Source organism: Streptomyces gelaticus, assembly GCF_014649535.1.
Classification (GTDB): Bacteria; Actinomycetota; Actinomycetes; order Streptomycetales; family Streptomycetaceae; genus Streptomyces; species Streptomyces gelaticus.
Genome location: NZ_BMTF01000002.1, coordinates 400400 through 456089, shown reverse-complemented (window position 1 = coordinate 456089; position 55690 = coordinate 400400). Strand labels below are relative to the sequence as shown.

Below are 55690 nucleotides of genomic sequence, written 5' to 3'. Positions count from 1 at the left end.
CTCCGGCGCGCAGGGCGGGGACCACCGTGCGCTGCTCGGTGAAGCTGGTGACGATGAGGACCTTGGCGGGGTTCTCCAGCTCGCGGAGCCGGCGCAGGGCCTCGATGCCGTCGGTGCCGGGCATCTTGATGTCCATCAGGACGACGTCGGGACGGAGCTCCTCGGTCCTGGCCACTCCCTCGGCGCCGTCGGCCGCCTCGCCGACCACCTCTATGTCGTCCTGGATCTCCAGGAACGTACGCAGACCTCGGCGGACCACCTGGTGGTCGTCGACCAGCAGCACCCTGATGATCCTGTCAGCCACCGGGCACCTCCATCTCGATCGTGGTGCCCTTGCCGGGCGCCGATTCAACGGTGAGCCTTCCGCCGACGCCGTTCGCGCGGTCCCGCATGGACACCAGGCCCAGATGCCGGCCCGCCTGCCGGGTCGCCGCGGGTTCGAAGCCGCTGCCGTCGTCGGTGATCCTCAGCAGTGTGCCGCTGCCGTGCCGGGCCAGCGTGACGCCGACGTGCTCCGCCCCGGAGTGGCGCAGCGCGTTGTGCAGGGCTTCCTGGGAGACCCGGAGCAGCGCCTCCTCCTGGGCGGCGGGCAGGGCCCGGATGCCCAGACTCTCGAAGGTGACCCGGGCCGTGTGGGCCCGGTCCAGGACCTGGATCTGGGTACGGAGGGTGGCGATGAGGCCGTCCTCGTCGAGCGCCGCGGGGCGCAGCTCGACGACGGCGGCGCGCAGTTCGTCCACGGCTTCCGCGGCGAGCGCGGCGACCTGCTGGAGCTCGCCCTTGGCGCGGGCCGGGTCGCGGTCCACGAGGGTGGTGGCGGCCTGGGCCGTCAGCCGCAGGGAGAAGAGCTTCTGGCTGACCGCGTCGTGCAGCTCGTGGGCGAGGCGGGAGCGCTCCTCCGCGATCGTCAGCTCGCGGCTGCGCTCGTAGAGGCGGGCGTTGGTGAGGGCGATCGCCGCGTGCTGGGCGAGGATGGCCAGCAGCTCCTCGTCGTCGGCGGTGAAGCCGCAGCTGCCCTCGGGTTTGGGGCAGCGCTTGTTGGCGAGGAAGAGCGCTCCGATGATCTCCTCGCCGTCCCGGATGGGCAGGCCGAGGAAGTCGGACATGTCGGGGTGGGCGTCGGGCCAGCCCTCGAAGCGGGGGTCCTTGCGGACATCGGCGAGCCGCTCGACCTCGGCCTCGTGGAGCATCGCGGCGAGGATGCCGTGCTGTCTGGGCAGCGGGCCGATGGCCTTCCACTGCTCGTCGCTGACCCCGTCGACGACGAACTGGGCGAAGCCTCCGTGATCATCGGGGACACCCAGGGCCGCGTACTCGGCGTCCAGCAGTTCTCGCGCCGAGGCGACGATCGTCTTCAGGACGTCGCGTACTTCAAGATGCCGGCTCATGGCGAGCAGCGCGGCGCTCACGGCTGCGAGACCCGACGGTGGGCGATGGCTCATGGCCTCACCGTACCGGCGGGGTTCGAACGCCGGATCGGCCTGTGGACGGCTGCGGATTAGGGCGCAGGGACTAGGTCCGGCTGCCCCCGAACAGCGGGGCGGAGAGCACCTCACGGTCCGCATTGGATCGGAATCTGACACTCCGAATTGCTTGAGCAACGGTTGGTGAGATTGTTACCCGCCCGATGTGAGGCCGCACATAGGACCCACGTCACTTACGAAGCCCGCTAGTGGATGCATAAGTGCCGCATCAGTGGCTATGAGCGCGGTCCAACACGTTGGAGCGGGGTCCCGTCCCACTACCAGGGTTCGTACGTCACACCTTTGCCACCAGATTTTGCTGGCGCTAAGAATTGCACTCGTCCCCGACGGAGATGCGAAAACGCCGCTTCCCGTCTTCGTCCTCCGTGAGGACTCCCGCGATTCGAAGAGGTATGCCTGCATGTCCGTGTCCAGCATCCCTGGCCGTCGTCGTCGCCTGAACAAGACCCAGAAGCTCTCCGTCGCGGGCATCTCCGCCATGGCCCTCGCCGCTCTCTCGTTCTCGCTCGTCCCCGCCAATGCAGACCCCAAGCCCGAGGCTGCGGCCCCCGCGTCCTCCGAGCCCGCGGTCTTCACGTCGGTCGCCGGTACTCCGCAGGCCAAGGCCGTGCAGGCCAGCATCATCGAACAGCACTCCACCGCCGAGCAGCTGGTGAAGGCCGCGGACCTCGCCAGGGCCAAGGAGGCCGCCGCCGCGAAGGCCAAGGCCGCCGAGGCCGCCAAGATCAAGGCCGAGGCCGAGGCGAAGGCCAGGGCCGCCGCCAAGGTGAAGGCGGAGGCCGTCGCCGCCAAGCGCGCCGAGACGCAGGCCGCCAGCCGCTCCGAGGCCCGCACCCCGGTGTACGCCAACAACCTGGACGGCTGGATCAGGGAGTCCCTGGACATCATGCGGGCCCACGGCATCCCCGGCTCGTACGAGGGTCTGCACCGCAACATCATGCGCGAGTCGAGCGGCAACCCGAACGCGGTCAACGGCTGGGACATCAACGCCCAGAACGGCACCCCGTCCTGCGGCCTGCTCCAGGTCATCAAGCCGACGTTCAACGCGTACCACGTCCCGGGCACCTCGTGGAACATCTACGACCCGGTCGCCAACATCACGGCCGCGGCCAACTACGCGGCCGACAAGTACGGCTCGATGGACAACGTCAACAGCGCGTACTGACCGGCGCCGCGGTACGCCGGACGGCATCCGCACACGCCGAAGGGCGGCACCCCGCGCGGGGTGCCGCCCTTCGGCGTCCGGTGCCGGTGTCCGCGGCTACTTGCGCATGACCTCCGGCTCGTGGCGGCGCAGCAGTCGCGCGACCGCGATGCCGCAGACGATGCCGAGCAGCAGCAGTACCGAGATGTTGATCCCCCACTGGCCGGCCGAGTGCTCCCACAGCGGGTCCAGATCGGTCGGGTTCTTCGGGTCCCACGGCGCCATGAGGTGCGAGAGGTCCAGCGTCGCGCCCGCGCCTGCGATGGCCCAGCGGGAAGGCATCAGCCAGGCGAACTGCTCCAGGCCGGGCGACCCGAACACCTGGAAGAGGATGCCGGTGAAGACGACCTGGACGATCGCGAACATGACCAGCAGCGGCATGGTCTTCTCGGCGGTCTTCACCAGCGAGGAGATCACCAGGCCGAACATCATCGAGGTGAAGCCGAGCACGATGATCGTCAGGCAGAGCTCGACGGCCGGCGGCATGATCAGCCCCTCTTCGGGCAGCTCGCGGGTGGCGAAGCCGATGCCGCAGATGATGACGCCCTGGATCGCGGTGATCACGCCGAGGACGATCACCTTGGACATCAGGTAGGCGGAGCGGGAGAGGCCGGTGGCCCGTTCCCGTTCGTAGATGACGCGTTCCTTGATCAGTTCTCGTACGGAGTTGGCCGCACCGGAGAAGCACATGCCGACCGCGAGGATCAGCATGATCGTTCCGGCGGCTCCGTTGAACCGGGCCGGCGGCTTCGGCGGGGCCAGGCCGAAGTCGGCCGGGATGACCACACTGACGACGCCGAGCACGGCGGGCAGGATCACCATCAGACCCATGAAGCCCTTGTCCGACGCGATCACCGAGACGTAGCGGCGCATCAGCGTCCACAGCTGGGCCGACCAGCTCTGCGGTTTCGGCGGGCGCATCTGCTGCGGGGGCGGCATGTGTACGGACTGTGCGGCGACGGCGTCGATGTCCGCGGCGTACATCTGGTAGTGCTGCGAACCGCGCCAGCGGCCCGCCCAGTCGTAGTCGCGGTAGTTCTCGAACGCGGAGAAGACATCGGCCCAGGTGGTGTAGCCGAAGAAGTTGAGCGCTTCCTCCGGCGGGCCGAAGTAGGCGACGGAACCGCCCGGCGCCATGACGAGCAGCTTGTCGCAGATCGCCAGCTCGGCGACGGAGTGCGTGACGACCAGGACGGTGCGGCCGTCGTCGGCCAGTCCGCGCAGCAGCTGCATGACATCGCGGTCCATGCCCGGGTCGAGGCCGGAGGTCGGCTCGTCGAGGAAGATCAGCGAGGGCTTGGTGAGCAGTTCGAGCGCGACGGAGACGCGCTTGCGCTGACCGCCGGAGAGCGAGGTGACCTTCTTGTCCTTGTGGATGTCGAGCTTGAGCTCGGCGAGGACTTCGAGGATCCGGGCCTGGCGCTCGGCCTCGGTGGTGTCCGCGGGGAAGCGGAGCTTGGCCGCGTACTTGAGCGCCTTGATGACGGTGAGTTCCTTGTGCAGGATGTCGTCCTGCGGGACCAGCCCGATGCGCTGGCGCAGCTCGGCGAACTGCTTGTAGAGGTTCCGGTTGTCGTAGAGGACGTCGCCCTGGTTGGCGGGCCGGTAACCGGTGAGCGCCTTGAGCAGGGTGGACTTGCCGGAGCCGGACGGGCCGATGACCGCGATGAGCGACTTCTCCGGGACGCCGAAGGAGACGTCCTTGAGGATCTGCTTCCCGCCGTCGACCGTCACCGTGAGATGGCGGGCGGAGAAGGAGACCTCACCGGTGTCGACGAACTCTTCGAGCCGGTCGCCGACCAGACGGAAGGTCGAGTGACCGACGCCGACGATGTCGTTGGGGCCGATGAGCGCGGAGCCGGACTTGGAGAGCGGCTGACCGTTGACGTACGTGCCGTTGTGGGATCCGAGGTCACGGATCTCGAAGCGGCCGTCGGGTGTCGCGTGGAATTCGGCGTGGTGGCGCGAGACCTGGAGGTCGGAGACGACCAGCTCGTTCTCCAGCGCACGACCGATGCGCATGACGCGGCCGAGGGCCAGCTGGTGGAACGTGGTCGGGCTGCGGTCGCCGTGCACCGGCGGGGCCCCCGCGGCCCCGCCGGGACCGCCCGCGCCGGGCGTCCTCGCCATGCCCTGCTGCTGCGGGACCTGGGGCTGTACGGGCTGCTGCTGCGGCCAGCCCTGCTGCGGCTGCTGCGGAGCGGGGTCCTGCCGGCCGGGCCAGCCCTGCTGCGGCTGCTGGACGGGGGCCTGCTGGGCACCCGCGCCCTGCCCGCTGTACACATCGGCGCCCGGCGCGGCGGTGAGACTCAGCCGCGGGCCGTCCGTGGCATTGCCCAGGTGCACGACGGAGCCGGGGCCGATCTCCAGCCGCTGGATCCGGCTGCCCTGCGCATAGGTGCCGTTGGTGCTGCCGTGGTCCTCGATGGACCAACTCCGGCCATCCCAGCTGATCGTGGCGTGCCGCCACGAGACCCTGGCGTCGTCGATCGTCACGTCGCCCTGCGGATCGCGCCCGAGGGTGTACGGCCTGGACGGATCGAGCGTCCAGGTCCTTCCATTCAATTCCAGTACGAGTTCCGGCACTCCGCGCCCCACTAGTTGTCCCCCGAGTTGCCCCCATCACAGGAGGCCTAGGGATGCTGAACATCGTGAGGAACTATTCCAGGACCAGTCCCGGATACGAAAGTCGGGCGGGGTGAAGACCCCGCCGAGACCTGCATCGTTACTGTGCCGACACGAATAAAGGGAGCAGTGCACGGTAAGCGCCCCGAGTACGTACGAACCGCCAGAAAAAGTAAAATCCAGGGCGCCCTCGAACCGCCGGGATTTCCGTCCTCGGCCACCGGACGGATGCGGACGCGCGCGGTCCGTCACCGGCCGTGTGCTCCGGGCGGGGGTAGGGGGCCGACGCGCTGTCCGGTCCTCGGGACGGGCCTCCGGCTCCTCGCGGGGGCCGATACGGTGGGAGCACCATGAGCGCATCTCAGCCACCTCGGTCCTCCTCGTCTCCTGAGCCCTCTGAGCCCCGTCAGGGCACCGACACCCCCACCCTTCTCGTCAAGATCTTCGGGAAGGACCGCCCCGGCATCACCGCCGGGCTCTTCGACACCCTCGCCGCCTACTCCGTCGATGTCATCGACATCGAGCAGGTCGTCACCCGTGGCCGCATAGTCCTGTGCGCGCTGGTCACCGCTCCCACCGCGGGCGGCACCACCGAGGGCGATCTGCGGGCGACCGTGCACAGCTGGGCCGACTCGCTGAAGCTCCAGGCCGAGATCATCTCCGGCACGGGTGACAACCGGCCGCGTGGCGACGGGCGTTCCCATGTGACGGTGCTCGGACACCCGCTGACCGCGGAGTCGACCGCCGCCATAGCGGCCACGATCACCTCCACCGGCGGCAATATCGACCGTATCTTCCGGCTCGCGAAGTACCCGGTCACGGCGGTCGAGTTCGCGGTGTCGGGCACCGGGACCGCGGAGCTGCGGACCGCGCTGGCGACGGAGGCCGCCGGCATCGGTGTCGATGTGGCGGTGGTGTCGGCCGGACTGAGCCGCCGGGCGCAGCGCCTGGTCGTGATGGACGTCGACTCGACGCTCATCCAGGACGAGGTCATCGAGCTGTTCGCCGCTCACGCGGGCTGCGAGGACAAGGTCGCCGAGGTGACCGAGCAGGCGATGCGCGGCGAGCTCGACTTCGAGCAGTCGCTGCACGCACGGGTGGCGCTGCTGGCCGGGCTCGATGTGTCGGTGGTGGACAAGGTCCGCGCCGAGGTGCGGCTGACACCGGGCGCGCGCACCCTGATCCGTACGCTGAAGCGGCTCGGCTACCAGGTGGGTGTGGTCTCGGGCGGGTTCACCCAGGTCACCGACGACCTGAAGGAACGGCTCGGGCTCGACTTCGCCTCTGCCAACACTCTGGAAGTGGTCGACGGAAAGCTCACGGGCCGGGTCGTCGGCGACATCGTCGACCGGGCCGGCAAGGCCCGGCTGCTGCGCAGTTTCGCCGCGCAGGCCGGGGTGCCGCTGGCGCAGACCGTCGCGATCGGTGACGGTGCGAACGACCTGGACATGCTGAACACCGCCGGGCTCGGGGTGGCCTTCAACGCCAAGCCGGTGGTCCGCGAGGCCGCGCACACCGCGGTGAACGTGCCGTTCCTGGACACCGTGCTGTATCTGCTCGGCATCACGCGCGAGGAGGTCGAGGCCGCCGACGGTCTCGTCGACTGACGCGTACACGCATACGGAGCAGGCCCCGGCGGAAGCGCCGGGGCCTGCTCCGTACGACAGCGGGATCAGTCGTTGGGCGTCCAGTACTCGACCAGCCTGCCCACTCCGTGCTCCACGCCCTTCCAGGAGCCGGTGAACTCGACGACGGCGAACGCCGCGGTGGGAAAGCCGCCGCGGGTCATCCGGGTCAGGGCGTCGCCCTCGGCCGACTCCGAGAGGGCGTCGGCGACCGCGTGCATGCCGGGGTTGTGGCCGATGACCAGGAGGTCGCGCACATCGTCGGGGGTCTCGTTGATCAGGGCGATGAGCTCGCCGAGGGAGGCCTCGTACAGCCGCTCCTCGTACACGGTCCTGGGGCGGTGCGGCATCTCGTGGACGGCCAGCTTCCACGTCTCGCGCGTCCTGGCAGCGGTGGAGCAGAGGGCCAGATCGAGGTCGATCCCGGAGTCGGCGAGTTTGCGGCCTGCGACCGGGGCATCCTTGCGGCCGCGGTCCGCGAGCGGCCGCTCGTGGTCGGAGTCCTGCGACCATTCCGCCTTTGCATGCCTGAGAAGGACGATCCTGCGAGGTGTATCGACGCTCATACACCTCAGCTTCGCATGAAATGTGCCGCCCGGCGCAGGGTGTTGAAGCGCTTGTGCGGGGTGCGCGGACACCGTCAGCCGGTCACCAGGACCGCGATTCGCGCGAGCAACCGGCTGATCGCCGGGTCGGCGGCCGCGGCGTGCGCCTCACCGGATCCCGCGATCAGCAGGAGCAGCGCGGCGAACGCGAGCGCGGGCAGTGCGATGGCCCACCACGGCAGCCGCACCTCGACACTGCCCGTGGCCGGGTGGGTGGTCCGGATGTGCGTTCGGGCCGGCATGTCCGCCTCCGTGGGTCATCGGTGCTGATACCGAGAACCTACAAATCCGGGACCGGGGACCCCATCCGGTGACCCACCCACTTCACCCTGACCCTGGCCCCCTAGGGGACGCGGGGGTTAACCCCACCATCGGCGGGCGCGCGGCTCAGGGGGACGCGATCGAGGCGATCACCGCGACGACCACGGTGATGAGCAGCATCGCTCCGAGTACGGCGAGGAGCTTCTTCTGACCGTTCTGGGGATTCGGGTCGAGCACAGGAGACATGGACTCAGTCTCGCATCTCAGCACTCGTCCTCGATCGTCCGGTCCCGCCCGGCCAGGATTCCGACCGCCATCTGCGGCACCATGAGGCCCGCCATCAGTACGATCGGCAGCTCCCAGCCGCCGCTGTGCTGGTAGAGCACACCGATCAGCAGCGGTCCCGGGATCGAGATCAGATAGCCGACGGACTGGGCGAACGCGGACAGCCGGACCACTCCCGCGCCGGTGCGCGAGCGCATGCCGATCATGGTCAGGGCGAGCGGGAAGGAGCAGTTCGAGATGCCGAGGAGCAGCGCCCAGGCCCAGGCCCCGGCGGCCGGGGCGAGGTAGAGGCCCGCGTAGCCGATGAGGCCGCAGCTGCCGAGGAGGACGACGATCGGGCCCTGGTTCTTCATCCGGGTCGCCACCCCCGGGATGACGAAGGCGAGCGGTACGCCCATCGCCATGGTCACGGCGAGCAGCACACCCGCCGTACCGGCCGAGACCCCGGCGTCACGGAAGATCTGCGGCATCCAGCCCATGGTGATGTACGCGGCGGTGGACTGGAGGCCGAAGAAACAGGCGAGGGCCCAGGCGGTACGGCTTCGGGTGATCCTGAGGGCCGGGGTTTTGGCGTGCTGGGCGGCGGGCTGCCCCGGGGCGCCGCTCCGGTCCCGTACCACCGGGATCCAGGGCAGGATCGCGAGGGCGGCGAGCACGGCCCAGACGCCGAGCCCGAGTCGCCAGCTGCCGCCCAGCGCGCTGGTCATCGGTACGGTCACCGCGGCGGCGAGCGAGGTGCCGAGGGCCAGGGCCATGGAGTAGAGCCCGGTCATGGAGCCGACCCGGTCCGGGAACCAGCGCTTGACGATCACCGGCATCAGGACGTTGCTGACGGCGATGCCCATGAGGGCGAGGGCGCTCGCGGCGAGGAAGCCGGCCGTCCCGCCGACGAGCGGCCGGATCACCAGACCGGCGGTGATCGCGGTCATGCCGGCGCAGACGACCGCCCCCGGGCCGAAGCGGCGGGCGAGGCGCGGCGCCATGATGCCGAAGATCGCGAAACAGAGCGGCGGTACGGAGGTGAGGACACCGGCCACGCTGCCGCTCATGTGCAGCCCGTCCCGCACCTCTTCGAGGAGGGCACCGAGGCTGGTGATGGCGGGGCGGAGGTTGAGCGCGGTGAGGACCAGCCCGACGACGACCAGCCGGAGCATCCAGGGAGAGGGCCCGTCGGCAGTCTGTGCCGTGTGCGGGTCCTGCAGGGTCGGCACAGCCGCGGGTTTCGTGGGTGCGTCCATCGTGGTGGCGGGGCTCGGGTTCCGGGTCTGGGGCCGGATTTCGTCGTCGGGCATGAGGCTCATCATAGAATCATGGGATGATTGATTGTCCAATCAGCCGGGAGCCCCTCTGAGACCATGCGCTCCGGGCACGACCCCCGAAGCAACTCCCGTCCCCCTCACCACCCCAGCAACCCCGACCAAGGAGCACCATGGCGCTGACGTCTCCGCGGCGTTCGGCACTCGCCGACCAGGTGATTGCCCAGCTCAGGAATCAGATCACCTCGGGCGAGTGGCCCGTGGGTTCACGCATTCCCACCGAGCCCGAGCTGGTGGAGCAGCTGGGGGTGGCCCGCAACACCGTCCGGGAGGCCGTGCGCGCCCTCGCGCACAACGGGCTGCTGGACATCCGGCAGGGTTCGGGCACCTATGTCGTCGCCACCAGCGAGCTGGCCGGGGTGATGCACCGCCGCTTCGCCTCCGCCGATCCGCGCCATGTCGCCGAGCTGCGCTCCACCCTGGAGTCGTCGGCGGCGAGGCTGGCCGCCGCCCGGCGCACCGAGCGGGATCTGAAGCAGCTGGACGCGCTCATGGCGCGCCGGGAGGAGACCTGGGCCGCGGGTGACGCCGAGGCGTTCGTCGCGGCGGACGCGACGCTGCATCTGGCCGTGGTCGCCGCCTCGCACAACGACGTGCTGACCGGCCTCTACGCCGACCTGGGCGATCTGCTGCGCGACTACCTCAGGGGCGACATCGGTCATGAGCTGCGGCCGGAGAACCACATGGACCACGGCAGGCTGGTCGAGGCGATCCGGGCGGGCGACGGGGAGACGGCGGCGGCCGAGGCCGCGAGCCATGCGCTGAGCTGCCTGGTGGACCGGGCCTGAGGACGCTCCGGCAAAGACCAGGCCCTTAAGCCGCGTCCTGCACCCCGTGCGTGACCCAGGCGGAGCCGACTTCCTTCCAGCAGCGGTCGTCGAGCCGCACGGTCCGCCCGGGGCCCACGTCGACCGGGGCGGTGTCGGCGTCTATGTCCCACCAGCGGCGGCACTCGGTGTGCAGTTGTACGCGGTCGGTGGAGGGGTACGGGTTGTGGCAGTAGGCGACGACCCGGGAGCCCCGGACCGACGTACGGCATTCGGCTCCGGCGGGATCCGGGGTGGGGGCGTCGGAGCCGGATGCCCCGGCTCCGGCCCGTCCCGCCACGGATATCCCCACCGGGGCGGCGAGTCCGGCGACGGCTATGGAGGCCGCCAGGAGTATCCCGGACCGGCGACGTGTGGAGCGCATGGCGACCTCCTCCCCGCAGCCCGACCAGCAGTCCGGTTCACCACATTCTGCGGTGGATCGACCATCTTTTCGAGTTGAGCGAGCCGGCTTTTCGACTTGGGCGGGCCGGAGCCGGGCGCGGACACGGCACAGCCGCGTACCACCTGCTCCCAGGCGGTACGCGGCTGTGTCGGAGCCTGCTGTACGAGATGTCGTACGGGATCAGGCACCCATCATGTGCACGCCACCGTCGACGTGGATGATCTCGCCCGTGGTCTTCGGGAAGAAGTCCGAGAGCAGCGCGACGATGGCACGGCCGGCCGGCTCCGGGTCGGACATGTCCCACGCCAGGGGGGAGCGGGTGTTCCACACCTCGGCGAGCTCGCCGAAGCCCGGGATGGACTTGGCGGCCATCGAGCCGATCGGTCCGGCGGAGACCAGGTTGCAGCGCAGCCCTTCCTTGCCCAGGTCGCGGGCGAGGTAGCGGGAGGTGGCCTCCAGCGCGGCCTTGGCCGGGCCCATCCAGTCGTACTGCGGCCAGGCGAACTGCGCGTCGAAGGTGAGGCCGACGATCGAGCCGCCCTCGCCCATCAGCGGCTTGCAGGCCATGGCGAGCGACTTCAGCGAGAACGCCGAGACGTGCATCGCGGTGGCGACGGACTCGAACGGGGTGTTGAGGAAGTTGCCGCCGAGCGCGTCCTGCGGCGCGAAGCCGATGGAGTGGACCACGCCGTCGAGCGAACCGAGCTCGTCCTTCACCAGACCGGCGAGCCGGTCCAGGTGCTCGGGGTTGGTCACGTCCAGCTCGATGACCTTGGCGGGCCTGGGCAGCTTCTTGGCGATGCGCTCCGTCAGCGTGGGGCGCGGGAAGGCGGTCAGGATGATCTCCGCGCCCTGCTCCTGGGCCACCTTGGCGGTATGGAAAGCGATGGACGACTCCATCAGCACACCGGTGATGAGGATGCGCTTGCCGTCGAGAATTCCGCTCATGGTGATCAGTGACCCATGCCCAATCCGCCGTCAACGGGGATGACGGCTCCAGTGATGTACGACGCGTCGTCGGAGGCGAGGAAGCGCACCGCGGCGGCGATCTCCTCGGGCTGCGCGTAGCGGCCGAGCGGCACCTGGGACACGATGCCCTTGCGCTGCTCCTCGGTGAGCACCTGCGTCATGTCGGTGTCGACGAAACCGGGCGCGACGACGTTGAAAGTGATGTTCCGGGAACCGAGCTCACGGGCCAGCGACCGGGCGAAGCCGACCAGTCCCGCCTTGGACGCGGCGTAGTTCGCCTGCCCGGCCGAGCCGAGGAGCCCGACCACGGAGGAGATGAGGACGACGCGGCCCTTCTTGGCGCGCAGCATGCCGCGGTTGGCGCGCTTGACGACCCGGAAGGTGCCGGTGAGGTTGGTGTCGACGACGGACGTGAAGTCGTCCTCGGACATCCGCATCAGCAACTGGTCCTTGGTGATACCGGCGTTGGCGACCAGCACCTCCACGGGACCGTGCTTCTCCTCGATCTCCTTGTAGGCCTGCTCCACCTGTTCGGCATCGGTGATGTCGCAACGGACCGCGAGAACACCGGCCTCGGTGAGCACCGCGGGCGGCTCGCCGGAGCGGTGGGTGATCGCGACCTTGTCGCCGTTGTCGGCGAAAGCGCGGGCGATGGCGAGGCCGATGCCCCGGTTTCCTCCGGTGACGAGAACCGAGCGGCTCAACGGATCACCCTTTCCCTAGCGGTCTGGTACGTCGAAAACCTATCGGTACCGGATGCTCCACGAGCAATCGGCCCCTGACAGCGCCTTCCCCCGGGCACTGTGGGATTCCTACAGAAGGCCGTCCCTCTGGCCGCACCTTGCCCGGCCCCCGGCTGCGGTGTCCGATTAACCCCCGGTGCGGTCACCGTCGGGCGTGATTCACTTCCGTGGTGCATCGAGAAGGGAATCCCCTGTGCCCCATGAGGTAGATCAGTCATTCCTGGCCCTGCCGCTGCGGGCCCTCGCCGACGCGGCGCTCGCCCGCGCCCGGGCGCTGGGCGCCGTGCATGCCGACTTCCGCCTGGAGCGGGTGCGCAGTGCGTCCTGGCGGCTGCGGGACGCCCGGCCCGCCGGGTCCTCGGACACCACCGATCTCGGCTACGCGGTGCGGGTGGTGCACGGCGGGGCGTGGGGGTTCGCGTCCGGGGTGGACCTGACGATGGACGCCGCGGCGAAGGTGGCCTCGCAGGCCGTCGCCATGGCGAAGCTGTCGGCCAAGGTGATCGCGGCGGCCGGCTCGGACGAGCGGGTCGAGCTGGCGGACGAGCCGGTGCACGGCGAGCGGACCTGGGTCTCGGCGTACGACATCGACCCCTTCGACGTACCGGCCGAGGAGAAGGCGGGGCTGCTCGCCGAGTGGAGCGGCCGGCTGCTGGGCGCCGAGGGCGTCGCACATGTGGACGCCACACTGATGACCGTCCACGAGAACAAGTTCTACGCGGACACGGCCGGCACCGTGACCACCCAGCAGCGGGTGCGGCTGCATCCAGAGCTCACCGCGGTCGCCGTGGACGGGACCACCGGTGAGTTCGACTCGATGCGGACCATCGCCCCGCCGGCGGGGCGCGGCTGGGAGTACCTGACCGGGACCGGCTGGGACTGGAACGACGAGCTGGAGCGGATTCCCGGGCTGCTGGCCGAGAAGATGCGGGCGCCGAGCGTCGAGGCGGGGACGTACGACCTGGTCGTCGATCCGTCCAATCTCTGGCTGACCATCCACGAGTCGATCGGCCACGCCACCGAGCTGGACCGGGCGCTGGGCTACGAGGCGGCGTACGCCGGGACCTCGTTCGCCACCTTCGACCAGTTGGGGAAGCTGGCGTACGGCTCCCCGGTGATGAATGTGACCGGTGACCGCACCGCCGAGCACGGGCTCGCGACCATCGGGTACGACGACGAGGGCGTCCAGGCGCAGTCCTGGGACCTGATCAAGGACGGGACGCTGGTCGGCTACCAGCTGGACCGGCGGATCGCGAAGCTGACGGGGCTGGGCCGTTCCAACGGCTGCGCGTACGCGGACTCGCCGGGCCATGTCCCCGTGCAGCGGATGGCCAACGTCTCGCTGCGGCCGGATCCGGGCGGGCTGTCCACGGAGGATCTGATCGGCGGGGTGGAGCGCGGGATCTACGTGGTCGGCGACCGGTCCTGGTCGATCGACATGCAGCGCTACAACTTCCAGTTCACCGGGCAGCGGTTCTTCCGGATCGAGAACGGCAGGCTGGCCGGGCAGCTGCGCGATGTCGCGTACCAGGCGACGACGACGGACTTCTGGGGCTCGATGGAGAAGGTCGGCGGCCCGCAGACGTACGTCCTGGGCGGCGCCTTCAACTGCGGCAAGGCCCAGCCGGGCCAGATCGCGGCTGTCTCGCACGGCTGCCCCTCCGCCCTCTTCCGGGGCGTGAACATCCTCAACACGACGCAGGAGGCCGGGCGATGAGCCGCGTCAGCAAGCCGCACGAGATCGTCGAGCGGGCGCTCGAACTGTCCACCGCCGACGGCTGTGTGGTCATCGCCGACGAGGAGTCGTCCGCGAATCTGCGCTGGGCCGGCAACGCGCTCACGACGAACGGGGTGACCCGGGGGCGGATGCTGACCGTCATCGCGACCGTCGACGGCGCGCAGGGCACCGCGTCGGGTGTGGTCTCGCGGTCCGCGGTCACCGCCGACGACCTGGAGCCGCTGGTGCGGGCCGCCGAGGCCGCGGCGCGCGGGGCCGGACCGGCGGAGGACGCGCAGCCGCTGGTGGCCGGGGTGCCCGTGTCGCCCGACTTCACGGACGCACCGGCCGAGACGGACTCGGACGTCTTCGCGGAGTTCGCCCCGGCACTCGGCGAGGCCTTCGCCCGTGCCCGTTCCGGCGGCCGTGAACTGTACGGCTTCGCCCACCACCGGATGACCTCGACCTATCTCGGCACGTCGACGGGGCTGCGGCTGCGCCACGACCAGCCGACCGGGACGCTGGAGCTCAACGCCAAGTCCCCGGACCGCGCCCGCTCGTCCTGGGCGGGCCGCGCGACGCGCGACTTCAAGGACGTCGACCCGGCCGAGCTGGACGCGGAACTGGCGCAGCGGCTGCGCTGGGCCGAGCGCCGTATCGAGCTGCCCGCCGGGCGGTACGAGACGCTGCTGCCGCCCACCGCGGTCGCCGATCTGCTGATCTACCAGCTGTGGTCCTCGGCCGCGCGGGACGCCGCGGAGGGCCGGACGGTGTTCTCCAAGCCGGGCGGCGGGACCAGGATCGGCGAGCAGCTCTGCGGGCTGCCTCTGACGCTCCGCAGCGACCCGAACGCACCCGGCCTGGAGTCGGCGCCGTTCGTGATCGCGCACGCCTCCGGGGACGGCGCCTCCGTCTTCGACAACGGTCTGCCGCTGACGCCGACCGACTGGGTGCGGGAGGGCCGGCTGGAGCACCTGACGACCACCCGGCACACGGCGGGGCTGACCGGGCAACCGGTCGCGCCGGCGATCGACAACCTGCTGCTGGAGGGCGGCGGTGAGCGGTCCCTGGAGGAGATGGTGGCCGCGACGACCGGGCGCGGGCTGCTGCTGACCTGCATGTGGTACATCCGCGAGGTCGATCCGGCCACGCTGCTGCTGACCGGGCTGACCCGCGACGGGGTGTATCTCGTCGAGGACGGCGAGGTCGTCGGCGAGGTGAACAACTTCCGGTTCAACGAGTCGCCGGTGGACCTGCTGTCGCGGGCCACGGAGGCGGGCCGTACGGAAAAGACGCTGCCGCGCGAGTGGGGCGACTGGTTCACTCGGTCCGCGATGCCCGCGCTGCGGATCCCCGACTTCAACATGAGCTCGGTGAGCCCCGGCGTGTGACCCACCTAGACTGGGCTGGAAAGCCATTACCCGTACGCACCACGAGGAGTACCGGAACCGTGACGGACATCGTCGACGAGCTGAAGTGGCGTGGGCTGTTCGCCCAGTCCACTGATGAGGACGCACTGCGCAAGGCTCTCGCGGACGGTCCCGTCACCTTCTATTGCGGCTACGACCCCACCGCGGCGAGTCTGCACGTCGGCCATCTGGTGCAGGTGCTCACCATGCGCCGGCTCCAGCGGGCCGGGCTGCGTCCGCTCGCCCTGGTGGGCGGGGCCACCGGTCAGATCGGTGACCCGAGGCCGACCGCCGAGCGCACGCTGAACGATCCGGAGACGGTCGCCGGCTGGGTGTCGCGGCTGCGGTCCCAGATCGAGCCGTTCCTGTCCTTCGAGGGCGAGAACGCGGCGGTCATGGTGAACAACCTGGACTGGACGTCGGGCATGTCCGCGATCGAGTTCCTCCGGGACATCGGCAAGCACTTCCGCGTCAACAAGATGCTGACGAAGGACTCCATCGCCCGGCGGCTGGAGTCCGACGAGGGCATCAGCTACACCGAGTTCAGCTACCAGCTGCTCCAGAGCATGGACTACCTGGAGCTGTACCGGCGCTACGGCTGCACCCTCCAGCAGGGCGGCAGCGACCAGTGGGGCAACCTCACCGCCGGTCTCGACCTGATCCACCGCCTGGAGCCGGGCGCCGAGGTGCACGCGTTGGCGACGCCGCTGATGACGAAGGCGGACGGGACCAAGTTCGGCAAGTCCGAGGGCGGGGCCGTCTGGCTCGACCCGACGATGACGACGCCGTACGCGTTCTACCAGTTCTGGCTGAACGTGGACGACCGGGACATCTCCCGGTACATGCGCATCCTCAGTTTCCTCAGCCCCGCGGAGCTGGAGGAGCTGGAGAAGGTCACCGAGGAGCGCCCGCAGGCGCGGACGGCGCAGCGGGCGCTGGCCGAGGAGCTGACGACGCTGGTGCACGGTGCCGATCAGTGCGCCGCGGTCATCGCGGCGTCGAAGGCGCTCTTCGGTCAGGGCGAGCTCGGCGAGCTGGACGAGGCGACGCTGGGCGCGGCGCTGTCCGAGGTACCGCACGCGCGGGTCACCGAGCTGGGCCCGCTGGTGGATCTCCTGGTGGAGGTCGGCCTGGCGCCGAGCAAGTCGGGTGCCCGGCGCACGGTGAAGGAGGGCGGTGCGTACGTGAACAACGTCAAGGTCACGGACGGCGAGAGCGCGCCGGCCCGCGAGGAGCTGCTGCACGGGCGCTGGCTGGTGCTGCGCCGGGGCAAGAAGAACCTCGCCGCCGTCGAGGTCACCGGCTGATCCCGGACCGCGTACGCACCGCGGCCGGACACGCCTGACGCGTGTCCGGCCGCGGTGCGTCGTGCCCTGGGTTCAGGTCCTCTGTCTGCTGCCGCGGAACGAGGTCCACAGCATGTCGCCGACGCCGACGACCACCACCGCACCGATCAGCTGGAGCAGATGGCGGATCCAGTCGATGCCCTTGGTTTCGTTGACACCGATCCAGGTGGCGACGGCATTGCCGAGGACGCTGCCGATGATGCCGAAAATGGTCGTCAGCCAGAGGGGGATGTTCTGTTTGCCGGGCAGGATCGCCTTCGCGATCAGACCGAGCACCAGACCCACGATGATTGCCCACAACCAGCCCATGTCGCCTCCTCGTGCGACGCGATGTCGCATGTGCGCCCAGTCTCGGACCGTCGGCCGGGCGCCGCATGCCGGAGGGGTCCGTATGTGCGGCACGGATACCGATATGTACGAAAGAGCGTGCCCCGGTCTCGAAGCCCGTGGGTGCCGGGCGTACCGTGGTTGCGGTCCGGTCCGGGGAGCGTCCGGCACGGGAACGAGGTGTCCCCCGGCCTGCCGGATCCCGGGCGCGGGGGGAAGGGTGATGGAGACGTGATGCGCAGGCAGAACGGCGGCGAGGTCTTCCGGATCACGGGGGCCCGGCAGGGACTCGCGGACGATGTGCGCGGCAGGCAGCGGCGCTATGTGATCTCGATGTCCGTACGGACGGTTTCGGTGATCCTGGCCGCGGTGCTGTGGAACGTCGAGCGGTATGTCGCGATCGTGGCGCTCGTGCTCGGGGTGCTGCTGCCGTACGTGGCGGTGGTCATCGCCAACGCGGGCCGGGAGAACACCCCTTCGCTTCCTTCCACCTTCGTTCCGGCGCCGATGCGGCCGGTTCTCGACGCGGTGCCGTCGGCCGGTTCCGCGGAATCCGGTCCGGAGGGCGGCGGGGCCCGCCGCGGCGGGGAATCGGTCTGAGCCCGGCCGCATACGCGTCACGTCCGTTCCTCAAGAAAACCTCAGATCAATCACGAAGTTACGGTGCACCGGACCCTGGTCTGCGTGACATACTTCGTAAGCGCTCCGCATCCCCCGTCGGAGCGACGGACCGACGCCGGGCAGCTCCCCCCGTGGCTGCTCGGCGTCGCTTTTCTCGGGCCGGGGATGCGGTCGGGCACAGGCGCTGACCTAGGGTTGAGTCCGTGAACTCCCCTGAATCCGCGACCGAGAACGCTGCCGCCGCACCCATCTGTTCCGCCAAGGGCTGCCGGGCCGACGCCGTTTGGGTGCTCGCCTGGAACAACCCGAAGCTGCATACCCCGGAGCGTCGCAAGACCTGGCTGGCCTGCGAGGACCACCGGGAGCATCTCTCCTCGTTCCTCGATGTCCGGGGTTTCCTCAAGGATGTCGTGACGCTGACGGAGTGGGAGTCCGGCGGGCCGGGACCGGACGACGCCTGAGGGGTCCTGCCGTCGAACGCCCCCGTGGTGCGGGACGCCGCGTGGTGTGGCGTACTGCGGACCGAAGCTCAAGAAAAGCTCAGATCAATCATGGAGTTACGGTGCACCGCTCCCCGGCGTCCGTGACAGACTTCCTACGCGCTCCGCACCGCTCCTCGCGGCGGGTCCGCTGTCGGACCAGGCCGTCAGCGGGACCGCTGGAGGAGCAAGGAGGAGTCGTGAGTGATCAGAGCGAGGTGAAGTCCCGCGGCCGGAGATGGACCGATGCCGAGAAGTGGCAGGTCTGTCTGGCGGTGGCGGGACTGTTCGTGGCGATCATCGCCGCTGTGGGGCAGTTCATGCAGTAGCCGTCCCGCACACGAGACGGTCGCGACCGGGGACGCGTACGCAGAAGCCCGGTCGAGAGTTGGGCGACCGGGCTCGTGAACTGCGCTGGAGGGTCTGGCCCGGGGTGCCTCCCGGGGCGGGCCCTTCAGTGTCGATCGGGGTGGGCGAAAGCCGGAACCCGCTGATTCGACACCAGAAAATATATCGCGCTCACGTCGCCGCGGAACCCGCTCCGAGACCCCACCCCCTCGTGCCAGGGCCGTACGCCTAGCCCCCGATGGCCGACATCGGCCGGTCGGGCTGAAGGAAGGAAGGGTCGTCCAGACCGGATCCGGCCTTCTTTCCCCACATCGCGAGCGTCCAGATCCGGGCGATCTCCTCGTCCGGTGCGTCCGAGCGCAGGGCGCCGCGCAGATCGGTTTCCTCGCGGGCGAAGAGGCAGGTGCGCACCTGGCCGTCGGCGGTGAGCCTGGTCCGGTCGCAGGCCCGGCAGAAGGGGCGGGTGACGGAGGCGATGACGCCGACCCGGTGGGGGCCGCCGTCGACGATCCAGCGCTCGGCCGGGGCGGAGCCGCGCTCTCCGGCGCCCTCCTCGGTGAGGGTGAAGCGGGTGCGCAGCGACCGGAGTATGTCGCCCGCCGTGATCATGCCCTCGCGCTTCCAGCCGTGCTGGGCGTCGAGCGGCATCTGTTCGATGAAGCGGAGCTCGTACCCCTGCTCGACGGCCCAGGCGAGGAGCTCGGGGGCCTCGTCGTCGTTGAGCCCCGGCATCAGGACGGTGTTGACCTTGACCGGGGTGAGCCCGGCGTCGCGGGCGGCTTCGAGGCCGGCCAGCACGTCGTGGTGGCGGTCACGGCGGGTGAGGGTCTTGAAGACGTCGGGGCGCAGGGTGTCCAGCGAGACGTTGACCCGGTCGAGACCCGCGGCCGCGAGTGCGGCGGCTGTGCGCTCGAGACCGATGCCGTTGGTGGTGAGCGACATCCTGGGGCGCGGGGCGAGGGCGGCGCACCGCTCGACGATGGAGACGAGCCCGGGGCGCAGCAGCGGCTCGCCGCCGGTGAAGCGGACCTCGGTGATGCCGAGCCGGCCGACGGCGATGCCGATCAGCCGGACGATCTCGTCGTCACTGAGCAGGTCGGGCTTGGCCAGCCATTGCAGGCCCTCTTCCGGCATGCAGTAGGTGCACCGCAGATTGCACCGGTCGGTCAGCGAGACGCGCAGGTCGGTGGCGACCCGGTCGAATCTGTCGATGAGCATGTGGGCCCCCTCCCCGTTGCTTCCCGGTGCCGGGTCCGCTTCGTCGCCCGGCCCTTCCGGCTGACCCCTCCGAGACTACGCGAGAGCGGTGACATCGGCGGGGCCCGTTTGGCACGAGGGGCGGCGTGGCCGTGTCGTAGGGTCCTACGACACGGCCACTCGACGGGAGCCCGCGGCGCCGACCGCTCAGTGCGCTCCGACGCCGGTGAGGGACTTGACCTCCAGCTCGGCGTACTTGCCCTTGTCCGGCTCCTCCTTCGAGAGCAGGGAGCCGACCCAGCCGAGCAGGAAGCCCAGCGGGATGGAGATGAGGCCGGGGTTCTCCAGTGGGAACCAGGCGAAGTCGACGCCCTTGAACATCGATGTCTTCGGGTTGCCGGAGACGACCGGCGAGAACAGCACCAGGATCACCGAGCTCGCCAGACCGCCGTAGATCGACCACAGCGCGCCCTGGGTGGTGAACCGCTTCCAGAAGAGGCTGTAGAGGATGGTCGGCAGGTTGGCGGAGGCGGCGACGGCGAACGCCAGCGCCACCAGTCCGGCGACGTTCATGTCGCGGGCGAAGGCGCCCAGGACGATCGCGACCGCGCCGATGAGGACGGTGGCCCAGCGGGCGGCCCGCATCTCCTCCTTCTCGGTGGCCTTCCCCTTGCGGATGACGTTGGCGTAGATGTCGTGCGCGAAGGAGGACGAGGAGGCGAGGGTGAGCCCCGCGACGACGGCGAGGATGGTGGCGAAGGCGACCGCCGAGATCACCGCGAGCAGGACGGCGCCGCCGGTGGTGCCGACCCCGCCGAGGTATTCGGCGAGCTGTGGGGCGGCCGCGTTGCCGGCCGGGTTCTTCGCCTTGATCTCGGCGGGGCCGATGAGGGCCGCGGCGCCGAAGCCGAGGGCGATCGTCATCAGGTAGAAGGCGCCGATGATGCCGATGGCCCAGTTGACCGACTTACGGGCGGCCTTGGCGGTCGGCACCGTGTAGAAGCGGATCAGGATGTGCGGCAGGCCGGCGGTGCCGAGGACCAGGGCGATGCCGAGGGAGAGGAAGTCCAGCTTCGAGGTGCCGGTGGCGCCGTACTTGAGGCCGGGCTCCAGGAACGCCGCGCCGTGGCCGCTCTTCGCGGCGGCCGTGCCCAGCAGGTCGGAGATGTTGAAGTCGAACTTCAGCAGCACCAGGAAGGTCATCAGCAGGGCGCCGGCGATGAGGAGTACGGCCTTGACCATCTGCACCCAGGTGGTGCCCTTCATGCCGCCGATGGTGACGTACACGATCATGAGTACGCCGACCAGCGCGACGATGAGGATCTTGCCCGCGTCGCTGGTGATGCCGAGGAGAAGCGAGACCAGGACGCCCGCGCCCGCCATCTGGGCCAGCAGGTAGAAGATCGAGACGACGATGGTGGACACGCCGGAGGCGGTACGGACGGGGCGCTGACGCATCCGGTAGGCGAGGACGTCGCCCATCGTGTAGCGGCCCGAGTTGCGCAGTGGTTCGGCGACCAGCAGCAGGGCGACGAGCCAGGCGACGAGGAAGCCGATGGAGTACAGAAAGCCGTCGTAGCCGAAGAGGGCGATGGCCCCGGCGATTCCGAGGAACGACGCGGCGGACATGTAGTCGCCGGAGACCGCGAGTCCGTTCTGGAAGGCGGTGAACTGACGGCCGCCCGCGTAGAAGTCGGAGGCGCTCCGGGTCTGCCGTCCGGCCCAGACGGTGATGCCCAGGGTCGCGGCGACGAACACGGCGAAGAGCGTGATGATCAGCGGCCGGTGCTCGGTGGTCGAGGAGGCGGCCAGCTGGAGGGCGGGGTGCGAGTGGTACGCGGCGCTCATGCGTCGGCCTCCATACGGGACTTGATGGCCTCGGCCTTCGGGTCGAGCTTCGCGGCCGCGTGCCGCGAGTAGAACCAGGCGATGAGGAAGGTGGTGACGAACTGGGCGAGGCCGAGCACGAAGGCGACGTTGATGTTGCTGTACACCTTGGTGCCCATGAAGCCGCCCGCGTAGTTGGACAGCAGCACGTAGAGCAGGTACCAGAGGACGAACGCGATGGTCAGCGGGAAGGCGAACGAGCGGTACGAGCGGCGCAGTTCGCCGAACTCCGCGCTCTCCTGCACCGCGGTGAACGCCTCGGTCGTGGGCTGGGCAGGGCGGATGTCCGTACTGGCCTCGGGCGGCGGCGGTGCATCGGTAGCCACGGAATCTCCTCGCGACGCGGGTGCGGTGGTGTCGGTGACGGTGGATCTCACTGGGAAGGGTCGGCATCGAGGGGTGTCTGTGCACCTCCTCCGACAACGGCACGGAGAGCGCGGCGGAGCGGTTCATCGCCGATCCGTACTTCTCCCGCGCACCGGTTCGCGTCCGTCCGTCCGAATCCGGCCCTGCGAACTCATTGATCAATGGGGCTGATCAGCGATAACTTCACTGGTCATGTACGCGACCGGGCACGCCCGTGTCCGGTCGACCGGTACGGATGATGTGGAGACCCCATGGCTCATCTGGGATCCAGACGGACGCGCGCGATCACGCTGCCCGTCGGATTGGCCCTCACGGCCTCGCTCGGCTTCCTGCCGGCGGGTGCCGCCTCTGCCGCACCCGTGGACACGCAGTCCACGGCCGCGGTGTCGACGGACGGACCGAAGCTCTCCTACGTGGTCAACACGCGAGGCGGTCACGGGACCGTCAAGCAGGTGAAGAAGGCGATAGCCGAGGCCGGCGGCACGGTGGTGGTCGCCTACGAGCAGATCGGCGTCATCGTCGCCCACTCGCAGAACCCGGACTTCGCGCAGACGGTCCGCCGGGTCAAGGGTGTCGAATCGGCAGGGGCCACCCGCACCAACCCCATCGTTCCGCAGGCCACCACGGACACCGGGGCCGAGCAGCCGCTCACCGCCGCGCAGGCGAAGGCCGCGGCGGCACAGGCGACGGCGGGCCAGGACCCGATGGAGCCCCTGCAGTGGGATCTGCCCGCCATCAAGGCGGACCAGGCGCACCAGAAGACGCTGGGCAGCAGCAAGGTCACGGTCGCGGTCATCGACACGGGTGTCGACGACACCCACCCGGACCTCGCGCCGAACTTCGACCGCGCGGCGTCGGCGAGCTGCGTCTCCGGGGCACCGGACACGACGGACGGCGCCTGGCGTTCGGCTCCCACCGAGAGCAACCACGGCACGCATGTCGCCGGCACCGTCGCCGCCGCGAAGAACGGCGTCGGGGTGACGGGCGTCGCGCCGGGCGTCAAGGTCGCCGGGATCAAGGTGGCGAACCCGGACGGGTTCTTCTACACCGAGTCGATCGTCTGCGGCTTCGTCTGGGCCGCCGAGCACGGTGTCGATGTCACCAACAACAGCTATTACACCGACCCGTGGATGTTCAACTGCAAGAACGACCCGGACCAGAGCGCCCTGGTCGAGGCCGTCGCACGCGCCACGCGGTACGCGGAGCGCAAGGGCACGGTCAACATCGCCTCGGCCGGCAACAGCCGCTTCGACCTGGCCTCCGGCGCGATCGAGGACACCACCAGCCCGAACGACACCACCGCCGCCACCCGGACGATCAACCCGCGTGAGTGCCTCGACATCCCGGCGATGCTGCCGGGCGTCGTCACGGTCTCCGCGACCGGCGCCAAGGGCCTGAAGGCCTCGTACTCGAACTACGGGAACGGCGTCATCGACGTGGCGGCCCCGGGCGGCGACTCCACGGCCTACCAGACGCCCGCCCCGCCGGCCACCAGTGGCCTGATCCTTTCCACGCTGCCCGACGGCAAGTACGGCTACAAGGCCGGTACGTCGATGGCCTCCCCGCATGTCGCGGGTGTCGCGGCCCTGATCAAGTCGACGCACCCGCACGCCTCGGCGGCCGCGGTGAAGGCGCTGCTGATCGCCGAGGCCGATGCCACGGCGTGCGGTGCCCCGTACGACATCGACAATGACGGCAAGATCGACGCCGTCTGCGAGGGCAGCAAGAACCGCAACGGCTTCTACGGTGCCGGTGTGGTGAACGCGCTGAACGCGGTCCGCTGGTAGCGGGAACGCGGCTCGCGGCGGGAGGGGGCCGGGGTCTTCCGGCGGCCCCCTCCCGCCTGGCGGCGCTCGGTGCCGGTGTGGACGGCTCAGGCACCGAAGTCCGGTACTGCACAGGCCTGGGCGGCGCTCGGCGGTGATCCCGCGCTTCTGGCGCACATCGCGACGCCGCTGCCGTGCGGCACGCCGGCGTGGATGACGGTGGCGCGCATGCGTGCGGGTCCTTGCAGGTCTCAGACGCTGATACTCCGCTCACGGTGCGCCCCGGGGATGACACCGCCCCATTTCGGTCCCGGCGCGAGGACTCCGACGGTCAGCAGGAACTGCGCCGCGAGGTAGGTGAGCATCACCCAGAAGTCGGGCGCGGGCAGCTGCGGCCAGTCCGCGATGCCGGTGGCGATCAGCGCGTCGGAGAGCAGGAAGAGCGCCCCTCCGGTGGCCGCGTACCGGCCGAGGGTGCCGGCGCGGTACGCCATCGTCGTGAGCAGCAGGCTGTATCCGGCTATCGGGATCCGCATCTGCGCGGGCAGTCCGGGCCAGAGCAGGGCGATGAAGGCGGCCAGCACGGCGGCGTAGACGAGCCCGGCGGTCAGCGAACCGCGGGCCCGTCCGAAGTACCACAGGTAGCAGACGTGACCCGCGGCGAAGGAGCCCATCCCGATCAGGAAGGCGGCATCGGCGTCCGCCAGCAGGAACGTGTCGCCGCCCCAGCCGAACAGGAGCGCCGCGATGAGCAGCCGGGGGGCGCGCCGGGCGGCGGCGTACCCGGCCAGCAGTGGCATCAGCAGGGGCTTGGCGACGAGGTGGGCGAACGGGATGCCGCCGAGCACGCCGACGAGGTCGACGGCCGAGGCCACGAGGAAGGCGATGAACAGCGGGCGTACGAGACGCTCCCGCCGGTCCGGGGCAGCGCCGGCGCTCATCCGGTGCGCTCCGGGGCTGCCGTACGGACGGCCCGGCCTGCCGGCTGCCAGCCGGGCCCGCGGAAGATCCGCCCGGCCCGCTCGCTCCAGCTGCCCGCAGAGCGCACGTCGCGGGCGATGGCGGCGTACTCGTGGGTGGCGACGCGGAGCGGGTTGAAGGTGTCGATGTTCTTGGTGAGGCCGAACACGGGCCGCTCGGTCTCGGCGGTGAAGGACCCGAAGAGCCGGTCCCACAGGATCAGGATGCCGCCGAAGTTCCGGTCCAGGTAGCCGCCCTGCGAGGCGTGGTGCACCCGGTGGTGGGAGGGCGTGTTCAGTACGTACTCGAAGGGCCTGGGGAGCTTGTCGATGCGCTCGGTGTGCACCCAGAACTGGTAGACGAGGTTCGCCGACGAGCAGAAGGCGAGCGCGGCCGGATGGACTCCGCACGCGATCATCGGCAGGTAGAACGGCCAGACGGTCAGCGAGGTCCAGGGCTGGCGCAGCGCGGTGGAGAGGTTGAACTTCCGGCTGGAGTGGTGGACCACGTGGCAGGCCCAGAGGATCCGGATGACGTGGTGGCCGCGGTGGGACCAGTAGTAGAAGAAGTCCTGGGCGAGCAGCATCAGCAGGACGGTCCACCACAGCACGGGGACGCGGAGCGGGGTCAGTTCGTAGACCGCGGTGTAGATCGCGACGATGGGCACCTTCCACAGCAGGTCGAAGACCAGGCTGCCCAGCCCCATGGTGATGCTGGTGACGGCGTCCTTCGCCTCGTATCCGGCGGCGTCCTCGTCGGGGTGGAAGTGGTGGAGGGCCATTTCCAGGACGGTGAGCAGGACGAAGGCCGGTATGGACCAGAGCACTACATCGGGCAGGTTCGGCGGCATGCAAGCACCGTAGAGCCGCAGGTGGGCCGGGGACTAGACGTTGTTACCAACAAGTATGCAAGACTCGGTGTCAGCAGTATTTGGTGACTTCTGCCAAACACGGCTGAGTACTGCCCCCCCTACACCCCCACCGCTCCCAGCAACTCCCCCGCCCCATAGGTGACCGCCATCGCCAGCGCTCCCCCGCTCATGTTCCGCAGCACCGCCGGTCCCACCCTGGCCTCGCCCAGCCGGGCGCTCCACCAGCCGGTGAGGGCCAGCGCGGCCAGTACCGACAGCACGGTCACCAGGAGCCGCAGCGACGACGGCGGCAGCACGATGGCCAGCAGCGGCAGCAGTGCGCCCACCGTGAACGCCAGGAAGCTGGCGCCCGCGGCGTGCCACGGGTTCGTCAGCTCGTCCGGGTCGATGCCCAGCTCGACCTCCGCGTGGGCGCGCAGCGCATCGCGTTCGGTGAGCTGGAGAGCGGCCTCCCGGGCGACGTCCCGGCTCAGCCCCTTGCCCTCCAGCAGGCCGGTCAGCTCCTCGAATTCCGCCTCCGGAGCCTCCTTCAGCTCGCGTTTCTCCGTCGCGAGGGCGGCCCGCTCCGAATCGCGCTGGGTGGAGACCGATACGTACTCGCCCACGGCCATCGACATGGAGCCGGCCAGCAGCCCGGCCAGGCCCGCCGTGAGCAGGGTGCCGCGGTCGCCGGTGGCGCCCGCCACGCCGACGACCAGGCCCGCGGTGGAGACCACACCGTCATTGGCACCGAGGACCGCGGCGCGCAGCCAGTTCAGCCGTGCGCCGAGGCCGTTGCCGTGCGGTTCGTCGTGCGTCCGGATATCCGTCACCCGGGGATGGTCTCACCCCGCGCGACGGCCGGGCCCGTACCGACACCACGCTCAGCACCGTGATGTCGGCGTGAGGGACCGGACATCACCTGCCGGTATGCGCCGCAGCTTCCCCTTGCCGCCTGTCCTGACGGTCACCGCGTCGCCATTGCTCAGCACCAGCTCGCCGCATGTGATGCCGACGGGCGTGGAGACCAGGACCTGCGGCCCGGCCGGCTTCTCGTCCTTGGCCGCTTCGGCCGGTACGACCCAGGAGACCGCGATGGCCGCCACGACCGCCGACAGCCCGACGACCGAACAACGCCGAGCCGTGGTCAGCACGTCCTGGGTGTGCTCGACCTCGTCCAGCACGGCGGACATCAGCCGGTCCCCGCTCAGCCACATGCGCTGCCCGAGCCGGCCATGAGCGGCACGCACCGCGGCGAGCGCTCCGGTGAGCAACAGGGCGAACGCCAGAACGAGGAGCGCCGCCGTGGTCCAGCGCCATACGGCGGGCATGCCCGCGACGCTCTCGCGCCCCTTGAGGACGAAGACGACGCCGACGAGCCCGGTCAGTGCCGTGAGCCCGTTCCGCCAGCCCTCGGCCTGCTTCCGTACGGCGGTGAGCTGTTCGAGCTGTAGCTGCTGGCCGAGCTGCGCGAACCGTTTCCTGGTCAGGTCGGTCATGGCACCGGCACGTCCCAGAAGGCACCACAGCCGGTGTCCGGCGACTCGGACGGCCGGTCCGGATGCGGAAATCCGCACTGGCAGTAGACCAGGATGCTGCCGGAGTGCGGCTCCGGCTCGCTCCTGCGGCCGAGCCACCGGCCCTTGTACGGGCCGAGCACGCCGTACGCCACCCGGAACACACTGTTCGCGTGGCAGTTCGGACAGGGGCCTGTGACCGTGTACCAGCGGCCGTCGGCGGAGCGCACGACAGCGGGGTTGCCGGCCGGTGCGAGCTCCTGCTCCCGGAACGGTGTCAGATCGTGGGCAGGGGGCATCCGGTGCTCCTCTCGTGCGCCGCTCCGCGGTACGGCTCCGCGGGCGGTGTCGGTGCCGGGACGTCGGGGTACGTGTCGGGCACTTCCAGGCTGAACACTCCCGCGTACAGCTTGAGCCGCTCGACGACCGCGGCGGTGGTCCATTCGAGCTCCCGTGCGCTGACGGCGATCCGCTCGCCGGAGACCCGGCCACCGAGCGCCGGGGCGCGGCCGGTGTACTGCTCGGTGAGCAGGATCAGATCCTGCCACAGCGGAATCCCGGAGAACTCCGGTCGCTCGACGAGCAGTTCGACCCCGAAGGGACGGTAGAGCGCGAGTCGGTCCCAGGCCTGGTCCAGCGGCCAGCCGAAGCGCGCGGCGACCCGCAGGAGGTCGACCGGGCCGACCGGCCGGTCGCCGGCCAGGTCGTCGAGGAACATCGCCGCGTCGTGCTGCGTCGGACGCCACTGCGCCCACTGTGCGACGGCCACGTCGTCCTGGGGCTTCCATGGACTGCCGAGCACGGCGAACCGGCTCAGCTCCCGCACACTCTCTCCGAGCGTGCCCTCCTTGCTCCGGGAATGCTGTACCAGCTTGCGCACATCGGGCGCCTGGAGCCACTGCGCCCCGTCCGCTGTCCATGTGCAACTGGCCTCGGCATCTGCCATGGTGACGTGGATGTCGACGAGTTGTCCGGGCAGCGGGCCGGTCTCCGGCTCCATGCCCAGCAGTGGCGCCAGTTCAGCGAACCTGGCGTACACCGAGCCGAGCGGGAGCCGGCACGCGGCGGCCACGAGCAGTGCGTAGGCGGAGTCCAGACGCGTCGGACCACCCGCGCTCTTGAGCCACGTCACGCCCCACGACCACGGCATCAGCAGCTTCATGTCCTCCTGAGGAACGGTGAGCCAGCGCTCGACGAACTCCGGGGCCCTGTCGTCCACCAGCCCGGACTCCGCCAGGTTCGTCAGACTCGCGACGATGTCGGCCGTGTCGGCCTGGGACCTGCGCACATTGACGGCGATTTCGGACAGCGGCGCAAGATAGGGAGGCGGGATCTCTCGTCCGCTGTACATCTCGAAGTACTCGCTGGGAATGGTCGGGTCCTCGAGCAGTGCAGCCTCCAATTTACTGAAGACTCTGTCCTTCAAGTCACCCGGTTCGGGAAGTCGAATTCCTTGCGATTCGAACCACGGAGCGAAACTGTTGTACACCTCTCCCAAGGGTTTCGACTCCACGGAAGAAGCCCTGGCCCAAGTCCGCAGAGCCGGACCGCGCGTATTCCAGAATCGCTGCCCGAACACGGCATCCAATTGCCCGAATTCCGGGTTCACATCACTCCTGGGATCGAGTTCGACCATCTTTTCATCGACCGAGATCCCGAGCCAGCTGTACCGTCTCACCACATTCTCGTACTCTTCCCGCGAAACCTTATTCTCAGGTTCACTTCGCCACTCACTCTCGGCGAACTTCGGATGGCGGAGCAGGATCAAGATTTCTCGACGAGTCGCGACCGATCCCGCAGGAACGTCGTCGAGCTCGACGTGCGACGGAGGCAAGGGAAAGCCCAATGCGATGAATCGCTCGGCCCGCGCGAGTGCCTCGCGCCAAGAGAGATTCCCCTGTGCCGAGAAGTGGTCCAGCACGGACAGCAGATTATCGAACGGTCGCCCCTCGTCCTCGTCCTTGTCCTCACCCTCGTCCGCTGTCGTCCACATCCGGATCAGCGGTGAACGGAGGCCCTTTTCGCCCGTGAGCAAGGCGCAGTCCACCGAGTCGAGTTCTGCACCGTGCGCGACTTCGAGATCGGGAACGGAGGGAACATGAACACCCAAAATCGCGTATCGCCGCAATCGGCGCAACAGTTCCGCGAAAGTCAGAGGGCGGTCTCCGAGCCGGGACATCGCCGCCTCTTCGAGGTGAATCACGCTTCCGAATCTTTCGACGACCATCCGGCTCTCCCAGGAAACCGGCTGAGGATATCCTGCCAGCGAGTCCGGCACCGGAACGTCGGCCCATCTGCTGTCCACCGGGATACGGACGGATTGCAGGGCGGCCACCCGCCACGCCAGCAGCCCGGACGGGGCCGACTCAAGGCTTCCCCGTAGATAATCGGGGAGCGAGCCGTCTCTGATCAACAGAATATCCATCGGAATGCATCCGACTTTGCGCAGTAGGACTTCCGCACCTCGGTCCCAGCCACTTGTACTGACCAGCTGCGCATCGGCATCGAGAAGTCTGGCGACCAGCAGTTCCGCACTGCCGAAGTCGCTGATCGCGAAATTCCACAGCCACTCCACGGTGAACCACGAAGGAAGATCCATGCGCTGGGCCAGTGCGCGGACGTGGCTTGTCATCCATTTTCTGTCGAACTTCAGAATCTGGGTCCTGCTGGTATTCAGATCCGGAGAATGAGTCTCCCTGAGATCCACGACGCACCCGTAGGGAACTGCCTCCGAAACCGAACGGCTCGTGAGATAACCCCTGGACGACCTGCTCGGCGCCTCTTCGCGGCTGTTCGTCGGCGTCCAGATACCGTCGACCAGCAGGCAGCCCTGCCCGGGAACCCACCACACGTGCTGACCAGCCTTTACCGGGCCCGAAGCTTCTCCGGCGTAGTAGAGGACGCCCTTCTCCCACTCCTTGACCACGGCACCGCTTTGCTCCACCCGCATGGTGCAGTCGCTGAGCCACACATGCTTGGCCAGTTCGTTCGCCACGTCGATCGTGTCGCCGTTGAGATACAGCCGCACCCGAGTCCCGCCACCCGGCTGGGCAGCGTCGCTCTCCTTGATACGGAAGAGACTCCCGCTCGACGCGATGTCCACGCGCAGCCCGCGACTGGACTCCGGGCGGCCGAACTCGTCCGTGACCCGTGTCCAGATGCTGATTTCGTCTGCCAGCATGAAGTAGCTGAACACACCAATACCGAAACGGCTGTTCGGATAGAGCCTGAGGTCCTTGTCCACCGCACGCCAGCGGGCCTGCTCTCTCCGGTACTCCCTGGACTGCTCGAACCGGCGGCCCGCCCGAGAGAACGTGCTCCGCAGAGCGGCCTGGCCCATCCCTACGCCGTTGTCCTCGCACTCCACGTACGGCCGGCCGTCGTCGTCGACGCCCTGCCGGAAGACGATCTCGCTGTCCCAGGCCTGCCGGATACCCTCCTTCAGCTCGCCGTACCGCACACGTGCCTTGCGATAACGGCAGGCGTCGAGGGCGTTCTGGTAGAGCTCGCGCAGGGCCAGGGTCCGGTCGCCGTACAACTGGGACCCCATGAGGAGTTCACGCATCTCGTCCTCGGCGAGGCTGAAGCGCATGAGCGGCAGCCCGTAGGCGTCGCCACGGCCGGCGGCGTCGTACTGGGGACGCAGTTTGCGGCAGGTCACGCGTTCGGGGAGATGAGTGAGCGGGCCTCCGGACTCGCCCGGCGCGAGGTGCTGCTTGATGTGCTGCACGGCGTCGTCGGCCCAGCCCGTCAGCGTCTCCAGTGCGGCGTGCACCGCGGGGTGCGGGCAGGGCAGGTCCAGGTCGACAGAGGTCCCGAGGCGGTCTCTGGACCAGCGCAGCTCCTGGACACCGGCGACCGCCTGGGCGGGGACGAGGCCGTCCGTGACGCCGATGTTGTCCACCAGGACGCCCGGCATGTCACGGAGATCTCCACCGAGGAGACCCGCGAGGCCGATCAGCCAGGACAGTTCACGCGGGCGCCACCGTTCGGCAGGACCGGTGCGCGGCACGACCTGCTCCGGCCGCTGCGGCCCGTCGGCGCCTTCGCGCTCCCCGGCATACGGCTGCGACGGAACGACGGCGGTCTGACGGCAGACCCGCATCAGCCCGTCCATCAGCTCCGCGGACCGGGCGGAGGCCTCACTGGTACCGAGCACGGCGAAGGCGAGCGGTGCGAGCAGGCCTGGTGCATAGGTGTCCCAGAGCTCTTCGCGTCCCGCAACATGACGGTGCATCAGCCAAGCGGCAACAGCCCCTGCTTCCTCGTGCGCGCCCCTGCTCGCCAGTTCGCGCCCCTTCCGCCAGATCAGCGGATGCGCGGCGTACGTGTGCTCAAGATCGATCCTGGCCTCGTAGCACCCCAGTTCACCCACCGCCGGTTCGAGCTGGAAAGGCAGGGCGGCCGCCGCCTCCTTGACACCCATGGCGTAGACGGCCTCGCGGACGAACGGCGCGGCCAGGAGCACGGCGATCTCGGACGGGTCCAGCAGCGGACCGCCGAGGGTCACCGACGGAGCCAGCAGCGCCCGCAGTCCGGTCGCCAGCACCCGTACCGGATAGCCGTCGTCGGCCCAGGGGTCGGGGGTCTCGGCCAGTGCCTGGGCCCGCAGCCTGGCGCACTCCAGGGCCAACCGCTCCAGGGCCTGCTGCAGTTCGCTTCTGCGGTCCTCACCGCACTGGACGGCCGCCCACAGCTCCGGATCGCGGATTGCGACGGACCACTCCTCCTGGAGAGTCTTTCCGGCGCAGAGTTCGGTGCCGGCGATCGCCGCGGGGCCACTCGGCGCGTAGTGCACGGTGGGCCGTTGCTCGTGCTGGGCGATCCGGGCGAATTCCGCGGTTCTGCGGACAGTGTGGGAGATGACGTCGCCGACGGTCCGCGGGGACGTGTCCGAGGCCAGGGCGTCCGCGAGCGCCCGGGTGAAGTGGCTGCCCAGGAGATCGTCCGAACCACACGTCTGGCCCGCCGCACAGCCGAAGACAACGGCCACCCGGTCCCGCCACGACGGAAAGTTGGTCGCGGGCCCGCCGAAGGAGCCCGCACCGTCCGGTTGATGGGCATCACGGCAGGCGTCGATGCTGAGCAGGACCGTGCCGGCCCTGCAGCCCTTGAGCAGCGTCGTCAGATCGAGGCCGATCAGGCTGTCGGCGTCGACATGCGGCGGATCGGTCGACCAGTTGAGCTGTGCCTCCGAGGGCACGAGGTAGTCGGCGCCGTCGACGGACAGTCCGTGGCCGGTGAAGTGGATCAGTACGGTGCCGTCCTCCGGTGCCGTACAACAGACCCGGCTGATGGCGCTGACGATCCGGGAGCGCAGAGCCGGACGGTCCGAAGAGAGCCCCAGCGTCTCGACGCTGTATCCGGACGAGCGCAGCGCGGCGTCCATCAGCTCGACGTCCCGGTGCACGGCATGGGTCAAGTCCGGGAAATGGTCGTTCAGTTCGTACTGCGGCACAGCGATGAGCAGTGCCTGCCTGCTTTCGCCCATGACCGTCGCCTCCCCCGTCGGGCCTGATCGGTGCAGATCACCATGCCACAGGTGAGCGGCGGACCGGACGGGGGTCGACGACTGCGGATCACCAGACGCGTACCGACCCGCCCCGCGCGAAGGCGGGGCTGGTCGCGTCGGGCGGGACCTCCTTCAGGGGTTCGGCGATCTCCTCCACCGTCGGGCCGACGGTCGCGGCGACACGGTCCAGCGCCGCCAGGTCGAACCCGTAGACGCGCGCGGCATTGCCGCCGGCCATCGCCGCGATCTCCTCGGGCGGCAGGCCCGCATACGCGATCCGCAGGCCCTCTCGCGAGTACGGGGCGGTCCCCTCGTCGTGCGGGTAGTCGCTGCCCCACATGATCTTGTCGATGCCGATCCGGTCGCGCAGCGGCACCTCGTGCGGCCGCATGAAGCTGGCGCCGACGTAACAGTTGTCCCGCCACACCTCACCGGGGCTCGCGCCCATCGAAGCGGCAAGCCCTGCGCCGAATTTGGACTCGGCGGTGGATGCCCCCGTCGCCGCCGCGACCAGACGTCCGTGGTAGTAGTCCAGCATCTCCACGACGCCCGGGATCCAGCCGGAGCCCTGTTCGGTGAGGACCAGTTTCAGTCCGGGATGGCGACGGAAAGCCCCGCCGAAGATCAGGTGCCACAGCGCCCGGTGGGAGAACCAGGTCGTCTCCACCATGAAGACCGCACGCGCCGCCGGTTCGTCGCCGAGCGGCGGGGAGGCCGATCCGCCGTGGTGGTTCACGGGTACGTCCAGCTCCTCGCAGACCTCCCACAGCGGGTCGTACACCTGGGAGTACAGCTCCGGGATGCCGGATCCCGGCGGAGTGCCGGGCAGCAGGATGCCGCCGGTGAGCCCCGCCTCCTTCGTGCGGCGGACCTCGCGGACCGCCTCCGTCGGATCGTTGAGGAGGATCTGCGCGACGCCCGCCCGCCGGCCCGGCACCTGCGCGCAGAAGTCGGCGAGCCAGCGGTTGTGGGCGCGCAGGCCGGCCCAGCGCTGTTCGTAGTCCGCCCGCGTCGGCGCGGGCGCCATCAGGGAGGCGGAGGGGAAGAAGGGCGGGATGGTGTTGGGGAAGACGACCTCCGCGACGATGCCGTCCGCCTCCAGCTCCGCGACGCGGCGTGCGGAGTTCCAGTTGCGGTCGGCGGTGTCGGCGAGGAGGTCCTCGTACGGGTTGACGTATGCCGCTGCCCACGCGTCGAAGTCGTCGTGGTACTTGGCCTCCAGATAGGGCCTGTAGTCGAGGAGATCGGCTCCGGCGTGGCAGTCTGCGGAGATGACCGTGTAGCGGTCCATCACCGGACCCCCAGGACCGGGAAGTCGTGGTCGGTCAGCCAGTGCCGGCCGACCTCCCGCGAGCGTGCCCAGGACGCCTCGACCGCCGCCTGGTCGGCGCTCTGGCCCAGGTCCTCGGGTGTGGGGCCGATGCGCTCGGCGACCGGCGCGAGCTTCGCCGTGTCGAAGCCGAAGACCTCCGCCGCGGCAAGGCCCAGCATGCGGCGGGTCTCGGCCACCGGAATGTCGTGGAAGGTGTTGCGCAGCCAGTTCGCCGTGTTCGGCCAGGTGCCTTCGGGATGCGGGAAGTCGCTGCCCCACAGGATGTTGTCGACACCGATCTCGTACCGCTGGGCCAGTTCGCGGCGCTTGGTGTTCGTGGCGCAGATGAAGACCTGGCGGTCGAGATACTCGTGCGGGGGCCGCTTCAGCTCGGCGAACGGGGAGAGTTTCTTGCCGCCGTGGGCACCCAGGTAGAGCCGGTCCATGAACCAGAGGAGGTTCGGCAGCCACCAGCAGCCGGACTCGGCGACGCCGAACCTCAGCCCGGGGTGGCGTTCGAAGGCGCCCGACCAGAGCAGGAACCAGAGCGGGCGGGACGGCCACCAGGTGACCTCGGAGACGTAGATCCCGAGGTGGTCGCCGTACTCGTGGCGCGGGGCCGCACCGGAGTGCGTGACCACCGGCATGGCCGTCTCGGCGGCGGCCGCCCACACGGGGTCGTAACGACGGTCGTGATACGGGGCCTTGTCCACCCACATGGACGGGATCATGAGTGCGCCGAGTCCGGATTCCTTGGCCCGGTGGATCTCCGCGACGACCCGGTCGACCTCCCCGGTGACGGGCAACAGGGCGACCCCGCAGTGGCGTTCGGGGTTCTGCGAGACGAAGTCGGCGAGCCAGCGGTTGTGGGCCTGCGCGCCCGCCATGCCCAGTTCGGGGTCCTGGTCGCCGGAGAGCCCGAGGCCCACGCCGAACGGGGCGGCGGTCCGGCTGTCGACGGCGTCCGCGTCGGGGAAGACGACCTCGGCCGCCACCCCGTCGCCGTCGAGTTCCTTGAGACGCCGGGCGGCGTCCCAGCCGCCCTTCAGACCTTCCTCGTTGTCCTGGAACCACTTGTCGGCAAAGGCCTCGTTGCGTACACCGAGGCGGGTCATCTCCTCGCGGCGGCGCTCGCGCCCGGCGAGGAAGTCGTCGAACTCCCGGTGGAAGCGGGGGTCGAGATAGGGCCGGTACTCCTCGGTCGGCAGCCCGGCGTGGCAGTCGGAGGAGATGATCAGGTACGGGTCGTCGGTCATCGCTCGCTCCTCAGTCGAGTATGAAACTCTCCAGGTACGACGGGTTGGCCCGGTCGAGCATCGACTGCGACCTGGCGCGGATCTGCCGGTCGCTGTGCTCGCTCTGCGGCAGCATCCAGAAGCGGTCGGCGCGTATCCCGTCCACGACGGTCCCCGCGACGTCCTCCACCGGGGTGAACTCCACCTCGTGGCCCGCCGCCCGCATGGCGGACTCCCACTGGTCGAGGCTGCGGTACGGGGTCTTGCGGGGGCGCTCCTTGGCGTACCGCTGCGGGCGGTTGCGGTGCGATTCCCACAGTCCGGTACGGAGCATGTGCGGGCCGGGGAAGAGCACCGAGGCGCCGACCGGTGCGCCCTCGGCCTTCAGATGTGCGTACAGCGACTCGGTCATCGTGACGACTGCGGACTTGGTGACCGCGTACACGGAGGCGGTCGGCAGCGGGGCGATCCCGCCGTCGCCGGACGAGGTGTTGACGACATGACCCGGACCACCGCCCGCGATCATGCGCGGCACGAACGCCTGGATGCCGTGGAAGACGCCCCAGACATTGACCGCGAACGCCCACTTCCAGTCGTTCGGTTCGTGTTCCCACATCCGGCCCTCGGCCCCGGAACCGACACCGGCGTTGTTGCACAGCACATGCACGGCGCCGAAGGTGTCGTACGCGGCTTCGGCCAGCGCCTGTACGGATTCCCGCTCGCCGACGTCGACGACCCGGGCCAGCACCTGCGCACCGTCCCGGCGCAATTCGCGCGCCGCCCCGTCGAGCGCGCCCTCCTCCACATCGGCGAGGACGACGCTCAGCCCCTCGGCGGCGAACCTGCGTGCCATCGCGAGGCCGATGCCGCTCGCGGCGCCGGTGACGACGGCGGTCTGCCCCTTCTCCAGTCTCATCGGACGCTCCCCTCCGGCGGTCCGTCGTGGATCTGCTGCGGGTCGTCGTAGCGCTGGTGGATGTACGGCAGCAGGGCCTTCGCGCTCACCCGCTCCACGGCCCTGCCCTGCTGGTCGCTGGTCTTCTCGCCGATGGTGAGGTCGACCAGCCGTCGTACGGGGAGGTCGGCGACCGGGTCGTACACCGACTCGCGCAGCACCACGTCGCCCGATATGCGTTCCAGTCTGCGGACCTTCTCGTGGCGGGTGCAGTGGATCAGGACGGGGTCGGAGTCGAACCCTTCGCCGTCCACCGCGGGCAGGAATTTGAAGTAGAAGTCGAGCTTGGCCGTCGGCTCGGGCAGCGGGAGCTGTTCGCCGACCGCGCCGCGCACCTCGACGAACGCGATGCCGTGCCGGGCGAGCGCGGCCCGGACGACGAGGCCGTCGCGTTCGACGGTCACCTCGCCGAGCTTCTTCGGTTCGCCGAACACCTCGCGGCCGCCGGTCAGCGCCCGTTCATGGGTCATCGGCATGACGAGCGGGTACCAGCCCTCGTGCCCGTCGTGGACGGCGGCGACGGCGACGGAGCCGGCGCCGAGTGGGTAGCCGGGGAGTTCGACCGTACTGATGCTCGCCCGGACGAGCGGGCGCCGTGCGGGTTCGAGGGGCGGTGGGAGGACGGCCGCCACCGCGTCGGGGTCGCTCTCCCAGAGGGCCACCACACCGGTGGACCAGATGTCGGGGAGTGCGGAGCGTGCCTCGCGGGCCGTCGCGATCTCGGCCTCGGTGCGTGCGCCGTACCGTACACGTGCCATGCCGTACCACCCCTTCTCGGTCGTCCGTGAATCGGTTCTCCGTGTCTCGGTTCTCCGCGCCAGGTTCTGTAACACAGTTACACCGACGTCGATGAAGGGTAAATAGGCATGCACGTAACGGAGTTCGAGAATCAAGGAGCACTGTGGCGCGATCGTCGCTGACTCGCGAGCAGGTCCTGGATACGGCCGCCGCCCTGGTGAGGCGGAACGGCCCGCAGGCCCTCACCATGCGTGCTCTGGCCGCGGAACTGGGCACCGCGGTGACGTCGATCTACTGGCACGTCGGCAATCGTGAATCGCTGCTGGACGCCCTGGTCGAGAGCACCGTGCAGGAAATGGGCACCCTCCGCCCGGCCGGCCGGACCCCGGCGGCCCGCATCGTCTCGGTCGCCCGCGGCCTGCGCCGCCAACTGCGGGCCAGGCCGCATCTGATCGCGATGGTCCACGAACGAGGGCTCACCGAGCGGATGTTCCTGCCCGCGCAACAGGCCCTCGTCCACGAAGTGCACGCCGCGGGGCTGCGCGGGGCGCGGGCTGCGGCGGCGGTGCGGGCGGTGCAGTTCCAGACCGTCGGCTTCCTGCTCGTCGAACGCAATCGGGAGCGGTCCCCCGTCCAGTCACCCGGCGAGGGCGAGCTGTGGACCGCGTCCGCCGCGGACGACGACCCGGCGCTGGCCCGCGCGCTGGCCCGGCCCACCGACCCGGACCGGCTGTTCGAGGATTCCGTACGGGCCCTGGTGGAAGGACTGCTGACAGGCCCCCCGCAACAGGGGGCGCGCCGCAGAACCGGCACGCAGGAGCGGGAGACAGCCGAATAGGAGACTGTCAGTCGCGGCCCGTATTCTCTGTGACCATGCTCGACGACCGCCAGACCGCAGCACCGTGGCCGACCGCCTACCCACAGGGGTACGCGGTCGTCGACGTGGAGACCACCGGACTCGCACGGGACGACCGGATAGTGTCCGCTGCGGTCTACCGCCTGGACGCGCAGGGCAATGTCGAGGACCACTGGTACACCCTCGTCAACCCCGAGCGCGATCCCGGCCCGGTCTGGATCCACGGGCTGACCAGTGATGTCCTCGAAGGCGCTCCGCTCTTCCCGGAGGTCGCCGCCCAGCTCTCGGAGCGGCTCGCGGACCGCGTCCTCGTCGCGCACAACGCGGCCTTCGACTGGTCGATGCTGGCGCGGGAGTACGCACGGGCCTCGGCCGTCGCCCCCGTGACACAGCGGCTGTGCACCATCGCGCTCTCCAAGGAGCTTCGGCTGCCGCTGCCCAACCACAAACTGGAGTCGCTGGCAGCGCACTTCGGCGTCGTGCAGCAGCGCGCCCACCACGCCCTGGACGACGCCCGGGTGCTGGCCGAGGCGTTCCGGCCGAGCCTGCACGCGGCGGCGCGGGGCGGGGTCCGGCTGCCGCTGCTGGAGTGCCGGCCGCTGACCGAGTGGTCGGACTCCCCCGTCACACCGCGGATCGGCTACCAGCCCTCGTACGGTCACAGCAGCTGGCGCCCCTCGCGCAAGCGCCCGGCGTGCCCGTATCCGAACCCCGGGCGGTACGAGAAGGACAAACCTCTCATGCAGGGCATGCGGGTGGCGTTCTCCGGGGACACCTCCGTCGACCGCGAACTGCTGGAGGACCGGGCCGTGGAGGCCGGGCTGCATGTGGCGACCAGCGTGTCCCGGCTGACCAGTCTGCTGGTCACCAATGACCCGGACTCGTCGACGTCGAAGACGGTCAAGGCGAAGTCGTTCGGCACCCCGATCCTGGACGAGGGCGCGTTCACCCACCTGCTGCGCGATGTGGCACCCGCACCGGGCCAGGCGGTCACGCCGTCATCGGAGTGAACCGGCGACGACTCGCCCGCCCGCCGCTCGCCCGCCGCCGCCCTCGCGTCCCACCCTGTGGCGCATGGCACGTTGCGAGGTTTGCGGAAACGACTACGGGATGTCCTTCGAGGTGCACGCCCAGGGCGCGGTGCACGTCTTCGACTGCTTCTCCTGCGCCATTCACCGCATGGCGCCCATCTGTGAGCACTGCCGGGTCCAGATCATCGGCCAGGGCGTCGAGGTCGACGGGCACTGGTTCTGCGGCGGTCACTGCGCCCGCGCCGAGGGGAAGGTGGGCATCATCGACAAAGTCTGAGCAGCGGCCGCCGCACTGTCTTCCCCCCACCCCTGCGCGATGCACCCCACGACACAGTTGTACCGTCGTGGGGTGTACCGCTTCCTGTTGACCCGGCAGTGGCTGATCCTCGCCCTGCTCGCCCTCGTCCTGATCCCCACGATGGTCGAGCTGGGCTTCTGGCAGCTGCACCGGCATGAGCACAAGGTCGCGCAGAACTCTCTGATCTCCCGCAATCTCAAGGCGAAGCCGGTTCCGGTCACCTCGCTCACCGCTCCGGGTCACACGGTCCCGCGCTCCGACTACTGGCGGACGGTGACGGCCACGGGCACGTACGACACCGAGCATCAGGTGGTCGTACGCCGCAGGACCTCCGCCGACGGGCGGATCGGTGTCCATGTGCTGGTCCCGTTCGACCTCAAGGACGGCGGCACGGTCCTGGTCAACCGCGGCTGGGTGCCCTCCGCCGACAGCCAGCGGGCCTTCCCCGAGGTGCCGGCCGTGCCCCGCGGCGAAGTGACCGTCACCGGACGGCTCAAGGCCGACGAGACGACGAGTGCCAGCGGCATCAAGGACATCTCGGACCTGCCGGACCGCCAGGTGATGCTGATCAACAGCGCCCAGGAGGCCGAACGGCTCTCCCGGCCGGTGCTCGGCGGCTACATCGAGCAGACCGCGCCCGAGCCCGTCGGCGGCTCCCCGGAACTGATCGAGGCGCCGGACGACAGCTCGATCGGCCCGCACATGGCGTACGCCGTGCAGTGGTGGCTCTTCGCCGCCGGTGTCCCGGTCGGGTACGTGGTGCTGGCGCGCAGGGAGAAGCGCGACCGGGCGGAGGCCGCGGCCAAGGAGGCCGCCGGGGAGCAGCAGCCCTCCGAACCGGAGAAGCCGGAGAAGCCGGAACCCGCCACGGCCTGACGTCGTGGCCGCCGGATGCGGGCCGGGCGTTCCCGGCCGGGTGACCCCCGCCGTCCGGGACTGCTTAACGGGGCCCAGGTTCGGGAACACGCCAGAACGTGACCCCATGCATCGAGGACTACGCGCTCATCGGCGATCTCCAGACGGCCGCCCTGGTCGGCAGAAACGGTTCTGTGGACTGGCTCTGTCTGCCGCGCTTCGACTCGGGCGCCTGCTTCGCCGCCCTGCTCGGCGACGAGGACAACGGCCACTGGCGGATCGCCCCGAAAGGCGCGGAGACCTGCACCCGGCGCGGCTACGCGGGTGAGTCCCTGGTCCTGGAGACGTTCTGGGAGACCCGCACCGGCACGGTCAAGGTCATCGACTTCATGCCGCAGCGCGACCGGGAGCCCGACGTCATGCGGATCGTCGAGGGCATCAGCGGCACCGTCGAGATGAGCTCCGTGATCCGGCTGCGCTTCGACTTCGGCTCGGTGGTGCCGTGGGTGCGCCGCTCGCAGGGGCACCGGGTGGCGGTCGCGGGGCCGGACTCGGCCTGGCTGCGCAGCGAGCCGCCGGTCAAGACCTGGGGCCAGCAGTTCTCCACCTGCTCGTCGTTCACCGTCTCCGCGGGCGAGAAGGTGGCGTTCGTACTGACCTGGCACCCCTCGCACTCGCCCCGCCCCGATCTGGTCGACCCGTACGAGGCGCTGGAGAACGCTCTGTCCGACTGGACCGAGTGGTCCTCGCGGTGCAGGTACCGGGGCCCCTACCGGGAAGCGGTGATCCGCTCGCTGATCACGCTGAAGGCGCTGACCTTCGCCCCGACCGGCGGCATCGTGGCGGCGCCCACCACCTCGCTGCCGGAGGAGATCGGGGGCGTACGGAACTGGGACTACCGCTTCTGCTGGCTGCGGGACTCCACGCTGGCCCTCGGCGCCCTCATCTCGGCCGGCTACCTGGAGGAGGCCGCCGCCTGGCGGGACTGGCTGCTGCGCGCGGTCGCCGGGGACCCGGCCGACCTCCAGATCATGTACGGCCTCGCGGGTGAACGCAGACTGCCCGAGGCGGAGCTGCCGTGGCTGCGCGGATACGAGAACTCCGCCCCGGTCCGGATCGGCAACGCCGCGGTCCGCCAGCGTCAGCTCGATGTGTACGGGGAGGTCATCGACTCGTTGCGGCTGGCGCGCGAGGCGGGGCTGGGCGACAAGCCGCACGCCTGGAGTCTGCAGCTCAGCCTGCTCCGCTTCCTGGAGTCCACCTGGCGCGAGCCGGACGAGGGGCTGTGGGAGATCCGCGGCCAGCGCCGCCACTTCGTGCACTCCAAGGTGATGACCTGGGTCGCCGCCGACCGTGCCGTACGCACCCTGGAGGGCAACCCCTCGCTGGCCGGCGACGCCGACCGGTGGCGGGCGATGCGGGACGCGGTGCACCGGGAGGTGTGCGAGAAGGGGTACGACCCGGAACGGAACACCTTCACGCAGTCCTACGGCTCCCGGAATCTGGACGCCGCGACGCTGCTGATCGCCCGGACCGGCTTCCTGCCCCCGGACGATCCCCGGCTGATCGGCACGATCGACGCGGTCCGGGCCGAGCTGGGCCGCGGCTGCCTGCTGCGCCGCTACACCACGGACGGCTCCTCGATCGACGGACTGCCCGGCAGCGAAGGGGCCTTCGTGGCGTGCTCGTTCTGGCTGGCCGACGCACTGGTCCTGACCGGGCGCGCCGACGAGGCCAGGGATCTCTTCGAGCGGCTCCTGGCGCTCCGCAACGATGTGGGGCTGCTGGCCGAGGAGTACGACACCGCCGGCCACCGTCAGCTGGGCAACTTCCCGCAGGCGTTCAGCCACATCGGCCTCGTCGGCACCGCCATGGCACTGGCCGGGGAGGACACGATGGAGCCCGACGCGGCAGGATAGGAGCCATGGATCTTGGACTGAAGGACCGTGTCTACATCATCACCGGAGCGACCCGGGGGCTGGGCAACGCCACGGCGCGGGCGCTCGCCGACGACGGCGCGAGAGTGATCATCACCGGGCGGGACGAGAAGCGCGTCGAGGCGGCCGCCGCCGAACTGGGCGCGGCCGCGGCCGGCCTCGCCGCCGACAACGCCGATCCCGCGTCCGCCCAGCGCCTGGTGGACGCGGCGCACGAGCGGTTCGGGCGGCTCGACGGCATTCTCATCAGCGTCGGCGGACCGGCCCCCGGCTTCCTGGCCGACAACACAGACGAGCAGTGGCAGTCGGCCTTCGAGTCGGTGTTCCTGGGCGCGGTACGTCTCGCCAGGGCCGCGGCGGACGTGCTCGGCGAGGGCGGCGTGATCGGCTTCGTGCTCTCCGGCTCCGTGCACGAGCCGATCGCCGGACTGACCATCTCCAACGGCCTCCGTCCCGGCCTGGCCGGTTTCGCCAAGTCGCTGGCCGACGAGCTCGGTCCCCGCGGGATCCGGGTGGTGGGCGTGCTGCCGGCCCGGATCGACACGGACCGGGTGCGGGAGCTGGACGCCCTCTCCGGCGACGCGGAGGCCTCCCGGGCGGCCAACGAGGCACGGATTCCGCTGCGGCGCTACGGCACCCCGGAGGAGTTCGGCCGGACAGCGGCGTTCCTGCTCTCGCCCGCGGCCTCGTATCTGACGGGCATCATGGTGCCGGTCGACGGCGGCTCCCGGCACGGCTTCTGATCCGGAGCCCGTGCCCGGTCGCCGGCCGGCGACCTGCTGTCAGCTCACCCGTTCCGCACGGTGCCTGACCGCTCTCAGCCGTACCTCGGCCGGCAGCTCGGCCAGCCCGGCCGAATCCCGCGCATGGGCCAGCGCCTCGTCGGTGAGGCTGCCGAGCGCCTCGTCCGGCGCCGCGTGCGGCTCCATCAGCAGGCGGATCCTGGCCTGCGGCGAGCTGCGCCGGCCGGTCAGCGCGACCTGGGCGCGGGCCACTCCGTCCAGCGTCTCCGCCTCACCGGCGAGCACCCCTTCCAGGGCCCGGCCCCGCAGGAGCGCCCCCTCGCCGTCACCGCTGTCCACCAGCACCTCGGCGAGGCGGGCGCGGCGCAGCTGGGCCAGCAGCCACCACAGGGCGAGGACGACCACGACGGCGAGGACGGCGATGACCGCCGGCCACCACCAGCCCTGGTCGCTCCAGCGGTCCCGGTCGGCCTCGCTGACGAGCACATCGCGCCTGCCGTACCAGGGCCACCAGGACGGCACGGCCAGGCCGAGACCGGCTGCGAGCACCGCGCCGCCGCCGCAGATCAGTACCAGCCCGGCCAGGCCGAGCAGTACCCGGTTGACGGTCCTGAGCAACGGGCTCACCTCTTCTTCGCGGGCCGGCGGACATGTACGGACAGGCTCGGCGGCCTGGCCAGCCCCAGTTCCCTGATGCCTGTCCCGAGCACGGTGTCCAGATCGGCCCGTACGTCGTCGAGCTCCCGGAAGTGCGAGACGGCGCGCACCACCGCCCTGCCCCGGCCCATCCGGACCCGCACCGACTGCACCCCGGACACTTCGACGGCCCGGTCGCGCAGGACCAGTGCGGCCGCGGACCGGTCGAGGGCGGCCCGTACGCCGGGACGGTCGCGGCGCATCGGCAGCAGACCGCGGAGGCCGGGGGTGACGGCGAGCACGAGCAGCCACAGTCCGATCGCCACGGCGAGCGCGGCGGCGGCGAGCAGCCAGGCGTTCTCCAGCGGGCGCCGGGCGAGCTCGTCGGCCAGCGACCGGCGCCATTGCATCGCGGGCCGGCCGGCCCGCACCGCCGCCACGTCGTAGAGCAGCAGTCCGCCGGCGCCGAGGACCACGAGGGCGAGGAGCGCAGCGGGGACACGGCGCGCGGACCAGAAGCGGCCCGCTCTGCCGCCGCCCTCCTGGTGGGACGGCACCGGATCGTGGGCGGCGGACGAGGCGGACCGGCCGAGTCCGAGCACCTCGCCCTTCTCGTCGGGCGGGTTTCCTCCGTCCGCTTCGACGGGGTCAGTGGCCGGCAGTCGCGGCGCGGGGTGCTCCGGCCCGTGACGCTCGCTCATCGGAGCCTCCCCTGTGCCGCGGCGCTCGCTCCCGTCGGATGCAGACGCTCCACCTGTACGGCCACCTCGGGCACTTCCATCCCCGCCAGAGCCCTCACCCGCTCGGCGACATGACGACGCACCCCGCCGCACTGGCGGCCGATGTCGCAGGGGTATCCGAGCTCCAGGCTCACCCGGACCCGGGCGGTGTCCCGGTGCACCGTGACCGTGGCGCGCGGCGCGGCACCCTCCGGCGGCGGCTCGTCGATCGCCTCCTTCGCCGCCTGTGCGGCGATCTTGGCGACCACCCGGTCGGCGATCCGGGTCTCCCCACGCTCACCTGCGGCGATCCGGCTGCTCGCCCCCGACAACGCCGTCACCGCCGTCGGTCGCCGCGCTCGCGACTCCGGAAGAAGTCGCCGAGTTCCAGGTCGCCCTCCAGGAGGCGGCCGGCTACGAAGCCGACCGCTCCCAGGGCGGCCACCAGCAGGAAGGCCCCGAATCCGCCGAAGTACCCGGCGAATCCGAGCGCCATGCCGGCCACCATGCCGACCACAGCCATGCTCATCGTGCGCTCCTCAACTCCCTCGCGCCGGAGGTCTAATGGAGACGTGGCTCGGACTGGCCCTCGTCCTCGGCCTCGTCGGGCAGCTTCACATCGCTCACCGCGATATTGACCTCGACGACCTCCAGGCCGGTCATCCGCTCGACCGCCGCGACGACGTTCTCCCGTACGTCGCGGGCGACATCGGCGATCGAGACGCCGTAGTCGACGACGATCTCCAGGTCGAGTGCGGTCTGGGACTCGCCGACCTCCGCCTTCACCCCACGGGTGACGGACCTGCCACCACCGGGTACCCGGTCGCGCACCGCCCCGAAGGTGCGCGAGAGGCCGCTGCCCATCGCATGGACGCCGACCACATCGCGCGCCGCCATTCCCGCGATCTTCTCGACCACTCCGTCGGCGATGGTCGTACGGCCACGGGTGGCGGGGGCTCCCCCGCCGCGCTTGATGAGCGTGCTCGATTCCTTTTCGGGGCTTTCGGGCCGGTTCCGCTGTGTGGTCTCGGTCATCGCCATTCTTCCCTTCAGGGCAGGTTGGACCTCTTTGCCCACATTAGGCGTGCTTGCCCCTTCTCGCGCCGTGGATGCGGCAGGCTGGGGAAATGACGACGGCTGACGGCCCGCGCGGGGCCGACGGATGGGCAGCGGCGGTACGGCTACGGCTCGGCCTCGGCCGGCTGCTTCCGCTGGGCGGTCCGGCGGACGGGGCCTGGATCTCGGAGCGGGCCGCGGTCGCGGTGCTGCGGGGCGCAGTGACAAGCCCCGGCGCCGCGCTCGGGAAGCTCAGGATCTCGGTGGCAGATCCGGACGGGGCACCGGGACCGGAGGTGGAGCCGCCGCCGAGCGCGCTGCCTCCGGGGCCGCTGCGGATCGAGGTGACGATGTCGGCCGTATCCGGCCGGCCGCTGCCCGTCGCGGCCGACGCGCTGCGCTCGGCGCTGCTGACGGCCGCCGGGGAGCGGCTCGGCCTGGTGGTCGACACGGTGGACGTCCGGGTGACGGCACTGCTGGACGCACCGCCCGAACGACCGGCTCCCGCCCCGATGGAGGTGCACGAGGCAGCTGCGGAAGGGGTGGCGGGGACCGCGGCGGCGGGTGTTCCGGGCGTGGTGACGCTGACCGGGGTGCTGGGCCGTGCGGTGCACGCGGACCCGGACCATGTGCGCATCGAGCTGGCGACGGACCCGGGCCACCGGGCGCTCGACGTGGCCCGTGCGGTGCGGAGTGCCGTGGCGGCCGCGGTGGAGGGGCACCCCTCGGTCGCGGTGCTGGTCACCGCGGTGGTGGAGCGGGACTGAGCGCGGGCCGGGCCGGACCCGCCCCGCGCTCGAAGGACGGATGCTCAGTCGGTGACGCCCGCCAGGTCGCGCAGTCGGCGGCCCTGCGCGGCGCGTTCGGCGACGCGCTGCTCCTCGTAACCGCGGGAGACGGCACCGCGCAGCAGCGCCTTGGTCTCCACGACGGCGTCGCGCGGGGCGGCCAGCAGCACGCCGGCCAGATCGCGCGCCGCGGCGTCCAGCTCACCGGCGGGGACGACGAGATTGGCCAGACCGGTACGCTCGGCCTCCTCGGCGTGCACGAAGCGGCCCGTGGCGCAGATTTCGAGCGCGCGGGCGTACCCCACCAGGTGCACCAGGGGGTGCGTGCCGGTGAGGTCGGGCACCAGACCGAGGCTGGTCTCGCGCATGGCGAACTGCACGTCCTCGGCGACGATCCGCAGATCACAGGCGAGGGCGAGCTGGAAACCGGCACCGATCGCATGTCCCTGGACGGCCGCGATCGACACGATGTCGTTGCGGCGCCACCAGGTGAACGCCTCCTGGTACTCGGCGATGGTCGCGTCGAGCTCGGCCTCCGAGCCGCGCGCCATGTCCAGGAAGGACGGCTCGCCGTCGAACCCCTCGGGGGTGAACGCCTGCCGGTCGAGGCCCGCGGAGAAGGACTTGCCCTCGCCGCGGAGCACGACGACCCGCACGCTTCCGGGCAGTGCCCGTCCGGCCTCCGTCAACGCCCGCCAGAGAGCGGGGGACTGGGCGTTGCGCTTGGCCGGGTTGGTGAGGGTCACCGTGGCGACCGCGTCGTCGACGGTGAGTCGTACGCCGTCCTTGTCGAGCAAAGAGTCGAGCGAGGTCATGGGGCGCCTCCGGATCGGTTCAGTCAACAAGCAGAGCTAAGTGACTGAACAGTAACCACCCGGTCGACATCGCTGCCGGCCGGGTGGCCACCGACGAAACCGGTGAGCCCCGGGACGGGCCGGACGGCCTGCCCCGACCGCCGTAGGCCGTCAGGCCGTGGCGGCCTTCTTGCCCCGTGTCGCTCCGCCGCGTCCCCGCAGCGTGACTCCGGACTCACTGAGCATCCGGTGGACGAATCCGTAGGAGCGGCCGGTCTCTTCGGCCAACGCCCGGATGCTCGCACCGGAGTCGTACTTCTTCTTCAGGTCTGCCGCGAGCTTGTCGCGCGCGGCGCCGGTAACCCGGCTGCCCTTCTTCAGAGTCTCGGCCACCCGTGCCTCCTCATGGGAAGTGCGCTCTGGACTCTCATGATCACCCCTCGGGGGCTTCCTGGCCACCCATTCGGCAAGGTCCGTGCAACCCGGTTCCCGGCCCGAGAGGGGGCCACACGATCGGAATCCCGCATTCCGTGGGGCCGTGGCGGCGGGTGCGCCAAGGCTCGGGAAGAACCGGCAGGTCAGGGCCACACGGGGGGCGCGGCCCCCATACGGGTGCGCCCGGCAGGTATCTGCCGGGCGCCGCGCCGGGGTACGAGACGTCCTCACGCAGATGATGGATCACGCGTAGGCCGAATGATCCAGACGGAGTGGATCAGACCGGCAGCGGGCGGGTCAGGCCAGTGCGACCAGGTCCTGGTAGTCCGCGCCCCACAGGTCCTCGACGCCGTCCGGCAGCAGGATGATGCGCTCCGGCTGGAGGGCCTCGACCGCTCCCTCGTCGTGCGTGACGAGGACGACGGCGCCCTTGTACGTGCGCAGCGCGCCGAGGATCTCCTCACGGCTGGCCGGGTCGAGGTTGTTCGTCGGCTCGTCCAGGAGCAGCACATTGGCGGAGGAGACCACCAGGGTCGCCAGCGCGAGACGGGTCTTCTCCCCACCCGAGAGGACGCCGGCCGGCTTGTCGACGTCGTCGCCGGAGAAGAGGAAGGAACCCAGCGTCTTGCGGACCTCGACGAGGTCGAGGTCGGGCGCCGCGGAGCGCATGTTCTCCAGGACGGAGCGGTCCGGGTCGAGGGTCTCGTGCTCCTGGGCGTAGTAGCCGAGCTTGAGGCCGTGGCCCTCGATCACTTCGCCGGTGTCGGGCTTCTCGGCACCGCCGAGGAGCCGCAGCAGCGTGGTCTTGCCCGCACCGTTGAGGCCGAGGATGACGACCCGGGAGCCCTTGTCGATGGCGAGGTCCACATCGGTGAAGATCTCCAGCGAGCCGTACGACTTGGACAGGCCCTCCGCCATCAGGGGGGTCCTGCCGCACGGTGCGGGCTCGGGGAAGCGGAGCTTGGCGACCTTGTCGGAGACCCGGACGGCCTCCAGGCCGGAGAGCAGCCGCTCGGCACGCTTGGCCATGTTCTGCGCGGCGACGGTCTTGGTGGCCTTCGCGCGCATCTTGTCGGCCTGCGAGTTGAGCGCCGCGGCCTTCTTCTCGGCGTTCTGCCGCTCGCGCTTGCGGCGCTTCTCGTCGGCCTCGCGCTGCTGCTGGTAGAGCTTCCAGCCCATGTTGTAGATGTCGATCTGCGCACGGTTGGCGTCGAGGTAGAAGACCTTGTTGACGACCGTCTCGACGAGCTCGACGTCGTGGGAGATCACGATGAAGCCGCCGCGGTAGGTCTTGAGGTAGTCGCGCAGCCAGACGATCGAGTCGGCGTCGAGGTGGTTGGTCGGCTCGTCGAGCAGCAGGATGTCGGCGTCCGAGAAGAGGATCCGGGCCAGTTCGACGCGGCGGCGCTGACCACCGGAGAGCGTGTGCAGCGGCTGGCCGAGCACCCGGTCGGGCAGGCTGAGCGCGGCGGCGATGGTGGCGGCCTCGGCCTCGGCGGCGTATCCGCCCTTGGTGAGGAACTCCGTCTCCAGGCGCTCGTACTTCTTCATCGCCTTCTCGCGGGTGGCGCCCTTGCCGGTCGCCATCCGCTCCTCGTTCTCCCGCATCTTGCGCAGGATCTCGTCGAGGCCGCGGGCGGAGAGGATGCGGTCGCGGGCCAGCACGTCGAGGTCGCCGGTGCGGGGGTCCTGCGGGAGGTAGCCCACCTCGCCGGAGCGGGTGATGGTGCCGCCGACGGGGTTGCCCTCGCCCGCGAGGCACTTGGTGAGCGTGGTCTTGCCCGCTCCGTTGCGGCCGACCAGGCCGATGCGGTCGCCCTTGGCGATACGGAAGGAGGCGGACTCGATGAGGATGCGGGCGCCGGCACGCAGCTCGATGCCGGAAGCGGTGATCACGGTAAAACTCCAGGGCGGTCGGACGGCTGACGGGACGAGGGCGGAGGTGTCTCGACGCCGCTAATGCACAAGGAGAATTGCCATACCGGCCATTCTACTGGCGGCGTGCAACTGCTTTCCGCGTGCGTCCACGGCGCCCGCCGGGCGGTCGCCCCGTGTCGCCGCCCTGTCCGGGTGACCGGCAGGCCTGTCCGGACCCGGGGTTCTTCGACGAACGGCGGACGAGGTCCGGCTCCAGCGGCGGGCCGTTCGCCCAGGCCTGTGCCGTCGCCCATGAGTACGGGCACCCCATGCAGGAACCGACGGGGACGCGCCGGTCCCCAGGACGGCCCGACCGGCACGAACAGCGAACGCGGTCCGGGTGGAGCTCCAGGCGGACTGCCGCGCCGGATCCGGGCGCACGGCGCCACGACCACCCCTGACGAATCGACCACGGCCGACCGCAAGACCTTCCGCCGAGCCCCGGCCCCGGGCTCGCGCCGGGCCGTTGTCAGCGGCCGATGGAAGACTGAGACACAGATCACAGAAACGGGTCACGGGAGTGCGAAAAGGGGTGAGCGCCATGGCAGGCGCACCGGCAGGCGTACCGACCATCTATCCCACGATTCTGTACGACGACGCGAAGGCCGCGATCAGGACATTGACGGAGGGCCTCGGCTTCACCGAGGAAGCGGTGTACGAGGGCGAGGGCGGCCAGGTGCTCCATGCCGAGCTGTCCTGCGGCAACGGCAGGGTGATGCTGGGTTCCAAGGGCCGCGACGGCGTCTTCGCCGAGGCGATGCGGGACGCCGGTCCCGCCGGGGTCTACGTCGTGGTCGACGAGGTCGACGCGCACCACGCCAGAGCCGTGGAGCACGGGGTGGAGATCCTGATGCCGCCCACCGACCAGGACTACGGCTCGCGCGACTACATGGCACGGGACGCCGAGGGCAATGTGTGGAGCTTCGGTACGTACGCGCCGGGGTCGGCGGACTGACGGCCGGACGGGCCCGGGGCGGGTCCGTCCGGCGCGGGCGGTCAGGCGCCGCCGGTGTGCACCTGGAACGCGGCCCGGCGCACCGCCTTGGCCAGCGCGGGGTCCGGGTGCGCGGCGGCCAGCGCCACCAGTACCTGCACGGTGCGCGGATGGCCGACGGCCCGTACCTCCTCCAGCAGGGCGGGCACCGTGCCCTGGACGGCCGAGTCGAGATGGCGGACCAGCAGCCCGGTCTCGCCGTGGTCGGCGACGGCCGCAGCGGTGTCGACCCAGAGCCAGGTGGACTCCTCCCGGCTGAGGACGTCCTGGGCGTCCTCGGGGTCGGTTCCGTCGTACTCGGCCAGCCAGAGCAGTGCGTAGGGGCGCAGCGAGGGGTCGGCGGCGACGGAGCGCACCTCGGGCTCGGCGGGGGCGCCGACGACCCGGAGCGCCTCGAAGGCGAGCCCCCGCAGGAGCGCGTCCTCGCCGCGGGCGACGGCGAGGAGTTCGGCGACGGCGCTGCCGACGGGACGGGCGGCCAGCCAGGCCCGGTATTCGTCGCGGGCGGGGCCGGGGGTGAGCCGGGCGCAGCCGAGCAGCATGTCGGCGGCGGACTGCTCGATGTTCCCGGCCGGGCTCTGGGCCGCGACGCAGATCTGTTCCAGCTTGACCCAGACCGCCCAGTTGCCGAGCGGGGTGAGGGTGGCGTGTCCGGCGCCGAGGGTGAGCGCGCCGACGGCGGCCAGCCCCTCCAGGGCCCAGTCCAGCAGCAGCGCCACCAGGGCGGCGGGGTGCGGGGCGGGTGCGGATTCGGCCGGTGCGGGCAGCGGCTGGGGGCCGTAGGGCACTTCGCAGCGTTCCTCGCGCAGTTCCGCGACGCGCTGGCCGAGCAGGTCCAGCAGAGCGGGCACGGTGACCGGACCCGCCGAGAGCTGGAGGAGGGAGAGGACCTGCGGCACGGCCTCGACGGCCTCGGCGACCGCGGTGGACTCGATGTCCTCGGGTGCCGGATGGACGAGCGACCAGGCGTCGAAGAGCGCCACCCAGCCGCGGAGCACGGCGGAGTCGTCGCGGTCCCAGGCACGCAGCCGCCAGCCGGGGCGCGCGGTGTCGCCGTGCAGTTCGACGAGGCCGGCGAGCCTGGCCCGGTCCCAGCCGGAGCGCACCTGGGCCGGGGACAATTCCAGGGCTGTCGCGGCCCGTTGGAGCGCCTGGGCGGCGAGTGGTGGTGCGCCGGGGATCGCGCCGTCGGCTGCCCAGCGGGCGATCCGTACGGCGTCGGCGAGGGCCGTCCTGGCCTGCCGGGCCAGCTCCGACCGGGGCGGAGTGCCCTCCGGAGGACGGGGGGCCGGCCTGGTGCGCCGGGTGGTCACGGCCTTGCGAGCGGTGGCAAGGGGTTGCGGGCGGACAAGTCGAAGCCTGGAGTCGCGCGGGTTACGGGACGTCACGGGAGCAGTCTTGCCCCTGACGGCCCGAAAGCCCAAACGGAACCCGAATTCCCGGTGCAGGGGCTGGTGGACGGGGCCAGGGACCAATCGGCCGAACCCTCGCATCGCCTCACATCAGGGGCGTCAGGAAGCGGCGCAAGGTCTCTTCGTAGTGGACCGGATCGGCATTCCACATCGCCGCATGCGGAGCCTGCGGTACGGCATGCAGGGCGATCAGGTCCGGCCGGCGGGCGGCGAGGTCGCGGGACGGCTGCCAGGGGGCGAGCCGGTCGTCGGGACCGTGGAAGATCAGGGTCGGGACGTGCAGCGCCGGTGCGAGAGAGCCGTCCAGCAGCCGGGCGCCGTGCAGTCCGGTCTGTCCCTGGGCGGCGCGGACGGCGAGCGGCAGCAGGACGGCCGGGACGCCTCGGGCGACGGCCAGGGCGCGCAGCGTGGTGACCCAGTCCAGCACCGGGGAGTCGAGCACGAGACCGCAGATCCGGTCGCGCAGCGCGGAGTTGACGGCCGCGTGCAGCGCCATCGAGGCGCCGGTGGACCAGCCGTGCAGGACGACCTTCTCGGCTCCGTACCGCACGGCGAAGCGGATCGCGGCGTCCAGGTCGCGCCACTCGGATTCGCCGAGATGGGCGAGGCCGTCGGGGGAACGCGGAGCTCCGGCGTCACCCCGGTAGGCCAGGTCGAGCACGGGCAGGCGCTGGTCGTACAGGAACCTCATGACGTTCATGGGGTGTTCCCTGGTGGTCCCGAGGCCGTGCACGGTGATGACCCAGGTGTCGCGGGGGCCGGGCAGGAACCAGGCGGGCAGGGTTCCGAGTTCGCCGGGGATCGCCACCTCCCGGTGGTGGAGGCCGAGCGCCGAGGACGGGTCGCCGCTGTGCAGTTGCGGGGTGACGCGGACCTTGGCTCCGGTCTCCAGGGTGCCGCGGTCGACGCGTTCCAGTCTGCGCACGACGGTGTCGGGGGCGTGGTGGGCGTGCTCGATCACCGGGCCGATCACGGCGTGGACGTTCTTGCCCACCAGTCCGTACGTACCGGGCCGCAGGGCGGTGAGGGAGCGGGTCAGGGTGACCTGCCCGGCCGCCGTGGCGTGCACGGTGAGTCTGCGGTCGGCCGGGAGCGGCCGTCCGGACGGCGCCTTGAGGGCGGCGTCACTGGCGAACCGTCCGGCCGCGACCGCTGCCGCACCGACGCCGAGGATCGTGGTGACGGCTGCTGCCGTGACTGTTGCCGGGCGCACGGCTTCAGTGTCACGGGGGGTGCCGGACCCTGCCAGTGGACGGGGCCGTCCGGTGGGCCGGCCGGGTCAGCCCGGCTGTCCGTATCCCTTGAGCGCCTCCTGCACGTCGCTCAGCTGCTCCGGCGAGAGCAGGTTCGGGGTGAGCCCGGGGACGGAGCTCGCGGTGAGCCAGAGCCGGCAGAGCCACTCCAGCTGGGCGGTCCGGTCGTACGCCTGGTCCAGGGTGGCTCCGTAGGTGACGGTGCCGTGGTTCTGGAGGAGGCACCCCGTACGGTCGCGCAGGGCGGCGAGCATGTTCTCGGCCAGTTCCGCGGTGCCGTAGCGGGCGTAGGCCGCGACGCGGACGGGGCCGCCCAGCACGGCGGCGGCGTAGTGGACCGACGGGACCTCGGGCACCAGCGTGGAGACGGCCGTGGCGTGCACCGCGTGGGTGTGCACGACGGCGGCCGCGTCGGTGTTCCGGTAGACGGCGAGGTGGAGCGGCAGTTCGCTGGTGGGGGCCAATTCGCCGAGTACGCGGTTGCCCTCCGGATCGACGCCGACGGCGTCCTGGGGGCCCAGCCGGTCTTACAGCACTCCGCTCGGCGTGACCAGGATGGTGTCGCCGACCCGTGCCGACACGTTTCCCGAGGTCCCGACGACGAGGCCGTCGGCCGCCGTCCTGCGGGCGGTGGCGACGACACCGTCCCAGGCGCGTTCGATCGCGTTCCGCTGCTGATCGCTCATGCGCCGATCCTGTCAGCCCCGCAGACGAACGGGTATGCGATCGGCCACAGCAGTGCACCGCCGGAAAACCGGACCGCGCCTCGCCCGGCGCACAAGCGGAATGCCTTCGCTCCGGTTGGGAACACCCCAGCGCCCTGTCCAGTTCACCTTCTGTTCACCCAGGTTGCCTACGGTCCACATGCCAATGACGCCGAACGATTGCCTGGGTAAATGGAACACATCACGCTGCTCCTCGCGATTGTGATCGTGACAGCTCTAGTGTTCGATTTCACGAACGGTTTCCACGACACCGCGAACGCGATGGCGACGACCATCTCGACCGGTGCACTCAGACCGAAAACAGCGGTGGCCATGTCCGCCGTGCTCAATCTCGTCGGCGCGTTCCTGTCGGTGGAGGTCGCCAAGACGATCTCCGGCGGGATCATCAACGAGGACGGGCTGCGAACAGAGGTCATCTTCGCGGCACTCGTCGGCGCCATTCTGTGGAATCTGCTGACCTGGCTGGTCGGACTGCCGTCCAGCTCCTCGCACGCCCTGTTCGGCGGTCTGATCGGTGCCGCCGTGATGTCGGCGGGCTGGTCGTCCGTCAACGGCGGCACCGTCGTCACCAAGGTGCTGCTCCCCGCGGTCGCCGCCCCGGTCGTCGCCGGTCTGGCCGCGCTGCTGGCCACCAGGCTGACGTACCGGATCGGCGGGAAGGTCCGCGACGAAGCCCAGGAGAAGGCCACCGCCAAGGGCTACCGGGCCGGCCAGATCGCCTCGGCCGGACTGGTCTCCCTCGCCCACGGCACCAACGACGCGCAGAAGACCATGGGCATCATCACCCTGGCCCTGGTCACCGGCGGAGTCCTGCACCCGGGTGCCAACCCGCCGCTCTGGGTCATCGTCAGCGCCGGTACGGCCATCGCGCTCGGCACCTACCTGGGCGGCTGGCGCATCATCCGCACCATGGGCAGCGGCCTCACCGACCTCAAGCCGCCGCAGGGCTTCGCCGCCCAGACCAGTGCGGCCACCGTGATCCTGGCCTCCTCGCACCTCGGCTTCTCCCTCTCCACCACCCAGTCCTGCTCCGGCGCCGTGATGGGCGCGGGCCTCGGCCGCCAGGGCGGTGTGGTCCGCTGGTCCACCGCCACCCGGATGTTCGTCGCCTGGGGTCTGACCCTGCCGGCCGCCGGTCTGGTCGGTGCGGGCGCGGAGCTCCTCACCAAGCAGGGCACCTGGGGCGTCGTGGTCGTCGCGGCGCTGCTGGTCGTGGGCTCCGGTGCGATCTGGCTGGTGTCGCGCCGCAAGCCGGTCGGCCACGGCGATGTCGCGCCGACGGACGTCGACGCCGAGCCCGCGGGCGTCGTCACCACGGCCATCGCCGCCGTCAGCCCGCCGCCCACCACCGCGGCCCAGGCAACGGCCCAGAACCTCACGACCACCATTCCGGCCCCGGCCGGAACCACCCAGGACCCGGCGCGACCCGCCACCGTCTGACCCGGCCGGCAGGCCGTCTAAGGATTCAGCATGAACATCGACTGGGCAGCCCTCGGCTCCGTATTCGGCGTCTCCCTCGTTGTCACCGTCGCGCTGGTGGGCCTCTTCACCCTGGGCATCGTCGGCCTCTCCAAGCAGCCGGAACCGGCGGCGCAGGGCGGCTCCGGCGGCTCGGTGCTGCTGGCCCGCGCCGGTGCGTACGTCTGCTTCGCGCTGTGCGCGGCGGCTGTCGCGTACGGCATCTTTCTGATCGTCGCCTGAACCGCACCGCGCACGCTCCCCCGTCGGGCCGGACACCCCGTGTGTCCGGCCCGATGTGGGTATCAGCACACTGCACCGCCGCAGGTCAACAGCAGGTTGACGGGCGTTCGCAGAGCGTGGTGGACTGCCGGAGCCAATTACGGCGACAGCAGAGGAAGCCGGTGCGAATCCGGCGCGGTCCCGCCACTGTCACCGGGGAGCGGTCCCCCACACCGGAAGTCACGGCACGCGCGAGCGGGCTGGAAGGCCGGGGGAACCGCGGATCCGGGAGCCAGGAGACTCTCGTCGCCGGTCACGTCGAACCAGGGCGCGGACCCTGAGTGAGGACATATCGCCATGCCCGCCTGCCGTGCGTCCGCTGTTCCGGCGCTCTCGACGAGAGCCTCCTGTACGAAGGTCCACCGAGGCGCGACGGCCGGCTGAACCGTGCGAGCCGACCGCATCTTCGCGTACGGCGCCACGGCCGGTCTGATCGGCGATCTGCTGCTCGGTGATCCCCGCCGGGGACACCCGGTGGCCGCCTTCGGGCGGGCCGCGGCGGGCGTCGAGCGCCGGCTGTGGCGCGACCACCGCGGGTGGGGCGCGCTGCACACCCTCGTCTGCGCCGGAGGCGCCGCGGGTGGTGCCGCGCTGCTCACCCGTGCCGTACGCCGTAGCCCCGCCGCCTCC

General features: G+C 70.5%; 57 protein-coding genes, 1 pseudogene and 1 riboswitch (2 of these 59 cut by a window edge). Of the genes and pseudogenes, 22 read left to right on the top strand and 36 right to left on the bottom strand.

What is annotated here, in order from left to right; translation table 11 throughout:
- A protein-coding gene (locus IE107_RS04785) for a response regulator (RefSeq protein WP_189541345.1) crosses the window boundary here: on the bottom strand, positions 1-304 show its beginning. 341 nt of this gene lie to the left of the window's left edge; only the first 304 of its 645 coding nucleotides appear in the window; its start codon is at positions 302-304; the stop codon falls past the left edge of the window.
- Positions 297-1442: a GAF domain-containing sensor histidine kinase gene (locus IE107_RS04780; RefSeq protein WP_189541343.1), complete on the bottom strand. Its 1146-nt coding sequence runs from the start codon at positions 1440-1442 to the stop codon at positions 297-299. Before IE107_RS04780 ends, IE107_RS04785 begins: the two co-directional genes overlap by 8 nt.
- A gap of 442 nt (positions 1443-1884) precedes the next feature.
- On the opposite strand from IE107_RS04780, the gene IE107_RS04775 reads away from it, so the two are divergent.
- Positions 1885-2649 (top strand): transglycosylase SLT domain-containing protein, encoded by a 765-nt coding sequence (locus tag IE107_RS04775; RefSeq protein WP_189541341.1) that lies wholly within the window; start codon positions 1885-1887, stop codon positions 2647-2649.
- Between the two features lie 96 nt (positions 2650-2745).
- Here IE107_RS04775 and IE107_RS04770 read toward each other — a convergent pair whose 3' ends face one another.
- Positions 2746-5286: an ABC transporter ATP-binding protein/permease gene (locus IE107_RS04770; RefSeq protein ID WP_189541339.1), complete on the bottom strand. Its 2541-nt coding sequence runs from the start codon at positions 5284-5286 to the stop codon at positions 2746-2748.
- A gap of 377 nt (positions 5287-5663) precedes the next feature.
- Here IE107_RS04770 and serB point away from each other — a divergent pair, with 377 nt between their 5' ends.
- A complete protein-coding gene (serB, locus tag IE107_RS04765) occupies positions 5664-6920 on the top strand; it encodes a phosphoserine phosphatase SerB (protein ID WP_189541337.1) in 1257 nt (418 codons plus the stop codon).
- Between the two features lie 65 nt (positions 6921-6985).
- Here serB and IE107_RS04760 read toward each other — a convergent pair whose 3' ends face one another.
- From IE107_RS04760 to IE107_RS04750, 4 genes are all read right to left on the bottom strand, one after another.
- Complete coding sequence (locus tag IE107_RS04760; RefSeq protein ID WP_189541335.1) at positions 6986-7504, bottom strand: SixA phosphatase family protein; 519 nt, start codon at positions 7502-7504, stop codon at positions 6986-6988.
- 74 nt (positions 7505-7578) lie between these two features.
- Positions 7579-7785, bottom strand: a complete 207-nt coding sequence (locus IE107_RS04755; protein ID WP_189541333.1) for a hypothetical protein — start codon at positions 7783-7785, stop codon at positions 7579-7581.
- Between the two features lie 145 nt (positions 7786-7930).
- Complete coding sequence (locus tag IE107_RS35685; protein ID WP_268246558.1) at positions 7931-8041, bottom strand: SGM_5486 family transporter-associated protein; 111 nt, start codon at positions 8039-8041, stop codon at positions 7931-7933.
- Between the two features lie 26 nt (positions 8042-8067).
- Positions 8068-9381, bottom strand: coding sequence for a CynX/NimT family MFS transporter (locus tag IE107_RS04750; RefSeq protein ID WP_229866687.1), 1314 nt, complete (start codon positions 9379-9381; stop codon positions 8068-8070).
- 137 nt (positions 9382-9518) lie between these two features.
- On the opposite strand from IE107_RS04750, the gene IE107_RS04745 reads away from it, so the two are divergent.
- The gene (locus tag IE107_RS04745; RefSeq protein WP_189541332.1) at positions 9519-10193 is read left to right on the top strand and encodes a FadR/GntR family transcriptional regulator; all 675 of its coding nucleotides are present in this window, start codon (positions 9519-9521) and stop codon (positions 10191-10193) included.
- A gap of 25 nt (positions 10194-10218) precedes the next feature.
- On the opposite strand, the gene IE107_RS04740 is transcribed toward IE107_RS04745, so the two are convergent.
- From IE107_RS04740 to fabG, 3 genes are all read right to left on the bottom strand, one after another.
- Positions 10219-10596 carry a hypothetical protein gene (locus tag IE107_RS04740; RefSeq protein WP_189541330.1) on the bottom strand — a complete coding sequence of 126 codons (378 nt, stop codon included), beginning with the start codon at positions 10594-10596 and terminating at the stop codon, positions 10219-10221.
- Between the two features lie 201 nt (positions 10597-10797).
- Entirely contained in the window at positions 10798-11565 is a 768-nt protein-coding gene (gene fabI, locus IE107_RS04735) for an enoyl-ACP reductase FabI (protein ID WP_189541328.1), read from the bottom strand.
- 5 nt (positions 11566-11570) lie between these two features.
- Positions 11571-12290: a 3-oxoacyl-[acyl-carrier-protein] reductase gene (gene fabG / locus IE107_RS04730; RefSeq protein WP_189541326.1), complete on the bottom strand. Its 720-nt coding sequence runs from the start codon at positions 12288-12290 to the stop codon at positions 11571-11573.
- Between the two features lie 232 nt (positions 12291-12522).
- Here fabG and IE107_RS04725 point away from each other — a divergent pair, with 232 nt between their 5' ends.
- Genes IE107_RS04725 through tyrS form a run of 3 tightly spaced genes read left to right on the top strand, consistent with a single transcriptional unit; the run spans position 12523 to position 16762 of the window.
- On the top strand, positions 12523-14046 hold the full coding sequence (locus IE107_RS04725; protein ID WP_189541324.1) for a TldD/PmbA family protein: 1524 nt from the start codon (positions 12523-12525) through the stop codon (positions 14044-14046).
- Complete coding sequence (locus IE107_RS04720) at positions 14043-15437, top strand: metallopeptidase TldD-related protein (RefSeq protein WP_189541322.1); 1395 nt, start codon at positions 14043-14045, stop codon at positions 15435-15437. Before IE107_RS04725 ends, IE107_RS04720 begins: the two co-directional genes overlap by 4 nt.
- A gap of 59 nt (positions 15438-15496) precedes the next feature.
- Positions 15497-16762: a tyrosine--tRNA ligase gene (gene tyrS / locus IE107_RS04715; RefSeq protein ID WP_189541320.1), complete on the top strand. Its 1266-nt coding sequence runs from the start codon at positions 15497-15499 to the stop codon at positions 16760-16762.
- Between the two features lie 72 nt (positions 16763-16834).
- On the opposite strand, the gene IE107_RS04710 is transcribed toward tyrS, so the two are convergent.
- Positions 16835-17110, bottom strand: coding sequence for a GlsB/YeaQ/YmgE family stress response membrane protein (locus IE107_RS04710; RefSeq protein WP_189541318.1), 276 nt, complete (start codon positions 17108-17110; stop codon positions 16835-16837).
- 252 nt (positions 17111-17362) lie between these two features.
- On the opposite strand from IE107_RS04710, the gene IE107_RS04705 reads away from it, so the two are divergent.
- The 3 genes from IE107_RS04705 to IE107_RS35680 all read left to right on the top strand — a co-directional run bounded on the left by IE107_RS04705 (position 17363) and on the right by IE107_RS35680 (position 18557).
- The gene (locus IE107_RS04705; RefSeq protein ID WP_189541316.1) at positions 17363-17728 is read left to right on the top strand and encodes a DUF3099 domain-containing protein; all 366 of its coding nucleotides are present in this window, start codon (positions 17363-17365) and stop codon (positions 17726-17728) included.
- Positions 17729-17952: 224 nt separating this feature from the next.
- Complete coding sequence (locus tag IE107_RS04700; protein WP_189541314.1) at positions 17953-18210, top strand: hypothetical protein; 258 nt, start codon at positions 17953-17955, stop codon at positions 18208-18210.
- A 218-nt stretch (positions 18211-18428) separates the two neighbouring features.
- Positions 18429-18557, top strand: coding sequence for a hypothetical protein (locus tag IE107_RS35680; protein WP_268246556.1), 129 nt, complete (start codon positions 18429-18431; stop codon positions 18555-18557).
- Positions 18558-18804: 247 nt separating this feature from the next.
- On the opposite strand, the gene moaA is transcribed toward IE107_RS35680, so the two are convergent.
- The 3 genes from moaA to IE107_RS04685 form a co-directional block, all read right to left on the bottom strand.
- A complete protein-coding gene (gene moaA / locus IE107_RS04695) occupies positions 18805-19794 on the bottom strand; it encodes a GTP 3',8-cyclase MoaA (RefSeq protein WP_189541313.1) in 990 nt (329 codons plus the stop codon).
- Positions 19795-19980: 186 nt separating this feature from the next.
- Positions 19981-21621, bottom strand: coding sequence for a monocarboxylic acid transporter (locus IE107_RS04690; protein WP_189541312.1), 1641 nt, complete (start codon positions 21619-21621; stop codon positions 19981-19983).
- The gene (locus IE107_RS04685) at positions 21618-21986 is read right to left on the bottom strand and encodes a DUF485 domain-containing protein (RefSeq protein WP_189541310.1); all 369 of its coding nucleotides are present in this window, start codon (positions 21984-21986) and stop codon (positions 21618-21620) included. The genes IE107_RS04690 and IE107_RS04685 overlap by 4 nt, the downstream gene beginning before the upstream one ends.
- Before the next feature lie 291 nt (positions 21987-22277).
- On the opposite strand from IE107_RS04685, the gene IE107_RS04680 reads away from it, so the two are divergent.
- A complete protein-coding gene (locus tag IE107_RS04680) occupies positions 22278-23813 on the top strand; it encodes a S8 family peptidase (RefSeq protein ID WP_189541308.1) in 1536 nt (511 codons plus the stop codon).
- A gap of 86 nt (positions 23814-23899) precedes the next feature.
- Here IE107_RS04680 and IE107_RS35675 read toward each other — a convergent pair whose 3' ends face one another.
- From IE107_RS35675 to IE107_RS04630, 11 genes are all read right to left on the bottom strand, one after another.
- The gene (locus tag IE107_RS35675; protein WP_268246555.1) at positions 23900-24022 is read right to left on the bottom strand and encodes a hypothetical protein; all 123 of its coding nucleotides are present in this window, start codon (positions 24020-24022) and stop codon (positions 23900-23902) included.
- A gap of 21 nt (positions 24023-24043) precedes the next feature.
- Entirely contained in the window at positions 24044-24733 is a 690-nt protein-coding gene (locus IE107_RS04675) for a lysoplasmalogenase (protein WP_189541306.1), read from the bottom strand.
- The gene (locus IE107_RS04670) at positions 24730-25602 is read right to left on the bottom strand and encodes a sterol desaturase family protein (protein ID WP_189541303.1); all 873 of its coding nucleotides are present in this window, start codon (positions 25600-25602) and stop codon (positions 24730-24732) included. Before IE107_RS04670 ends, IE107_RS04675 begins: the two co-directional genes overlap by 4 nt.
- 119 nt (positions 25603-25721) lie before the next feature.
- Positions 25722-26435 carry a VIT1/CCC1 transporter family protein gene (locus IE107_RS04665; RefSeq protein ID WP_189541301.1) on the bottom strand — a complete coding sequence of 238 codons (714 nt, stop codon included), beginning with the start codon at positions 26433-26435 and terminating at the stop codon, positions 25722-25724.
- A gap of 51 nt (positions 26436-26486) precedes the next feature.
- Positions 26487-27101, bottom strand: a complete 615-nt coding sequence (locus IE107_RS04660; RefSeq protein WP_189541299.1) for a hypothetical protein — start codon at positions 27099-27101, stop codon at positions 26487-26489.
- Entirely contained in the window at positions 27098-27418 is a 321-nt protein-coding gene (locus IE107_RS04655) for a hypothetical protein (RefSeq protein WP_189541297.1), read from the bottom strand. Before IE107_RS04655 ends, IE107_RS04660 begins: the two co-directional genes overlap by 4 nt.
- On the bottom strand, positions 27397-32610 hold the full coding sequence (locus tag IE107_RS04650; protein WP_189541295.1) for an HD domain-containing protein: 5214 nt from the start codon (positions 32608-32610) through the stop codon (positions 27397-27399). The genes IE107_RS04655 and IE107_RS04650 overlap by 22 nt, the downstream gene beginning before the upstream one ends.
- 88 nt (positions 32611-32698) lie before the next feature.
- Entirely contained in the window at positions 32699-33922 is a 1224-nt protein-coding gene (locus tag IE107_RS04645; RefSeq protein WP_189541293.1) for an amidohydrolase family protein, read from the bottom strand.
- Complete coding sequence (locus tag IE107_RS04640; protein WP_189541291.1) at positions 33922-35199, bottom strand: amidohydrolase family protein; 1278 nt, start codon at positions 35197-35199, stop codon at positions 33922-33924. The genes IE107_RS04645 and IE107_RS04640 overlap by 1 nt, the downstream gene beginning before the upstream one ends.
- A gap of 10 nt (positions 35200-35209) precedes the next feature.
- Entirely contained in the window at positions 35210-36094 is an 885-nt protein-coding gene (locus IE107_RS04635) for an SDR family NAD(P)-dependent oxidoreductase (RefSeq protein WP_189541289.1), read from the bottom strand.
- Positions 36091-36891 (bottom strand): acetoacetate decarboxylase family protein, encoded by an 801-nt coding sequence (locus IE107_RS04630; RefSeq protein ID WP_189541287.1) that lies wholly within the window; start codon positions 36889-36891, stop codon positions 36091-36093. The genes IE107_RS04635 and IE107_RS04630 overlap by 4 nt, the downstream gene beginning before the upstream one ends.
- Positions 36892-37034: 143 nt before the next feature.
- On the opposite strand from IE107_RS04630, the gene IE107_RS04625 reads away from it, so the two are divergent.
- The 6 genes from IE107_RS04625 (at position 37035) to IE107_RS04600 (ending at position 42591) form a co-directional block, all read left to right on the top strand.
- On the top strand, positions 37035-37709 hold the full coding sequence (locus IE107_RS04625; protein WP_189541285.1) for a TetR/AcrR family transcriptional regulator: 675 nt from the start codon (positions 37035-37037) through the stop codon (positions 37707-37709).
- Positions 37710-37738: 29 nt separating this feature from the next.
- The gene (locus tag IE107_RS04620) at positions 37739-38737 is read left to right on the top strand and encodes a DEDDh family exonuclease (RefSeq protein ID WP_189541283.1); all 999 of its coding nucleotides are present in this window, start codon (positions 37739-37741) and stop codon (positions 38735-38737) included.
- A 64-nt stretch (positions 38738-38801) separates the two neighbouring features.
- Positions 38802-39035, top strand: coding sequence for a metallothionein (locus IE107_RS04615; RefSeq protein ID WP_072482991.1), 234 nt, complete (start codon positions 38802-38804; stop codon positions 39033-39035).
- Positions 39036-39107: 72 nt separating this feature from the next.
- The gene (locus tag IE107_RS04610) at positions 39108-39932 is read left to right on the top strand and encodes an SURF1 family cytochrome oxidase biogenesis protein (protein WP_189541281.1); all 825 of its coding nucleotides are present in this window, start codon (positions 39108-39110) and stop codon (positions 39930-39932) included.
- Between the two features lie 98 nt (positions 39933-40030).
- Positions 40031-41830 (top strand): glycoside hydrolase family 15 protein, encoded by a 1800-nt coding sequence (locus IE107_RS04605; protein WP_189541279.1) that lies wholly within the window; start codon positions 40031-40033, stop codon positions 41828-41830.
- Positions 41831-41835: 5 nt separating this feature from the next.
- On the top strand, positions 41836-42591 hold the full coding sequence (locus IE107_RS04600) for an SDR family oxidoreductase (protein WP_189541276.1): 756 nt from the start codon (positions 41836-41838) through the stop codon (positions 42589-42591).
- A gap of 39 nt (positions 42592-42630) precedes the next feature.
- Here the strand turns inward: IE107_RS04600 and amaP are convergent, their stop codons facing one another.
- Genes amaP through IE107_RS04575 form a run of 5 tightly spaced genes read right to left on the bottom strand, consistent with a single transcriptional unit; the run spans position 42631 to position 44981 of the window.
- Positions 42631-43209, bottom strand: coding sequence for an alkaline shock response membrane anchor protein AmaP (gene amaP, locus IE107_RS04595; protein ID WP_373302393.1), 579 nt, complete (start codon positions 43207-43209; stop codon positions 42631-42633).
- 5 nt (positions 43210-43214) lie between these two features.
- On the bottom strand, positions 43215-43928 hold the full coding sequence (locus IE107_RS04590) for a DUF6286 domain-containing protein (RefSeq protein ID WP_189541273.1): 714 nt from the start codon (positions 43926-43928) through the stop codon (positions 43215-43217).
- Complete coding sequence (locus tag IE107_RS04585) at positions 43925-44287, bottom strand: Asp23/Gls24 family envelope stress response protein (RefSeq protein ID WP_189541271.1); 363 nt, start codon at positions 44285-44287, stop codon at positions 43925-43927. Before IE107_RS04585 ends, IE107_RS04590 begins: the two co-directional genes overlap by 4 nt.
- Positions 44284-44475: a hypothetical protein gene (locus IE107_RS04580; RefSeq protein WP_189541269.1), complete on the bottom strand. Its 192-nt coding sequence runs from the start codon at positions 44473-44475 to the stop codon at positions 44284-44286. The genes IE107_RS04585 and IE107_RS04580 overlap by 4 nt, the downstream gene beginning before the upstream one ends.
- A 32-nt stretch (positions 44476-44507) precedes the next feature.
- A complete protein-coding gene (locus IE107_RS04575; protein ID WP_189541267.1) occupies positions 44508-44981 on the bottom strand; it encodes an Asp23/Gls24 family envelope stress response protein in 474 nt (157 codons plus the stop codon).
- Positions 44982-45073: 92 nt separating this feature from the next.
- On the opposite strand from IE107_RS04575, the gene IE107_RS04570 reads away from it, so the two are divergent.
- Positions 45074-45769 (top strand): hypothetical protein, encoded by a 696-nt coding sequence (locus IE107_RS04570; RefSeq protein ID WP_189541265.1) that lies wholly within the window; start codon positions 45074-45076, stop codon positions 45767-45769.
- 44 nt (positions 45770-45813) lie between these two features.
- Here the strand turns inward: IE107_RS04570 and IE107_RS04565 are convergent, their stop codons facing one another.
- The 3 genes from IE107_RS04565 to IE107_RS04555 all read right to left on the bottom strand — a co-directional run bounded on the left by IE107_RS04565 (position 45814) and on the right by IE107_RS04555 (position 48915).
- Positions 45814-46605, bottom strand: a complete 792-nt coding sequence (locus IE107_RS04565) for an enoyl-CoA hydratase/isomerase family protein (RefSeq protein ID WP_189541263.1) — start codon at positions 46603-46605, stop codon at positions 45814-45816.
- Positions 46606-46755: 150 nt separating this feature from the next.
- Complete coding sequence (locus tag IE107_RS04560) at positions 46756-46977, bottom strand: helix-turn-helix domain-containing protein (protein WP_018518904.1); 222 nt, start codon at positions 46975-46977, stop codon at positions 46756-46758.
- Positions 46978-47316: 339 nt separating this feature from the next.
- Entirely contained in the window at positions 47317-48915 is a 1599-nt protein-coding gene (locus tag IE107_RS04555) for an ABC-F family ATP-binding cassette domain-containing protein (RefSeq protein ID WP_189541261.1), read from the bottom strand.
- A 122-nt stretch (positions 48916-49037) separates the two neighbouring features.
- Between IE107_RS04555 and IE107_RS04550 the strand changes: the two genes are divergently transcribed.
- Positions 49038-49337 (top strand): neutral zinc metallopeptidase, encoded by a 300-nt coding sequence (locus IE107_RS04550; RefSeq protein ID WP_373302391.1) that lies wholly within the window; start codon positions 49038-49040, stop codon positions 49335-49337.
- A gap of 140 nt (positions 49338-49477) precedes the next feature.
- Positions 49478-49891, top strand: a complete 414-nt coding sequence (locus tag IE107_RS04545; protein ID WP_189541259.1) for a VOC family protein — start codon at positions 49478-49480, stop codon at positions 49889-49891.
- Positions 49892-49932: 41 nt separating this feature from the next.
- Here IE107_RS04545 and IE107_RS04540 read toward each other — a convergent pair whose 3' ends face one another.
- The 3 genes and pseudogenes from IE107_RS04540 to IE107_RS04530 all read right to left on the bottom strand — a co-directional run bounded on the left by IE107_RS04540 (position 49933) and on the right by IE107_RS04530 (position 53281).
- Positions 49933-51243 carry a hypothetical protein gene (locus IE107_RS04540; RefSeq protein WP_189541401.1) on the bottom strand — a complete coding sequence of 437 codons (1311 nt, stop codon included), beginning with the start codon at positions 51241-51243 and terminating at the stop codon, positions 49933-49935.
- A 184-nt stretch (positions 51244-51427) separates the two neighbouring features.
- Entirely contained in the window at positions 51428-52555 is a 1128-nt protein-coding gene (locus IE107_RS04535; RefSeq protein WP_189541258.1) for an alpha/beta hydrolase, read from the bottom strand.
- A 66-nt stretch (positions 52556-52621) separates the two neighbouring features.
- Positions 52622-53281, bottom strand: a pseudogene (locus tag IE107_RS04530) (class II aldolase/adducin family protein).
- Between the two features lie 210 nt (positions 53282-53491).
- Between IE107_RS04530 and IE107_RS04525 the strand changes: the two are divergent.
- The 3 genes from IE107_RS04525 to IE107_RS04515 form a co-directional block, all read left to right on the top strand.
- A complete protein-coding gene (locus IE107_RS04525) occupies positions 53492-54760 on the top strand; it encodes an inorganic phosphate transporter (RefSeq protein ID WP_189541256.1) in 1269 nt (422 codons plus the stop codon).
- Positions 54761-54790: 30 nt separating this feature from the next.
- Positions 54791-55021, top strand: coding sequence for a hypothetical protein (locus IE107_RS04520; protein ID WP_189541254.1), 231 nt, complete (start codon positions 54791-54793; stop codon positions 55019-55021).
- Positions 55022-55173: 152 nt separating this feature from the next.
- Positions 55174-55302: riboswitch (cobalamin riboswitch) on the top strand.
- A gap of 145 nt (positions 55303-55447) precedes the next feature.
- Positions 55448-55690 carry the start of a cobalamin biosynthesis protein gene (locus tag IE107_RS04515; protein WP_189541252.1) on the top strand. Its footprint extends 756 nt past the window's final position, so the window shows 243 of its 999 coding nt (coding positions 1-243); the start codon lies at positions 55448-55450; its stop codon lies beyond the right edge, outside the window.

Bases quoted from the DNA above. Each gene is read 5' to 3' on its own strand.
- IE107_RS04780 (WP_189541343.1), bottom strand. From the start codon at position 1,442: ATGAGCCATCGCCCACCGTCGGGTCTCGCAGCCGTGAGCGCCGCGCTG.
- IE107_RS04775 (WP_189541341.1), top strand. From the start codon at position 1,885: ATGTCCGTGTCCAGCATCCCTGGCCGTCGTCGTCGCCTGAACAAGACC.
- serB (WP_189541337.1), top strand. From the start codon at position 5,664: ATGAGCGCATCTCAGCCACCTCGGTCCTCCTCGTCTCCTGAGCCCTCT.
- IE107_RS04760 (WP_189541335.1), bottom strand. From the start codon at position 7,504: ATGAGCGTCGATACACCTCGCAGGATCGTCCTTCTCAGGCATGCAAAG.
- IE107_RS04755 (WP_189541333.1), bottom strand. From the start codon at position 7,785: ATGCCGGCCCGAACGCACATCCGGACCACCCACCCGGCCACGGGCAGT.
- IE107_RS04750 (WP_229866687.1), bottom strand. From the start codon at position 9,381: ATGCCCGACGACGAAATCCGGCCCCAGACCCGGAACCCGAGCCCCGCC.
- IE107_RS04745 (WP_189541332.1), top strand. From the start codon at position 9,519: ATGGCGCTGACGTCTCCGCGGCGTTCGGCACTCGCCGACCAGGTGATT.
- IE107_RS04740 (WP_189541330.1), bottom strand. From the start codon at position 10,596: ATGCGCTCCACACGTCGCCGGTCCGGGATACTCCTGGCGGCCTCCATA.
- fabI (WP_189541328.1), bottom strand. From the start codon at position 11,565: ATGAGCGGAATTCTCGACGGCAAGCGCATCCTCATCACCGGTGTGCTG.
- IE107_RS04720 (WP_189541322.1), top strand. From the start codon at position 14,043: ATGAGCCGCGTCAGCAAGCCGCACGAGATCGTCGAGCGGGCGCTCGAA.
- IE107_RS04710 (WP_189541318.1), bottom strand. From the start codon at position 17,110: ATGGGCTGGTTGTGGGCAATCATCGTGGGTCTGGTGCTCGGTCTGATC.
- IE107_RS04705 (WP_189541316.1), top strand. From the start codon at position 17,363: ATGCGCAGGCAGAACGGCGGCGAGGTCTTCCGGATCACGGGGGCCCGG.
- moaA (WP_189541313.1), bottom strand. From the start codon at position 19,794: ATGCTCATCGACAGATTCGACCGGGTCGCCACCGACCTGCGCGTCTCG.
- IE107_RS04690 (WP_189541312.1), bottom strand. From the start codon at position 21,621: ATGAGCGCCGCGTACCACTCGCACCCCGCCCTCCAGCTGGCCGCCTCC.
- IE107_RS04680 (WP_189541308.1), top strand. From the start codon at position 22,278: ATGGCTCATCTGGGATCCAGACGGACGCGCGCGATCACGCTGCCCGTC.
- IE107_RS35675 (WP_268246555.1), bottom strand. From the start codon at position 24,022: ATGCGCGCCACCGTCATCCACGCCGGCGTGCCGCACGGCAGCGGCGTC.
- IE107_RS04675 (WP_189541306.1), bottom strand. From the start codon at position 24,733: ATGAGCGCCGGCGCTGCCCCGGACCGGCGGGAGCGTCTCGTACGCCCG.
- IE107_RS04670 (WP_189541303.1), bottom strand. From the start codon at position 25,602: ATGCCGCCGAACCTGCCCGATGTAGTGCTCTGGTCCATACCGGCCTTC.
- IE107_RS04660 (WP_189541299.1), bottom strand. From the start codon at position 27,101: ATGACCGACCTGACCAGGAAACGGTTCGCGCAGCTCGGCCAGCAGCTA.
- IE107_RS04655 (WP_189541297.1), bottom strand. From the start codon at position 27,418: ATGCCCCCTGCCCACGATCTGACACCGTTCCGGGAGCAGGAGCTCGCA.
- IE107_RS04650 (WP_189541295.1), bottom strand. From the start codon at position 32,610: ATGGGCGAAAGCAGGCAGGCACTGCTCATCGCTGTGCCGCAGTACGAA.
- IE107_RS04645 (WP_189541293.1), bottom strand. From the start codon at position 33,922: ATGGACCGCTACACGGTCATCTCCGCAGACTGCCACGCCGGAGCCGAT.
- IE107_RS04640 (WP_189541291.1), bottom strand. From the start codon at position 35,199: ATGACCGACGACCCGTACCTGATCATCTCCTCCGACTGCCACGCCGGG.
- IE107_RS04635 (WP_189541289.1), bottom strand. From the start codon at position 36,094: ATGAGACTGGAGAAGGGGCAGACCGCCGTCGTCACCGGCGCCGCGAGC.
- IE107_RS04630 (WP_189541287.1), bottom strand. From the start codon at position 36,891: ATGGCACGTGTACGGTACGGCGCACGCACCGAGGCCGAGATCGCGACG.
- IE107_RS04615 (WP_072482991.1), top strand. From the start codon at position 38,802: ATGGCACGTTGCGAGGTTTGCGGAAACGACTACGGGATGTCCTTCGAG.
- IE107_RS04600 (WP_189541276.1), top strand. From the start codon at position 41,836: ATGGATCTTGGACTGAAGGACCGTGTCTACATCATCACCGGAGCGACC.
- IE107_RS04590 (WP_189541273.1), bottom strand. From the start codon at position 43,928: ATGAGCGAGCGTCACGGGCCGGAGCACCCCGCGCCGCGACTGCCGGCC.
- IE107_RS04580 (WP_189541269.1), bottom strand. From the start codon at position 44,475: ATGAGCATGGCTGTGGTCGGCATGGTGGCCGGCATGGCGCTCGGATTC.
- IE107_RS04575 (WP_189541267.1), bottom strand. From the start codon at position 44,981: ATGACCGAGACCACACAGCGGAACCGGCCCGAAAGCCCCGAAAAGGAA.
- IE107_RS04570 (WP_189541265.1), top strand. From the start codon at position 45,074: ATGACGACGGCTGACGGCCCGCGCGGGGCCGACGGATGGGCAGCGGCG.
- IE107_RS04565 (WP_189541263.1), bottom strand. From the start codon at position 46,605: ATGACCTCGCTCGACTCTTTGCTCGACAAGGACGGCGTACGACTCACC.
- IE107_RS04545 (WP_189541259.1), top strand. From the start codon at position 49,478: ATGGCAGGCGCACCGGCAGGCGTACCGACCATCTATCCCACGATTCTG.
- IE107_RS04525 (WP_189541256.1), top strand. From the start codon at position 53,492: ATGGAACACATCACGCTGCTCCTCGCGATTGTGATCGTGACAGCTCTA.
- IE107_RS04520 (WP_189541254.1), top strand. From the start codon at position 54,791: ATGAACATCGACTGGGCAGCCCTCGGCTCCGTATTCGGCGTCTCCCTC.